The sequence below is a fragment of the Dyadobacter pollutisoli genome, assembly GCF_026625565.1.
GTDB classification, from domain to species: domain Bacteria; phylum Bacteroidota; class Bacteroidia; order Cytophagales; family Spirosomataceae; genus Dyadobacter; species Dyadobacter pollutisoli.
In genome coordinates this window covers 6,631,543-6,689,213 of sequence record NZ_CP112998.1, presented here as the reverse complement: position 1 = coordinate 6,689,213, position 57,671 = coordinate 6,631,543, and the positions used below count along the sequence as shown (strand labels likewise).

Here is a 57,671-nt window from a genome sequence, read left to right as displayed (position 1 = left end):
CCGCAAAGATGATTGCTGAATTGCGATCATCTTTTCCAGATCTCTGGCCGGAAACAATCAGAGCATTATTGATTCATTCGGCAAATTGGACTACAATTATGGCCGATCCCCAAGCTATTAGAAGATTTAACGAAACCCAAAAAAGGGAATTGCTGAGAACATTTGGCTACGGAGTTCCGAATTTAGAACGAGCTTTAAATAGCGCTACCAATAGTGTGACCTTGATTGCGGAGCGAGAGATAAAACCATTTAAAAGGGTTGGACAGACTGTCTCTTTTGATGAATATCACCTTTACACACTACCATGGCCGGCGGATGTACTGCGAGATTTGGGCGAAGCGGATGCGACATTAATAATAACCCTATCATATTATATTGAACCGAATCCCGGAGGAAAGAGATACTTAAAAAACTATCATTATCATTCTCATGGTTTAGATTTTGCGGTTATAAAGGCCGGCGAACCAGTAAGGATTTTTGAAAGAAGGGTTTCCGCCGTGACTGAGATTCCAAACGATGAGAGGAATGGAATAGGTGAACCCTGGACGATTGGAAGATTAGGTTCTAAAGGCTCAATTCGTAAAGATTATATTACAATGTCAGCCGTAGAAATGTCTGAAAGAAACATTATCGCAATTTTTCCCAAAAACGGTTGGTATCGTACTCGGAAAAAATTGAAAAGATTTGATTCGAGAGTTCGGTATAGTCTGATAGTTACAATAGAAACTCCTGAAATGGATATATATACGCCTGTAAGTAATCGTATTAGTAATGAGGTTCCCGCAACTCCTGCTTAATAGTAAGTTATGGATTCTAATATTCCTCTTGCCAATTAGATAACTGCTAATGAGAAAGCTTTTTAAGAAGATTTGCAATTAGCATATTATGATTCCAAACAGTTTCTTTAAGTAACATACGATGCCAAAATTTTTAATTCCTAACGAAGACAGAGTAATTATTGCAACACCAACTGGAAGAAGGGGAGCAATCAAAAAGGATGCGTTTAATAGATTTAATGAGAGTATCCTTGGATTAGGAACGATAGGAATGAAATCAATTCCACTGAACGCTCTCAGTGTAATATTTGATCTGGAAGGCTTTACAAATTTTTGTAAACAAATAGACCCGCAACTAGCAGTACCCGAATATCTGAGTCAATTTCTTAATTGGATTTTTGAGCAGGTCAAGACAGAACTTGTTGAGGAGGAGCGAAACGAAGGGTTTCTAACCTGGTCAGAATTACCCATTTTGTCAAAATACCTTGGGGACGGCCTGCTTTTTCTTTGGAACACGGAAATGATGAACGAGACACAAATTGCGAATGTGATAGTATCTATGTTAGAGATCTGCCAAAATTATGTCAAAGAATTTTTGCCGAAGATGTCAAAAATAGTAGTTTCACCTCCGGCAAAATTGAGGTGTGGTATTGCGAGAGGAATCGTTTATAGTGTTGGAGATGGAAATGATTTCGTTGGCCCATGTATCAATATGTCTGCTAGGCTCCAGAAGCTTCATTCGCTAACTTTTTGCTTCTCGCGAAGAGGGTTAGATCCAAAAGCCTTATCTGCTAGCTATGCAAAAGATTTTGTCGTCAAAAAGGTCGATATACGAGGTATCGGTGGTGATGAGTTAGTCTGTATTTTAAAAAATGAATATGACAAATTGACACCGGAAGAAAAGAAAGGATTTCTTAAAATTTAAGCTTTCGACAAAACAAATTTGTATTAAAATAGATATTTATAGACGGCCTTTTTGCAAAATGCTTTTTAAATAAGCTAGTCCTACCCCGCCGTACTAACGAGCAGCTCCCGAATATCCACCTTCAACCAAACCGAAATTTCATAAAGCATCTCCAAAGAAGGCTGTGAGTCATTGGTACACCAGCGAGACACGGTTGATTGCGCCTTACCCAGCGCATGAGCGAGATCCTTGCTGGTTTTACCCTTTTCGTATAGTACTAACTTTAATCTGTTAAGGCGCATAAATAGCGACGACTGCATTTTTTATGCTATCTAACGCTATTTCTGAACTTAATCAATTTTCAAAAAAGGTGTTCAAATTTAGTAAAGTATTGTTTTACATCATATTTATTACTTAATTTGCTATGTAATTTAGGTAAAACAATAACTATGACACACAAAGAAAAAATTTCAAAATCCGGCGAAAAGCAGCTAAAAATCTGCTCAAAGTACTACCAGCGGGAAAATTTCAGGGCTGTGTTTTTCCCGGAGATCAGGCTTGCCGGGAAGTGGCTGCAAGATTTGGGTTTTGAATGTGGGGAGGAGGTAATGGTAAAGTTTTCGGAAAAGAAATTGGAGATTACTTTGGTTCCGCCGGTTGTTATTGAAATGGTGCCGGTTAGAAAACGGCGGGGTTCGAGGAAAGTGGGGTTTGTTCCGTTTGATGAAAGGTAGTGTTGTTCTTGGGTTGCCAGAGATCTTGTCCATCAATCAGTTTTTAGCTTTTCCTGTCGCCTGCCTCCGGTTCTTTGTTCTTTTGTCTTGATACAAAAAGAACCGCGCGGCGTCCGCCAAAAAAATCAAGGCGAAAAAAAGCTTCTGCGCTCGTGCCCTACGCACCCCCCGCTTTTTCGCCGGGCCTACGCACCTTATAAGTGAAGTTAGCGCATGACTTTTGCATTTAAATGTCTGAAAGTTTTCTCTGAACGTGAATATTCCCTTCTTTTAACTTTGCGCGTTTGGTCGGCAAAAAAGCGGGGTGTGCGTGAGATAGAGCGTGGAAGCATTTTTTTGCCTTGACTTTTTGGCGGACGCCGCGCGGTTACTTCTTTGTGTCAAGACAAAAAGTAAGGCAAAGAGAAAGTGGAATAAGCAAAAAACTAATTCACAAGCCAGAACAGCCAAAAGCTAACTAATAACCCCTTTGTCGCATTTGCCCCTTGGAATAGACGGATTGGCACCGCTTTTGTTGGTTGAGGTTTTCTGAACTTGCATCATCAAATAGAAAATCAACCTTTTAACTTTCAAACATTATGAGACGGATCATCATTAACGAACATATCAGTATTGACGGCGTAATACAAGGACCCGGCGGACCTGACGAGGACACATCTGGCGGCTTTGAGCTGGGCGGATGGAGCGCTAAATATGGGGACGAAATATCAGGAAAATCTATGATGGATGCCATGGCGGAGGACTACGATCTGCTGCTGGGCCGCGTTACCTTCGACATTTGGGAGCCATATTGGCCGAATCAATCGGGGCCGATCGGGGACAAATTCAATAAGATCAAAAAGTATGTCGCCACGCAAACGCGGACTGAGTCCAATTGGGAAGGAACCGTTTTGTTGAACGGCGACACCATTGAACAGGTAAAAGCATTGAAAGCCAGCGACGGGCCCGACTTACATATGTGGGGTAGCGCGGATTTTATCCAATCTCTTTTTGAAAATGGCCTGGTCGACAAGATGAATCTTTGGATTTATCCGGTCGTATTGGGCAAAGGAAAAAGGCTTTTCGCCGGAGGTACCATGCCGGGAGGTTTTAAATTGGTAAAGCATGCCGTGGCTTCTACCGGGCTGATTTGTGCGAGTTATGAAGCGAATGGGGAGGTGCTGACTGGGAATGCTGGGGAGGAGTAGCGTTTTGATCGGGAATTGGTGGAAAAATACCAATCCATTTCATTAGCTCCGGCGAGGTTTCCTGATGTTGCGAGGGAGCCCCGCCGGGCTTGCAGGCATGTAATAACATAATTTACTAAACAAACTGCTCCTGATTAATTCAGGAACGGCGCATTTGACATTTGATCCAGAAAAGTACGAAGACTACTCGGATGTACGATTAACATATAGGCCAAACCAAACAATGCGCCCCACATATGTACATCATGCGCAATGTTGCTTTGGTTGTTTTTGCTCTGGTAATAAGAATAACCTAGGTAACCCACTGCAAAAAGAATGAAATAGATAGGGATAATGAATTTGATGTAAATAACCGACCACGGTGAAAACAGCACTAACGCGAACATGACAGCTGAAACAGCCCCACTGGCTCCAACCGCAACGTAGTCGGGGTTATGCTTATGTTGCTGATAAGACGGCAAGCTCGACAGCAATATCGCTACGAGATAGAAAATTACATATTCGCCTTCGGACAGAATGCCTCTCTCCAGCTCGGTTCCAAAGAAATAAAGCGTCAGCATATTAAAAAGCAGATGCCCCAGATCCGCGTGAATGAATGCGTGACTAATCAACCTGTATCGCTGACTGGGGTCATTGTTGATTTTCTCCGGTACCAGGCACAGTTTATCAAAAGCGTCCCTGTTAGACAGGCAGTACAGCGAAAGGACCACATTGAGCCCAATTATTCCAAGTGTAATCAATTTTCGGGTGCTTCAGGTTCGGGATCTGAGGTTGTTTTGGCAACTAATGCAGGTGCTTTCTTGGAAAACAAACCCAATATCCTGTTTTTCAATGCACCGAAAATTGCTATGAGCGCAAAAATAACCAGCTTGATATTTTTGAGCAGAAGTGCAAAAAGTCCGACTTTGGCCAGCAACTTACCTGCCACAAGTCCGCCGATGGTGTAAGCCGCAACCTTGTCTATTTCAGGATCAAAATCCGTGTACCTGCTTCCCTCCTTAAATTGCGCGATATGAATAATGTCGGGAACATGCTTTTTAATGTCACCGATCTGGCTCAGCGAACCAACTGCATTTAAACTTAATACGCCTTTTCGTCCCAATATGCGAACATCGTAGTTTAGTGTGGTGTCAGCATCTTCTCCGAATTTTATCGATTTGGCCCAGTGAAGTATATTATTCTTCTTATCATAAAAAGGTTTCGCGGCCCAACCTGTGATGTGGACGGCTGAATATCCTTCTTTGACGCGCGCCGCATTTGTTTCCTCCTCTTCGCCTTGCAGTTCTTCCATCATTTCATCGTAATCAATGTCCTCCGCATCTTCGTCTTTAACAAAACCGGAATTTTCGTAAGTAACAACAAACGCCCAAGCACTCTCATCGACAATTGAATAATCCTGCTTGACAATCATCCCTAGCAGACCCTCCGAACGCGGATTTCCCCAAAAATCGAAAACAACATATTCCGCATCGGCCTTGCTCATGAATTTGTAGCCGGCCGGGACGGTTAATTTCACATCTGAATTAATGTGCACATTGCCGGTCTGATACTTAATGGCTTTATCCCGGTCGAGGATTTTTTGAATTGCTGCGGCTTGTTCGACAGAGGAAGTGTCGGCATTTTGCGCAAACGAACATTGAAACAAAGCCAAAAGGCTGAGTACAAGTAACAGTTTTTTCATTTTTGATGGAGAAGGTAAAATAATAATATTTAATAGGGCAATATAATAAAAAGGTGATTGGCCGGTGTAGCGTTTGTCAAATTCGGTTACATAAATTTTTCAAGCGAAACGTTTTTTTATTTTAGTGGTGAGTTTAGGAAAAACAATAAGTCCGGCGAAAGATGGTAATTTAGCTTTCCATGAAACCCTATTTAGCACTATGAAAACACTTCTTCTCGCATTGTCCCTGGCCCTATCCTTCTGGGCCTCCGCGCAGGATAAAAACACCATCTCAATTGGCAAGATAGATAGCATTCAATCCAAAATACTGGGTGAGAACCGGAAGGTATGGGTGCATGTACCTAATGGTGGCGTTGATGGGTTGTATGGCAAAACGCGCTATCCTGTTGTGTACTTGTTGGACGGCGAGGGTCATTTTGCTTCTGTAGTGGGCATGATCCAGCAGCTGAGCTCGGTGAATGGCAATGACATTTGTCCCGAAATGATCGTAGTTGGGATCCCGAATACGGACCGCACCAGGGACCTGACACCAACTCACATTAGCTCCGACCCGCCGTTTATGGACACCACATTTTCTAAAAAAACTGGCGGAGGCACTAATTTTCTTTCTTTCATCCAAAAAGAACTCATCCCTCACATCGACTCATTGTACCCGACGCAGCCTTATAAAATGCTGATCGGACATTCATTCGGTGGTCTGGCCGTGATGAACTCGCTGATCAATCGCCCCAAACTTTTTAATTCCTACATCTGCATTGATCCCAGCATGTGGTACGACCACATGAATTTTTTAAAAACCACCAAAAAGGCGCTCAGCGGACAAAAATTTTCTGGGACTTCGCTATACCTGGGCATTGCCAATACGATGAGCGAAGGAATGACGCTCGCCAAACTATCGAAAGATACTACCGCCATGAACGGCCACATCCGCTCGATATTTGAGCTGGACAAACACGCGAAGGCTAATCCGCAAAACGGTTTGAGATATAAAAGCAAATACTATCCCGACGACACCCACAGTTCGGCACCGCTGATTACCGAATACGATGCCCTCCGGTTTATCTTCGACTATTATCCATTGAAGCTAACTGATAAGGATTTTGATGACAGCACCGTGGCTCTGGCCGACAAGTACCTTAAACATTATGCCTTTGTATCTAACCAAATGGGCTACAAAGTGGCACCGCCCGAAAGCGCGATCAATGCAATGGGTTACCAGGCCCTCGGGAGCAAACACTTCAAGAAAGCCGAGAGCCTGTTCAAACTCAATGTCGCCAACTATCCCGGCAGCGGCAATGTCTATGATTCTTATGGGGATTATTTTGTGGCCAAAAAGGATAAAATTAATGCGATCGCACAGTTTGAAAAGGCGCTTTCAGTAGCCGACAATGCGGATACACGGAAAAAGCTGGAAGAACTTCGAAAATCTACGGCGAAATGATGCCAAGAATATCCTTGCAGGACGCCACGCTTCTTAAAAATCACTCAACCGTTTACTATGCTTCACATTTTCTCAAAAACAACGACTTACATTGCTCTGTTTTGCCTGGTACTTTCCGGCGAAGTCTTCGCGCAGCAGCTCATGGGTTTTCGCGCTGAAAACACAAAAAAAGAACTGGATCTTGAAACTGCTTTTGATAAGCAACTGCAAGCCAACAACCTCCGTGACTGGATGAAACTCATGACGGCCTATCCACATCAGGTAGGGTCAGCCTATGGGTTAAAGAATGCGCTTTTTATCAAAGAAAAACTCACTTCCTGGGGGTTTGACACACATATCGACACGGTACATGTGCTCTTCCCTACTCCCAAAACCAGGATCGTAGAACTGACGGAGCCTACAAAATTCAAAGCGTCTTTAATGGAAAAGCCGTTTAAAGAAGATGCGACTTCGGGTCAGACCAAAGATGTACTTCCTCCTTACCATGCTTATTCGGCCAATGGCGATGTCACTGCCGAACTGGTTTTTGTCAATTATGGGATACCTGATGATTATGAAGAGCTTGCGAAGCTGGGTATTGATGTCAAAGGCAAGATTGTGATTGCCAAATACGGCAATTCGTGGCGGGGTATCAAGCCCAAAGTTGCTTACGAGCACGGGGCGATTGGCTGTATTATTTATTCGGACCCAAAAGAAGACGGGTATTTTCAAGGAGATGTGTACCCGAAAGGCCCCTATAAAAACGAAACCGGTGCGCAGCGTGGATCAGTTGTCGATCTGCCGCAAGCCCCGGGTGACCCACTGACCAATGGTTTTGTAGCCAGCGCGGAAAACAAACGCTTGTCCATTGCAGAGGCGCCGAGTATGATGAAAATTCCGGTGCTACCTATCTCCTATTCAGATGCATTGCCTCTGCTAAAAGCATTGGGCGGTCAGGTAGCACCAGCAGCCTGGCGCGGCGCATTGCCGATTACCTACCACATTGGTCCCGGACCAGCGAAAGTACATTTGAAACTGGAATTCAATTTTGACATTGTCCCGTGCTATAATGTGATCGCAACCTTGAAAGGGAGCGAATTTCCGGATCAATGGATCGTTCGCGGCAACCACCACGACGCCTGGGTATTTGGCGCAGATGATCCTGTGAGTGGCGCGGTGGCCGAGTTGGAAGAAGCAAGAGCATTGGGAGAACTGGTCAAAACCGGCTGGAAACCCAAAAGAACGATCGTATACTGCTGGTGGGATGGTGAAGAACCGGGCCTGTTGGGCTCCACGGAATGGGTCGAGAAGTATAAAGCAATGCTTTCGGAGAAAACGGTCGTGTACCTCAACACCGACGGCAATGGTCGCGGCTACCTGGGCGCAGGCGGGTCACATACATTGGAAAAATTCATCAATCAGGTGGGGCGCGATGTGATAGACCCGGAAAAAGGGACCAGCGTGATCGAGCGCCTGCGTTCCCGCACCATCGTTAGCGGTAATCCCACGGCCAGGTCGGAGGCACGCAGCCGCCCAGACCTGCGCATAAGTGCACTAGGGTCGGGCTCTGACTACACGCCATTTATTCAGCATTTGGGAATTGCATCGCTCAACCTGGGTTATGGAGGCGAAGACGATGGTGGTGACTACCATTCCATTTTCGACTCTTACGACGATTACATCCGTTTCAAAGACGGCGATTTTGCTTATGGTGTGGCTTTGGCTAAGACAGTGGGGCGGTCGGTGCTGCGGTTTGCCAATGCCGAGATCCTTCCATTCGATTTCAGCAATTTCTCCAATACGGTTCAGATGTACGCGACGGATGTAAAAAAACAGCTGGAAACTGCCCGTACCACTGCGGAGGAGCACAACAAATTACTTGCAGAAGGGCGTTTCGAAGCAGTAGCCGATCCCAAAGAACCCAAACAGATCATTGCCGCCATGCCGGTTGCGCCCTATCTCAATTTCGCTCCGCTGGACAATGCTTTGACCATATTGCAGGAAAGCGCCAATGCTTACTCCGCGGCGATTAATAAAGGCGGGAACATTCCGGCTGATAAACTCACTCAGTTAAACCAAATCCTCTATAAAACCGAACGTTACCTGATCAATCCGGCAGGTTTGCCTCGCAGGCCGTGGTACAAGCATCAGATCTACGCGCCGGGCTTCTATACCGGTTACGGCGTAAAAACACTCCCAATGATCCGGGAGGCAATTGAGCAAAAGAACTGGGCCGAAGCTGAGCAGGGGATTTTAAGGGTTACAGAGGTTTTGAAGAATTTTACTGCGGAGATTGATAAAGCCGTGGGATTGGTGAAGTAACCTGGTGGCGATTGCCGGTATCATTGCTGGCAATCGCACTAAACGCTACGTTTTAAACCAGTCTTGAATTTTTCAGTATCCAAGTTTTCAACCCAGCCGCTTTGCTCGCCTTCAACCAAAGCCTGTCTCAATAATTTCAGCTTTTCTTCTTCCTGTTCCAACAGCCTTAAACCAGCACGAACTACCTCACTAGTAGACGCATAGCGACCCGTGTTGATCTGATTTTGAATAAAAGAATCAAAATGCTGGCCGATTGATATGGATGTATTTTTTGACATAATCTTCAAAATAAATTTGTGAGCAAACGAAAGTACCAAAATTGGTAATACTGAAAAACACATAGAGAAGGTTGAGGCTGTCTGGAATGGCAGAGAATTAAAAACAATGGATTTGTGACATCCCGTTTTCTCCTGCGAATAATTACACAAACAGTTTATTCTGCTTAAATTATTCGATCATGAGAAATACAAACAACCCATGTCCCTGAACCGTGACGCACCGCATTTCCTGACCGTCATTGAGGCAAACAAAGGCATTATTTACAAGGTGGCTAATGCTTATTGCCGCGACGCGGAAAATCGGAAAGACCTTATTCAGGAAATAATCATTCAGTTGTGGCTCGCGTTTCCAAAATACGACGAGTCGTACCGGATCACGACCTGGATGTACCGCATTGCACTAAACGTCTCCATTTCATTTTACAGAAAAGAAGACCGCAGAAGCGGAATTGCCCAGCCTTTGCATCCTGACATCATTTTTTTGCAAGAAGATAATACCCCGGTCGGACCCGACTCGGACATTGCGCTACTCCACCGGTTTATCAAAGAACTCAAAGAAATGGACCGGGCGATTATCCTTTTGTACCTGGAAGAAAACAGCCAACAGGATATCGCCGAAATGCTCGGCATTACCCCTACCAATGTTTCTACAAGGATTTTGAGGATCAAAGAACAGATCAGACAAAAATTTTCAGCATTAAAATCATAAACAAAATGGAAGACAAAGAATTAATGGCGCTTTGGAAAACGTACGATCAAAAGCTGGAAGAAAACCTGGTTTTGAACCGCAGGAATACCGAAGACATTACGAGGATTAAGATTAAATCGCTGCTAGGCTCGATGAAACCGATCAAGATTTTTACAATTATCACGGGGATTTTGTGGGTGGTCTTTGTGGATACATTGATCGTAGCCACATTCCATTTTGCCAGCCCCTTTTTCCTTATTTCGGCTGGTATTCAGGCACTAATAACGAAACTAGCCATTGGAATTTACCTGTACCAAATGGTTCTCATTTACCAAACCGACATCAGCGAACCGTTGCTGGCAACACAAGAAAGAATCGCCCGTCTGCAATCCTCCACGATCTGGATCACTCGTTTTCTCTTTCTGCAATTCCCCGTTTGGACTACTTTTTACATCGGCGAAAGTCTGCTGAAAAACGGAGGCGTGATCTGGTATGTCATTCAAAGCATTGTGACGCTGGCATTTACATTTGTAGCAGTCTGGTTTTTTGTGAACATCAAATATGAAAACCGCAACAAGAATTGGTTCAGGCTGATTTTTAATGGAAAGGAGTGGGATCCGGTGATGAAAGCAATGGGGATGCTGCGGGAGATTGAAGGGTATCGATGACAAATCTTCCTTGTAAATCTAACATTGAATGTTATAATTACAAGGAAGAAGTCAATTAAGATAGTCCGGAACAGTGCTACTACTCATGTACAACGCATTCGATACCCCTGGCATGGTTTTAGCCCTTACACCTGCATAACCATCCATCTATAAAAGATGAAATCATTAGTTTCAATGTTACTTGCGATTGTACTTTTAAACGCTTGTAACAGCAATTCTGACAAACAAGAAGCTGTATTAAAGGCACAACAGGCTACCATAGACTCGATGAAAGTAGCTATGGAGAAGCAAGCAGTTGTCGATTCAATGAATGCCGTTATGGCGCAACGTGAAGAGGAAAGGATTAAGGAAGAAAAGCAGCAAATTGCGGCAAATAGCAACAATGCACCCGTGGCTACCACTAATACGGTTGCCAAAAAGAAAAAATGGAGCCACACCGCCAAAGGAGCGGTAGTCGGAGCAGGTACCGGGGCCATAACCGGGGCGATTGTCAATAAAAAACACGCAGAAGGCGCATTGATCGGTAGTTTGATCGGTGCTGGAGTAGGTGCCGGAACCGGTGCCATTGTTGATCATTCGAAAAAGAAAAAAGAGCAACAACGACAGCAGTAATATAAGTCTGAACAAATTCATCATCCCTGCAAATCTTACTCAATGTTAGAATTGCAGGGATGATTTCTTTTTGTCCATAAGAAGGATTATTTTAGATACAACGTTCTAGCTATCAAGCCCCTTCTCCATTTTCGCCATGATCACAGCTCTCCGTATCCGCCAAAGCTTAGCCTGGGTAATTCAATCTCTGTTATTCTTTAAAAAACACTACCTCATCATTCTCGCGCTGGGTATGGTAGCGGCGCTCGGCAGGGCTGCGCAGCTTCGCGCTTTTGGCCCCATTTCACCGGGAATGTTCAATCTACTGGAAGTATTTATTCAGTCCGCGAGGATCATGGTGTTTGTATATTCACTCGGCTTAACGAATGTCAAGAAAGGTGCTTTGAGACTGCGGCACCTGCTGACGAGCAAGGCCACGTGGAAAGAAAACAGTCGCATTGCCGTTCAAAAATTCAAAAAAGACTGGCGATCCATTGTTGCCAATATGGTGATATACCTGCTGATCGCGTTGCTCATTAACAAGCTGATCGACCACGCTGCCTACCAAACCTGCCTGTATGCCAAGTTGAAGACTCACTCCATTATTTCCGGCGACTCGTCAGAATGGGTGATCATTCTGTTTTTCAAAAATCTCTCAGTCATTCCGTTTACATTGATTTTTAATGCCGTGTTTCTGCTTTGGATTACCAACAAAATGGTTTTACCTAAAACCTGATGATCATGAAAAAATTTACGGCCTCCTCTTTCTCTTTTTTACTATTTTTTGCTATTCTACCGCCCCTTTTACAATCCTGTTCCATGGATTTAGCCGAAGTAAGAGGCTCTATTGATGGTCACAAGCTAATTTACAAAGGCGATCCCTATCCTGAGCCGTCCCCGACCGCACTCGATGTGGGTTTGAATGTGGGCATTGCATTTATGACTTCTCCAGGTGGAACAATCCCGAAACCGCAAGGCCTAAACCGCTTTCAAAAGGCAGCACCGTCGAATTTGTATGCAAGTACCAATCCAGCACTGATCAATGGTCTCAGTCCGGCAGAAAAGCCCTATTCTTTTATGGACCACGTTGCGTTTGAGGGAGTTTTACAATTTATCAAAAAGAGAACGAAAGACGGAGGCGCCAAGGTTAACCTCGACTACCTGGAAGTCCCTGTTCAGGCTTTGTATTATCACGAGCTACAGTCCAAAGGATCTATTGTGGCCGGATTAGGCCCTTACCTCGCATTCGGTACCGGCGGAAAGATCAAAAACTCTTTCAGCAACGATAAGGTGAGCACATTCGACAAAGACAATGGTTTCAAACGGTTCGACGGTGGAGTGATTTTCTCGGCCGGCTACAAAATGTACGATAGTTTCTCATTCCGGCTGGCTTATGAGATGGGACTTGTCAACATCATACGGGAAAATTCGGGAGCGAAGGTAAAAAACAGGACAATCAGTTTAAATGTGGGCTATCCGATCCATAAACTGATAAAGATTAGATAGTTTTAGGAAAAATTTTATCCTGAAACAATGAAAAAATTAGGGCTCGTGGGCGGTATGAGCTGGGTGTCGACCATTGATTATTACCGGTTTATCAATGAGGGTATCAATGAGAAACTTGGCGGGCTCCATTTCGCAGAATGCATTATTTATTCTGTCAATTTCAATGACTTTGTATCCAATAATACTGCCGGCAATTGGGATGCTACCTATGAAATCATTTTGAAGGCCTGCCAGAATCTCGAACGAAGCGGTGCCGAGGCAATCGTATTATGTGCCAACACAGCCCATGCTATTGCCGACCGGTTGCAGGCGAACTTTAAACTTCCGATCATTCATATAGTCACCGCCACTGCTGACGAGATCAAAAAACGAGGCCTGAAAAAGGTGGGCTTGCTGGGTACAAAATTTACCATGGAAATGGACTTTTACAAAGACAAACTCATCTCGCTCGGCATCAAACCAATGGTGCCTGAAAGTCAGGAAACGAGGGATTACATTCAACGCACGCTCAAAGACGAACTGGGCAGAGGAATTATCCTTGAAGAAACGAAACAGGGTTATATCCGGATTATCAATGAGCTGATCGCAAATGGCGCGGAGGGTATTATACTGGGTTGTACTGAGATCCCCATGATTATCAGCCAGAAAGACGTTTCAGTTCCCGTATTTGATACTACTCAAATTCATTCACAGGCAGCAGTAACCTTTTCGCTGTCGTGATGCACGAATCAGTCAAAGTAAAAAAAATCAACTATTAGGCTTAAATTGTTAGGATAATTTAAAATACTCCTATGAAAATTACGAAGTTACTGATCCTATCCCTTTTACTCAGTTTCTCGCTTCAAGCCAAGCACATGCCGCGCATTGCTATTGCTGGACTAGGCATTGAATCGAGTACATTTTCACCGGCATTGACGCTGGAAGAAGCTTTTCACGCCAAGTATGGTGCTGACGTTTTCACCTCCTACCCTTTCTTTTCAAAGGACTCGTCGCTGCGAAAACAGGCTGAATGGCTTCCGGCATTGATCGGGAAATCACTTCCCGGTGGTGCCGTGACGAGAGAAGCCTATGAATCACTCGTCAAACAAACCCTCGACCTGCTTAAAAAGAATGGTCCTTATGACGGCTTGTTTTTTGATATTCACGGCGCCATGAGTGTGGTTGGCCTGGACGATCCGGAAGGCGATTTCATTGTCCGCATTCGAGAAGTCATTGGAACAGAAACCCTCATTTCCACATCCATGGATTTGCATGGGAATGTGTCGTGGCGACTGGCGCAAAATACAGACCTCATTACCTGCTACCGCATGGCGCCGCACGAGGACGCTATGCAAACCAAGAAACGCGCGGTTGAAAATCTACTGGAACGACTGGAAAGCGGGCAGGGTAAGCCTAAATACAAGGCTTGGATAGCCATTCCGGTATTGCTACCTGGTGAAAAAACCAGTACCCGCATTGAACCTGCCAAAACGATATACGCAGCCGTCGCTCCTGCTTCCAAGCAGAAAGGCATCATTGACGCGGCGATTTGGGTAGGATATGCCTGGGCCGACGAACCCCGCAACCACGCCGTAGTAATGGTAACCGGCGACGATAAAGCGATAGTGACCAGTACCGCCGAAAAATTAGCCAAAAGCTTTTGGGATGCGCGAAAAGGTTTCGCATTTGTAGCACCGACCGGCTCATTACAGGAAGCCCTGGACAAAGCATTGGCCAGCAATAAGCATCCATTCTTTATCAGCGACTCGGGCGACAACCCTACTGCCGGTGGTGCAGGTGACGTGACATGGACATTGACAGAAATATTGAAACGTGCTGAATTCAAATCAGAAACCGGCCCTTCATTGATATATGCATCTATTCCGGGACCTGAACTGGTCAAAAGCGCGATTGCCGCCGGAGTAGGTGGTAAAGTAGACGGCTACGCCGGAGGAAAGGTGGATGCCCGTTTTGCACCTCCTGTGAGGCTTGCCGGGACTGTCATGTCCATTGAACACGGCGACAGAAACGCGGAAACGGAAGTCGTGATCAAAGTCGGAAGTGTGAATGTGATCGTCACTGCGAAACGCAAACCATACCACAAAGAAGCTGACTTCACAAGATTGGGACTTAATCCAAGAAAATCGGACATTGTAGTGGTGAAAATAGGTTATCTGGAACCGGAACTCTACGCTATGCGTGCAGACTGGATCCTATCACTCACACCCGGCGGCGTGGACCAAAACCTGGAAAGGCTGCCGTACAAAAGGATCAAGCGTCCAATGTTCCCGCTCGACAAGGATATGGCCGAGCCAAACCTGAAAGCACAACTGGTACCAGCATCCGACAAGAAATAACAGATAACATTGACAAAGAAAACACTGATCCTCTGGTTTTTCATTCTGGTCAAATTTGGCCTGCATTGTATCATCGTCGCACCGGAATATGACCTCCATCGCGACGAATATCTGCACCTCGATCAGGGAAAGCATCTCGCCTGGGGCTATTTGTCGGTTCCGCCGTTTACATCCTGGACTTCCTACATCATCCTACTACTCGGAAATTCAGAGTTTTGGGTGAAGTTTTTCCCTTCGCTTTTTGGTGTGCTGACATTGGTTGTCGTCTGGAAAGCCATTGACGCCCTGGGCGGTAACCTGTTTGCATTGGTACTGGGTGCTACGGCTATTACATTCTCAGTGCTATTGAGGATGAATATGCTTTATCAGCCCAATTCCGTGGATATTTTGGCCTGGACATTTCTCTACTTTGCGATTCTTCAATACATTAAAACAGAGCAAAACAAATGGCTGTACATAGCCGCGGCGGCACTGGGATTTGGGATTCTGAATAAATACAATATCGTGTTTCTGGTCGTGGGACTTGTACCGGCGCTTTTACTCACAAGCCAGCGCAGGCTACTCACAAACAAGAATTTATATCTCGCAGGCATCATTACAATTTTAATTATTTTGCCAAATCTTGTGTGGCAGTATACCCACCATTTTCCGGTAGTATACCATATGAAATTGTTGTCAAAAACGCAGCTGGTAAATGTGAACCGGGCCGACTTTCTGAAAGAACAGCTCCTATTTTTTCTCGGGTCAATGTTCGTGATTTTGGCAGCGTTCGTTTCATTTTTTACGTTCCCCGTTTTCAAAAGGTACCAGGTTTTCTTCTGGGCATTTGTGTTTACATTAACGCTTTTCACCTATCTGAAAGCCAAAGGGTATTACGCGATCGGCCTCTACCCCATCTTCATTGCATTTGGCTCCGTTTATCTGGAGCATTTGTTTACCAAAAAATTAATATGGTTACGGTACGTGTCCATTCTGGTCATGGTGGCATTGTTTATCCCCATTTTTAGGGTTGCATTCCCTACCAAAAGTCCTTCAACGATCGCACAAAATTCGAAGCGTTACCAAAAACTAGGCTTGCTGCGCTGGGAAGATGGAAAGGATCATGAGCTGCCTCAGGATTTTGCGGATATGCTGGGCTGGAAAGAGCTAGCGAGTAAAGTGGATGCCGAGTACGCAAAGGTTACTGACAAGGAACATACATTGGTGCTCTGTGATAATTACGGGCAGGCAGGCGCCATTAATTATTATTCCAAATACAAAAACATCCGCGCCGTCACCATGAATGCGGATTATATCGACTGGTTTCCTCTGGACCAAGAGATTAAGAATGTCATTCTGATCCAAGATGCTGATGACGACGATAAAGAGCGAAAACGGGAACAGGCACTTTTCCAAAAAGTATCATTAACAGGCAAAGTCGAAAATCCCTACGCCCGCGAGCGCGGAACCAGCGTGTACACACTCCTGGATGCAAAAGTTTCCATCAATAAAATTTTGAAAAGCGAAATTGACGAGAACAGATGGGAATAGTGGTTCAATGTTTTCCTCCGACAAAACCAACCATAAAATCCGCCTCATTAAAGCCAAAATAAAGCCTCAAAAAAATAGGAATATTGAAAGAAAATATATAATTTCATATAGAGTTAATGTTTCGTGCGCATACCGTTGAAGTGGTTCATGCTTTCAATTCTATTAAACTTAACTTATATGAAACCTCCTCTAAAATCCCCACTGAAAATCGTTCTGTTTTACATCATTTTCCAGGCCAGCACTCTCAATGCTTTTGCACAAAGTTGGAATCAGATTATCAAAGTTACAGCACAAAACAATGACGCTTCGTCGGCAAGAAGTGCCAACGATTTATACGGGAATTCTGTGTCAATATCTGGAAATTATGCTATCGTGGGTGCCTATCATGAAGGTGAAGACCCTGATGGATTGAATTCTGTTGGAAATGCGGGAGCGGCTTACATCCTTTACAACAATGCCGGAAACTGGGTCCAGGTGAAAAAGATCACAGCACCTGTCCGTGACGTGGGTGACCTCTTTGGGAATTCTGTCTCAATAAGTGGAGACTATGCCATTGTAGGTGCCCATATGGAGGATGAAGATGCGCAAGAGACTAATACTTTGGACAATTCCGGCTCGGCTTATATATTCAGAAAAGATCAGGGCGGCACTGACAACTGGGGGCTGGTAAAAAAAATCACTGCTTCCACACGTGATATAGCCGACGGATTTGGCTATTCGGTATCGATCAGCGGAGATTACGCCATCGTAGGTGCTTACGTAGAAGACGAAGACGTAAATGAAACCAACAGTTTGTATGAGTCCGGTTCGGCCTATGTTTTTAAAAAAGATCAAGGGGGCACAGATAGCTGGGGGCAGATAAAGAAGATTACTGCTTCTACACGTGGCTTCGGAGATCGGTTCGGTTGGTCTGTATCAATCAACGGTGATTATGCCATTGTGGGTGCCAATCTTGAAAAGGAAGACGCCCTGGAGGCCAACACTTTGAGTTCGTCCGGTTCGGCCTATATCTTTAAAAAAGATCAGGGGGGCGCAGATAACTGGGGGCAGATAAAGAAAATCACAGCCTCCGTCCGGGCTAGCGGCGACAATTTTGGCTGGTCTGTATCAATCAGCGGTGATTATGCCATTGTGGGCGCTCCTTATGAAAATGAAGACGCTTTGGAGGCCAACACTTTGAGTTTTCCCGGTTCGGCCTATATTTTTAAGAAAGATCAGGGAGGAGCAGATAACTGGGGACAGGTACAGAAAGTCACGGCCTCCGTCCGGGCTGGCCTCGATTATTTTGGCTGGTTTGTATCAATCGGAGGCGATTATGCTATTGTGGGTGGTCCTTATGACGATGAAGATGCTTCGGAAGCCAATACTTTACCTTCCGCTGGCTCTGCTTATATTTATAAAAAAGATCAAGGAGGAACCGATAATTGGGGACAGGTACAAAAAATCACGGCCTCCGTCCGGGCTGACTTCGACGTGTTTGGTATTTCGGTTGCTATCGATGGGGATGATATCATCGTGGGTGCTTATGGGGAAGCCCAAGATGCTTCGGAAGCCAATACTTTATTATATGCCGGATCGGCTTATATTTTCCAGTTAACCCCGCCCTTGCCGGTTATGCTTACCACCTTTGACGCAGTCAGGGACGAAAACCAGGTGCTGCTAAACTGGGCCACAACGATGGAAAGCAACTCTGATTACTTTGATATTCAAAAAAGTGGGGATGGACATGTCTGGAAAACATTGGGACGTGTATTGGCTGCCGTTAAAAGTGAGCAGCTCCGGTCGTATTCTTTTATAGATTACAATCCATGGTATGACGATTCTCCGGGCTACGAAAACCTTTACCGCCTCAAAATGGTGGATGTTGACGGTAGTTTCGCTTACAGCAGGATTATTAGCCTGTCATTTGGTAGTAACCCACGCCCTATCCTTAACCCCAACCCGGTATCTGACAAACTATACTGTAATCCGGCAGATGTTGCAAAAATAGAATCCATTACGTTGATCAACAGCGCCGGGCAAATCATGCTTCGCATCTTTGGAGAAAGTAAAACATCTGTTTCGGTTGATGGCCTCACGCCCGGGATTTATCTGGCGCAAATCAGGAAAAAGGCAGGAGCCGTGCAGGTCCAAAAGGTAGTCGTAGTACGATAACCCCACCAACTAACTATCACACTTGCTTTCAATCTATTAAACTTAACTTATATGGAACCTCCTTTTAAATCCTCCATGAGGGTGATTCTTTTTTACATCATTTTCCTGACCGGCGCTTCTGATGCTTTTGCACAAGATTGGAGTGAGATTATCAAAATTACAGCACAAAACAACGGTGGAAGTTCGTCAAGGCATATTCAGGCCAACTATGGCGGGGATGTTGCCATATCCGGGAATTATGCCATTGCCGGCTCCCGCTTCAACGATACTGACGCGGATGGTCTAAATTTGATCTCAAATGCAGGTGCAGCCTATATTCTTTTCAATAATGCAGGTACCTGGGCTCAGGTAAAGAAGATCACATCTCCGGTTCGTGATGCCGAAATTTTTGGAGGATCAGTCTCAATCGCTGGTGATTATGCGGTCGTTGGCGCCGAACTCGAATCACTGGACGCTTCGGAATCAAATGTGGTTGGTGGTGCCGGCGCGGTATATATCTTCAAAAAAGACCAGGGAGGATCAGGAAACTGGGGTTTGATCAAAAAAGTTGTGGCACCCGTTCGCGCCGAAAATGATTTTTTTGGCAGAGCAGTTTCAATCAATGGCGATTACCTGGTTGTCGGGGTTAATAACGAAGATCAGGACTCAGACGAACTTAATACTTTACTTCAATCCGGGGCAGCATACATATTTAAAAAAGACCAGGGCGGCTCCGATAACTGGGGATTGATTAAAAAAATTACGGCTTCCACGCGCGGCGCAGGTGATCTCTTCGGTGAAGATGTATCAATTGACGGAGATTATGTCATTGTTGGCTCCCCCAGGGACAGCGAAGATGCCAACGAAGCAAATCCCATAAATGAAGCGGGCTCGGCTTATATTTTTAAAAAGGATCAGGGCGGCAGTGAAAACTGGGGACAAATCAAAAAATTTACGGCTCCCGTCCGGGAAGCAACTGATCATTTCGCTTCGGCGGTATCAATTGGTGCAAGTTACGCCATCGTAGGGGCACCACAGGAAAACGAAGACGCGGCCGAATTGAATACCCTTGCCGATGCCGGATCTGTCTACATCTTCAAAAAAGAAGAAGGAGGCACGGATAATTGGGGGGAAATCAAAAAGATTACCGCACCAGTACGGAAAAGTGGTGATTTCTTTGGTCTTTCTGTGTCCATCACACAAGACTACTTGATTGTGGGAGCTCCCACGGAGGATGAAGATGCCTCGGAGGCTAACAATATAGGAGGCGCGGGCTCGGCCTATATTTTTAAGAAAGACCTGGGCGGTATTGGAAATTGGGGATTTCAGCAAAAAATTGTCGCCTCTTTACGTGCCCCCAGTGATGCATTTGGATGGTCGGTTTCAATCAGTGCCAGCTACATTTTTGTAGGTATGCCAGGTGATGACGAAGATGCATTGGAAGCCAATACTTTAGAAAGTGCCGGATCTGCTTATATTTTTGGAATGGTTGAACCGCTCCCTGTTACGCTCACCACCTTTAACGCGGTCAAAAACGAAAACCAGGTGCTGCTAACCTGGGCCACGACAATGGAAAGCAATTCAGACTACTTCGATATTCAAAAGAGTGGCGATGGGCGCGTCTGGGATACTCTGGGACGTGTATTGGCCGCCGTTAAAAGTGATCAGCTCCGGTCATATTCATTTACAGATTATAATCCGTGGCACGAAGATTCTCCGGGCCACGAAAACCTGTACCGCCTCAAAATGGTGGATCATGCCTCGGACGGCCTTGACCGCAGTTTTGCATACAGCAGGATTATTAGTCTGTCATTTGGCAATAACCCCCGTATTATCCTCTACCCTAACCCCGTATCCGACAAACTATACTGTAACCCCGCGGATGCAGCAAACATAGAATCCATCACGATGGTCAACAGTGCCGGACAAATCATGTTTCGCGCCTTTGGAGATAGAAAAACATCTGTTTCGGTTGATGGCCTCACGCCCGGCATTTACCTGGCGCAAATCAGGAAGAAAGCTGGAACTGTGCAGACTCAAAAGGTGCTCGTAGTGCGTTTTTCTCCATAAGAACAATCCGTCAAAATCATTTAGCGAATGCTAATCCGCGATATTGGATGATGCCGTGATTTTAATATCGGCATATTGCCACGACTGGTCAAAGGCGGATTTAACCTTTTGCGCTTCAGCGGTATTTTTTTGCTGCACCAGTGAATTGTGGAGACCTATCAGAGCCCAGCCGTTTTTCTTCCAGGTTAGCAAATCCTGACGGTAAACCCTTTCGGCTTCCGCGCCTTTTCCAGCTTTGAGCAATACCGCCCCAAGGTGGTGCCTGACTGAGAAAAACCAGTCTGGTGGCTCATTGTAATTCAGCATGTCCTCCATCGCAACAGCCTCCCTAAGTAGTGTGGAGGCTTTGTCGAGTTGGTTTTGCTGTGCGGCAATGCCTGCGGCCAACACTTTGGAGGCTATTTGTACCAGATCGGCGGTAGTATTTATATCCCAGATCGTAAGGTGCTGCAAGGTGGTATCCGTTGCCAGCATACGGAGCTTACTCATTTCTTCCTGAACATGGGCCATGTCATGTTTACCTAAAAACGCCATCCCTCTGGCGTAGTGCCATACTGCCCGCGGATATACCAGATCGGCCCCCGGCTTAGGCATGGAAAGAATGGTGTCCCACATCGAAAACTTTACGGCTACATAATAAGGTATCGTGTAGTAATGCTGAAGTGTGCCCCACCCCGGTGTCCGCATGACCTCCTTGGCGGTATATTGCTGTACTTTTCTCGCGGCTAACCATGCCAGCTCCGAATTTCCCTCCATAGCAGCCGTAGCAGCGAGAAAATGATAATTGTGCGGAAATAAAGTGAGTGGGTAGGCTCCCTGCGCATGGCAAGCTGTGATGTAATTGCTATCGGCTTTCACAGCACGGATATTGGAAAGCGAGCCCATATGATAATCACCGGTGTTGATGTAAATGTGCGACGGCATATGCAGCAAATGCCCCGCGCCCGGAACCAGCGAATCCAACAGAGCGGCGGACCCCATCGCTTTTTCGGGTGTCGCAGAGGCCTCATAGGCGTGGATATGCAGGTGGTTCACGCCTGTGTGCCGCGGGTGCTTCTTCAACAAGTTTTCCAGCGCTGTGGTCACCGCTGGCGTCCAGGCTTTGGGTGCTTTCGTATTTTTTTCGTAAAGGTCCCACGGGTGCAGATCCATGAGCGATTCCGCATACAGGGCTCCGATATCCGGGTCGGAAGGATACTGCTTATATACTTTCTCCATTGCATTGGAGTAAGCAATATCCAGCGGCTTCCTGTCGGCAGGGGGTACTTTTGCGTACCGGGTACCTATTGCACCGATCAGCGCGCGTTCTTTTGGAGTGCATTTGGCCGCCAGCATTTGCGCTTTCCTGCCGGCTTCCCAGGCACGCTGGAAGTTTCCTTCTTCCATGCCTGCATTATAGTTGGGGCCCAGCACATAGGCAAAACCCCAGTAGGCCATGGCACAAGTGGAATCCAGCCGGATGGCCTGATAAAACGACCGGGCAGCCTCGGCATGATTAAAACCGTAGGAAAGCATCATTCCCTGATTGAAATATGCCTGCACTTCCGGGTTGGATGTCGAAATTTTGAAGTCAATTCCTGTCAGTCCTTCGAGCCTGGGGGCCCTTTTTCCAGAACTATACCATTCAGAATCGGTGGTTTTGGGATTATAACAAACCGTGATCCGAGAAGTGCTGTCGGGCTGCCGGCTTTCTTTTTCCTCCTGCTTTTTGAAACAGGCCAAGGCGATAAAAGTGATGAATGCAAGGTAACAATGACTGGGCTTCATAAGAGTTGAAATTAAAAGTTGCGACTCTTTGAATTGGTTTGGTTTCGTATGATTGCTTCGCAGAAAGGCTGGCTCCAATTGTATGCTAAATCAACGATTTTTTAAAACAATAACCAAGAAAACAGGCAAAAGCAAAAAAGGAAAAACATTTTGTAACTTATTACAAACTAATGCATTGCAAAGCAAATTGTTTATTCTGGCCAGTATTACTAGCTTACCGGTACCCTATGAACGTTTCTCAGCACAGCCCGGCTGCTTTTATCAGCTTTTCCAAACGGATTAAATTTAATCATCACGCTTTGTATGTATAATCAAACCATTTTACATACATTTAAGTAATTAATTGCAAAATGAAGCGTAACCAGCAGCACCATCCGCCCGCCTGGGCACAGCGATTTGTAGAGTGGTATTGTAAGCCAGGGCTTGTGGAGGACCTCATAGGAGATCTCAACGAATATTTCGAGCGGAATGTACGGACCGTCGGGCCGCGGCGCGCGAAGCTGATTTACGCGATAGATGCCATCAAATTTTTCAGAACTTATACCGTACGAAAACCATCATTTGTCGACCTTTTTATCAACTGGATCATGATCGGAAGCTACATCAAAACATCTGGGCGCGGCTTAATGCGCAACAAACTGTTCTCGTCCATTAATATTGTCGGTCTTGCCATTAGTATGTCGGTAGGGTTATTGCTGATCGCATTCGCGCTTGACCTGCGTTCGTACGACAGGTTCAACAAAAATGGCGAGCGGATCTATCGCATCACCAACGTAGCAAGTTTCAAAGGCGAATCGTCGTCCGGAGGCAAGTTTGGAACGACTTCCATCAAGACCGGCAAGCTTATCCGTGACAAAGTAACCGGTGTTGAAGAGGTAGCGATTATCCGCAGTGACTTTTCGCAGGATGCCAGGGTCGGCGATCGTGTTCTTCCTATCAAAGGCTTCTGGGCGGAACCGTCCCTTTTCAGGATCTTAACGCTGCCCATGTTGGAAGGCAATCCCGAAACGGCGCTGCGAGACCCCTACTCGATCGTTCTCACGGAAACGGCGGCAAAGAAGCTGTTCGGCGATGCATCTGCGATCGGCAAGGCCATTAAATTTGATACCCTCGAATACCAGGTGACCGGCGTCATGAAGGACGTCCCATTCTTTTCCCATATCAGTTTCGAAGCATTGGTATCACTGTCAACTGCGCAGCAGCTCAATAAAAGCGATAAGAACTTCGAGCAATGGGCGAATATGTGGTCAAACTACGTGTATCTCATGCTACCGGAAAATGCGGACATCGCCTCCATTCAGTCGCAGCTCAATGCAATAGCAAAGGAGGAAAACTTAGCCGAGGAAAACACGAAGATCCAACTTGAACTTCTTCCTTTATATCATATCGTGGTTGGAGAAAATCTTGTTGGAGGTATGGGAGGTCCCGTGGGCCCACATATGCCTCCAATTGTACTCTGGGTACTCGGCGGGCTTGCATTGGTTGTGATATTGTCTGCGTGTTTCAACTATACCAATCTGTCCATTGCTCGTGGCATGCGCCGGTTTAAGGAAGTAGGCCTTCGGAAGGCGATCGGCGCCGGGAAAAGCCAGGTACGGCAACAGTTCCTCGCTGAGGCGATCATGATCTCCCTGGCCGCCCTTTTTCTTTCTTTCTTCCTATTTCTCTTCCTCAGGCCGCAGCTGATCAATATCGCACCGGAGATGCAGCGCACGGTGAAGCTCAGCCTCACCCCTGCTATGGTGATAGCTTTTATCGTTTTTTCGGTCGCCGTGGGAGCCATAGCCGGTCTAATGCCAGCCATATTCTTTTCGAAAACCAGCGCGATCAATGCGCTCAGGAATGTGTCGACGGTGAAAGTATTCAAACACGTTACCCTCAGACGTGCCCTGGCGGTGGTTCAATACACGGTCACGCTGATCTTCATAACCACCACTGCGATTGGTTATGTACAGTATAAAAACATCCTCGCATTCGATCTGGGATTCAACACCGAAAACATTCTGAACATTGATATGCAGGGTAATAAGCCCGATGCACTTCTCAAAGAACTCAGCGAAATTCCGGAAGTGACTGCATTGTCCCGGTCGATCATTGTCACCAGTGTGGGTAATGCCTGGGGCGGCCAAATGAAATACAAAGATTCACAAGATTCGGCCCTTGTCATGACCAACAATGTCGATGAAAACTACATTTCCCTGCACGGATACAAGCTTATCGCCGGGGGAAATTTTATTACCCGGCCTACTACTGCCAAAGCTGCCAGCGAAGTGATCGTTAACCAGCAGTTTTTAAAGCGATTCAACATTGCTAACAACGATCCCCAGAAAGCCATCGGAGAGAAGGTAACATTCAGCAATTTCAAAGTAAATGGGCGCAAGATGACCATTGTTGGCGTCATGAAAGACTTTCATTATGGCAAGGTCGACAACCTCATCGGACCGGTAGCATTCATGCCCTGGACGCCGGAAGACAGGGCGCTCATTAATGTCAAAATACAAAGTTCCGACATGCCGGCAACATTGGCCAAGATCGAGTCTACATGGAAAAAAGTGGACCATGTCCATCCATTTGAAGCAGAATTCTATGACGAAGCAATAGAAGAAGCATATAGTGAATTTTCCGTCCTGATCAAGATCATCGGGTTCCTGTCGGTCCTCGCGATTTCCATTGCGTCAATGGGATTGTTCGGAATGGTGGTGTTCACAACCGAAACAAGGTTAAAAGAGATCGGTATCCGAAAAGTGATGGGTGCGGACTCCGTCAACCTTGTTTATTTATTGAGCCGCGGTTTTCTGTTACTCTTGTCGATATCGGCACTCATTGCGCTGCCTGTAACCTACATTTTCTTCGAAAATTTTATACTCAGGAACTTCCCCTATCATACTCCGGTGCAGATCGTCGAGCTGTTCATTGGCTTCCTCGTGGTAATGCTGATCGCATTTATCATGATCGGCACGCAGACGATGAAGGCAGCGAGAAGCAATCCGGTGGAGGTGCTCAAAAGTGAATAGAGGAAGCCCGTCGTTATGTTTACCTTACCACCTCACTAACCAAAATGACAGGGGTGGTATTGGTGTAATTTGCAAAATCGGCACGAATGGCGTCTCTGTTTGGCCCGATAGCTGCTTGATACTCGCTCAGGCTTTTTATATAGAATGTGCCAATCGCCATAAAAGGCAGTGGTTGGTTAGGAATGCCGCTGGCAACTCCCTTTTCGATGGTGTATTTAACCAAATTTGATCCTAAAAACGCTGCTACCATCGGCATGTGCTTCGTTTCATAGTACTCCATGTTAAAGGTCTTACCTTCGGCAAATGGGTACATAACGGATACTTTGGTTAAGCCTTTTTCAACAACGCTACTATTTTGCTTTTCCTGACTAAACGCCGCAAAAGAACTGATTAAAAGGAAAAAAGATGCAATTAGTTTTAATTTCATGGTCAATAGTTTTAAGTATTAAAATGTTCAATTTGAGTTAATTACGCAAATATTAAAATATTGTCTTTATTTGCAAAACGTTATTTTTCGATGAAAACAATCGAAAAAACCGATTTAGAAAAATGGAATTAAGACAGCTCAAATATTTTCTGAAAGCCAAAGAGTTATTGAATTTTACGGAAGCCGCAAGGGCTTTGAATATCAGTCAAAGTACTTTATCACAGCAAATCAAGCAGCTTGAAGATGAACTGAGTGTCCCTTTGTTTAACCGTATTGGAAAAAGAATTACACTTACCGAAGCGGGCAATCTGTTTGGTGAATATGCTTTGCAGAGTATCAACAGAGCTGATGCGGGCCTATTGCTTTTACAAGATTTGAAAAACCTGAATACTGGAAACGTCACGATCGGTGTGATTTATTCCATGCGAATTCTCTTCGCAAAAATATTGGTACAGTTTGCCAGTCAGTATCCAAATATCAAAATCCAGATTGTATTTGGCACCACAAAAGATCTTCTCGAAAGGCTCAATCTGCACCATTTTGACTTTATTCTCACATTTCATGAAGAGTCCAGAGAACCTCATTTAAAGTATCAGCCCCTTTTTAAAGCCAATATGGTATTGGTAACTGCCAAAAATTCGTCTTTGGCGCAAAAAACCAATATATCTCTTCAGGAAGTGGCCGAGCTGCCATTGGCTTTACCTTTCAGTGGCAGCAGTACGATACAGTTTTTCGAGGAGTCATTTGGTCAAAAAAATCTGGTCCCGAATATTTGCATGGAGATCAATGATATCCCTACGTTATTTGAAATCGTAAAAACAGGGCATTGGCACACCATATTGAGTGATACCAGCGTAAACGACCCGGATGTGGTCGGTATCCCTATCGATGGAAAAAACATGAGGCGAACCATTATGATTATTTCCCTCAGAGAAGCCTATGAGAAGAAAGCAGTAAAAAAATTCTATGACATGCTTTCCTTTCTCAGTCAATAGTGCCGAGTCGCATGGCGATAAGATGCTTCGTGAAACCTGTTTTTTCGTAGGCTTTAATGGCTGCAATATTTGCGTCATACACATCGAGCCGCAACTCCGTAATGTTTTGAGAAATTGCCCATTGCTTTAATGTCCCGATAACCTTCTGATTCACCCCCTGTCCTCGATAGGCCGGTTCTACATACATAAAACCAAGATAGGCATGCTGCTGATGCTTCAAATAGTGCCTGGCCCTTTCAATTCGTGCGTAACCAGAACCAACCAATTCACCAGCCAGCTCTGCAACTACGATCTCGATATGGGGCGCGGTGATCATTTCCTCGATATCATAATAGTGAACAGGATCATTTTTGATCAGAGGATCAAAAGGGCGTTCGGCAAGGATTACACCTTGCTCAAAACGTCTTAATGTGGGCAAATCGGACAATGTAGCCGTTCGAACAAGGATTTCTGTCATCGTGTTGGGAGAATTAAATGTTGCTAAATGTGTAGCGGGTTTTGAATTGTAAACTGCTAAATCTATGGAAAATCAGCTATTTCACGACACCATGCTTGCGATTTTGACTATTGTCTTCAAACTCAATTACGTATGGGTTACTTTTTGAATATTTCAGATACAATGTGTCTCCCCGATTAAGCTCGTAGCTAAACCGGATTTTATTTTGCAAAACCCGGCCATTGGCAACATAACTAAAGTGCCGGTAAAAATCACGCTTACCCCTGAGATATCGGCTTGAAATCCCTGTGGCAATTCCGTAGGTGCTGATACCGTCTTTCTGGATCTTGTTGGATCTAATCGAATACGATACTACATAGTCAACATACAATAGGAGGCCAATAAAGAGCAATCTTCCCATGAAAAAACCTATTATGCCAATTGATGTCTGAGGTACCCAGCGATCAAAGCTCTGGTATAGGATCAACCCCGCGATAATCGACATCAAAAACGGGAAAAATGCCAGAAACTGATTTCCGCCCATGCTGCCGTAAATGGCAAAAAAGGAAAAGAATAAAATTGCAACAATCAAAAGCGCCCTCCGTATAATCATACTACAATTAAAAGTAATTACTTCCAATATTACTAAGTAGACAATAATGGAAGTTTATGTTGGCCGTAGGATCTGGCGCTACCTGGTTTTTGTGTACCTCGGAATTTAATGTTCAAGGCGGGTTACTTAACGGATTGGCCCTGGCACCATCGGGTTTAAATCAAACCAAAGCCAGAGGCCGTCTCAAATGTGCAATGAGACGGCCTCCCTAATTATTTCCCACATTGAAATGCGCTATTGCAAAACGATCGTCGGCAATTGTGCCTCAAAAAGGGTGGTAAATTGTTGAGCGGTCAGTATATGTCCTTGTTTCTGAGCGTTGTTGGCAACGCTGTAACCAAATTCAGCAGCAGCCATTCTTTGCGTTGGTGTTCCGTGGTGACCATCGCTCGTAAATGAGCAATCGCCAATATTAAAAAACACCTGCATAAACAATTTCACCCTTTTCCATTGCATGGAAGCTCCTCTCGCATGTGACAAATAATATGCGGAGTAGGCATCAGCCATCAATTCGGTTCTACGCGTAGCTTCGGGACTTTCCTGGTCGCCGAACAAATCCAGCTCAAATTGAATATGGTGACCGAATTCGTGGGCGAGTATTGCCTGAGGGGCCACATCGCCAAAGCCGGTTGCGGTGAATGCTGCCAAAATTCCATCGCCCATGATGATCTTATCAGGAATGTTGGCGAATGGCGGATAATCAAAACCCTCCAAGGCGAACGCATTGAATGTAAAAATAGGGTGATCGCCCTTTCTGTATTGCGGAATCTCGTTGGTCAGTTCTACCACAATGTCGGCAAGCTGAGCAGCGGTCGCTGCGTCGACACCGAATGCGGCTACGTAAGTCCGGATTATTTTATCGCGGTTAAGCAACATGTTGCCATGCATGGCTGCGAGTATAATGTCGTCAGACGGAATGTCCCAGAATCGTTTGATGTCCTTAAATGCTTTGGTAAGCTTTTGGGTGTACTCACCCTTCACTCCGAAATACTGGTTGGCAGAGCTGTTTTCAAAGACAAATGCGTCATAGGTTGGCAGATCCAGCATTGCAAAGTCAAGCACATAACCAATGATTTCGTTGTTCCAGTCAGCTAGTTGCTGATCCAGCCATTGCGTTACGGCCGTGTTGTCGTTGCACGGAGTCTCCACTAAGTTCAACGCCCTGAGTATCATATTCCGATATTCCGGGTGCGTTTTCAATACCAGCTCAGCGCTCTGACGCTGATTTTTTTGGCCGCTAACAGGCAATGATGCCCGCACCTTATCCAACTTCGCCTTCAATTCGGCGGAGAGTCGCGCTGCGTTCCGGGCATTTTGCAATTCTGTGGGGCTTACTGTGCTTTCCTTTTCAATGTCTTTCTGGCAACTTGTGATCATTACCAGTGAGAGGGCGACGGTCGCCATTAAACGTTTGAAGTGTTTCATAGATAGTTCGTTGTTTAGATTTGTCAATGAACGAAGATAGAAATTTGCAATTGATACTTGCGTCTTTTTGCCTCTGGATTATGCGCGCGGCAAAATAATATTGCCATCCATTTAAAATGACCAGGCCAGATCGTCACTATCCAATAAACGCAGATACAGGCAATGCCCGGTAACTTACGCGCAACGCCCTACGCGGGCCGCCCGTAAATTATCCGAAAACTTCCCGACGGATTTACATAAATTGCCTTTTTATTACATTTCAAGAACAAGCTTTCTTCGGGAATTCATTTGGCACCTAATAATCCGATTGATAATTGATGCAGCTTCACGAGGAAAAAATTGCATTGTATGAACGGATGTTGAGGGAGAAGGATGAGATGATGGAGCGGTTGGAAAGGTTGATTGGGGATAGGTAGGTTGTAGATAAGCTTACTACCTGGTACATATAACGAAAAGCAGAAAATGCAAGACCTACTATTTGACTTTATATCAAAATACATTTCGCTGACAGAAGATGAAAAGAATATCATCATCTCTTTGAACACCTTTCGGACAATCAAAAAAGGCACCATTCTTTTAAGAGAAGGACAACATTCTAATGAAGCATACTTTGTATTGAAAGGTTGCATTCGGAGTTATTACATGATTGACGGCGTCGAAAAAACAACCGCATTCTATACAGAAATGGAAGCCTTGACACCGCCTTGTGTTATCAATAAAGCACCTTCCGAATATTACATATCTTGTATTGAAGACTCAATAATTACCATTTCAACTCCTGAAATGGAAGTCGAGATTTTCAATAAATTCCCAAAATTTGAATCAATGTGCCGAATTTTATCGGAAGAACTTTTGGCTAAACAGCAAATCAATTTTGACGAGTTTAAGACCTCTTCCCCTGAACAACGATACTTGAATTTATTGCAATCACGACCAGACCTTATTCAACGTGTACCACAGCATCAGTTAGCGAGCTATTTAGGCATCAAACCCGAATCTTTAAGCAGGTTAAGAGCCAGGATTACAGAGAAAAGTAAGTGGTAGGGTTCATTTCTTAACTTAAGTCAACGAGTTGTGGCATTCCGCCAATCTACCTTTGCATTATCGTTCAACAACTAATGATACTGATATGCAAAAGAAGATTTTATGGTTTGCCTTGATTTTAATGATGGCAAGCACGTTACAAGTTAAGGCTCAATATGCCAAAGAAGACAGCACTTATAGAAAGTTTTTTGTAGGCAGTACCTTATTTATGCTAGCTAATTTGGTACCTGATAATAATAAGCCTGAAATGGTCTATCTGAACTTAGGTTATCGCATTACAGGAAAGGATGTAATTTCACTTGAATTTAAAACTTGGAAATATGCCTGGCCCATTGGCATTCCTTATGGAAAGTCATTTGAAGCAGAAGGAGAAGGGTTTCCGGGTTATATTCGTGAACACGGAGTTTCACTTTCCTATTACAGATTTTTATGGAAAGGACTTTTTGCCCAGGTTGACGTGATGCCTGCATTTCAAACCTTTGCAAATGAGAAGGGTAATAAGATTGACAATGGCTTTCAAATCTTTAACACTTATTCCATTGGTTATCACATTAAACTTTTCAAGGATAGGTTTTTTTTCCAACCTTCAATAGCAATAACACATCGTCCCTATCAATCAAAAATGCCTGATTCGTTTAAACAGGTTGACGATAGATGGTCAAGATTCTTCTTCGGGCAGCCGGGCTTGCACTTTGGGTATAACTTCTAGTAAACGCGTTGTAACTATTTGTTAATTTCTTTTCTCCTTTGAATCGAAAAGATTAATTTGGATTAAAAATAGGCCATTGAAAAAATGAAAGACTTCTGCATCAGCTGATGTATCGAAAGATTCCATTGCAAGGCTGCAAAAAATCCAGCTATGAAAAACCTGATCCTACTATTCATTTTTCTAACCCTTTTTTCCTGTAAAAAAGACAAGTCGGATCCGCAGCCAGCTATCAAGGATGCTTCCTTTGCATTCCAGGAGTTCAAGGTGGAAGGCGTTGACCAGGAAAATATTTCTTTCACCGATAGGATCATATTTATCAGATTGCCTCTGGATTATGCGCACGGCAAAATAATATTGCCGTCCATTAAAATGAATAAAGGTTTTAATCTTGAAACTGATGTCAGCAAAGGTATCCGGTATGAATCCACTGGCTTTTTCCTGGACGTAAGTAGCGAAAAGTATGGAGATCAATCGTTTGGGATCTGTGTTATTCCTGCGGTTCCGTTGGATGTGAAAGGAGATACAGCACAATATGAGGTAACCATTACGCGCGATACTCATATGCAGATACCTATGGAGAATATTGGTAGTGTTCCCTTTGTAGATCAAAACGGCAAGTTGCACTATTTCCCGATTGTGAACATGAAAAGCAAGCGTTCGGGTGAAATGTTTGAAATTATATCTGCTATGTTCGTGAGCGATGATTCCGCACCTGGCATGATTAGGATCGACATTCCCAAAACAACTCCTGCGGATGTATTTGACGTGACAATCCGGTGGGCAGGTAAGGTGCTGGATCGGCCCGGACTCATTAAAGTCAAGCATGGAAAACCCGAAATTGATTACGTTGGTGGGTTTTTCGTAGCCGGTAGTCCTTTGTATACTTTATCGGGATTCAATCTGGCCCCGGACCATACGTACGAGTTGCAACTTGAAAATGACTTTGTAAGTGCCGTTAAAATAGCACTGGTCAGAAAGGATTTCAATACCCTGGTTTTAAATATGCCTGACAACATCAAACCCGGTAACTATCGTGCGAAGATTTTTATAGATTCAAAAGAATACCAGCCGCTATCCTATCCGTATCCACCCTACGCGAATTTCAATTTCATGGCAGCTGAGAAGCAACCACTTCTGAGGATCCTATCCCGGCCGTCGCTGCTGAAATCAGGTGTATGTTATTTTTATGAATCGACCAATATTCTTCTCAAAAGCGAGAATATCGTTGCTGATATTGTTTATGGATATGGTAGTGAAACTACGAAGGTATCACTCCGCATCAGGAACTTGGAGACAGGGCAGGAATACATATTGCCAAGTACCGGTTCACGGGAGACCGTACTTTGTTGGGGACCCACATTCAGTCAATTTCCAATTCCGGCATCAGTTCCCCAGGGTAGGTACGAAGTCTACGCGATTGTCGGTAATGATCTCAAAAATCCAAAGCAAATCAGCGAGAAGCTAGGCCAGATCGTCACCATCCAATAAAGGCAGATACGGGCAATGCCCGGTAACTTACATCGCAAAGCCCGTAAATTATCCGGAAACTTCCCGGCGGATTTATATAAATTGCCTTTTCAAAAAATCGCTTTCCACATGACACCCACTACCTCCAACCCCAAGATCCACGAAGGCCGGAACTTGAAAAGATTTCGAGAAATGCTCGGTATAAAGCAAGATTTCCTTGCGTTCGAGCTCGGCGAAGACTGGAACCAGCAGAAGATATCATTACTCGAACAGAAGGAAAAGATCGATTCTAATCTATTGGAGCAGGTTTCGGCCATTCTCAAAATCCCGGCTGAGGCGATTCGGAATTTTGATGAGGAGAAAGCTATGAATATTATTTCCAATACCTTTCACAGCGGATCATTTGTCGCAAATTCAGTTGAAACTTATCATAATAATCCGATTGATAAATTGATGCAGCTTCACGAGGAGAAGATTGCATTGTATGAGCGGATGTTGAGGGAGAAGGATGAGATGATGGGGCGGTTGGAGCGGTTGATTGGGAGGTAGGTAGTCGCCCCTTGTTGTTAGATGGCCTGGAACACCGAAGCTATGATAACAATGGTGATCCGGGCAAGGTCAATTCAGAAATTCTTTTGGAACAGGGTTTCTTTTCAGAAAAGCTTTCATTTCTTCTGCCTTGCGGTCAAAAGTCGATTGCTCTGAAGTTACCGCCGTAGGCTGCAAAGCTTTCTGACTTTTCTCTTTTGCCGTCTTTGGATTTTCGGTAGCCATATTTTCCCTTTAATCTTAGATTAGAGTACAAACCTTTTCAAATTTAACAAAAATGCATCATAATTGGTGCCTTGCTTAAAAGGAACCCACTCTCCGTTCCAATCCGGCCAATCGCCGATTATCATTCCATCCACCTTATTTGCTTTAAACCCATATACATTACAAAATTCAGTTAACTCATTGTAATATGCATTAATGCCCATCTGGTATTTCCGGGTCCTCAAAGCTAGCTCACCTGGTAAAACTGACCCCGTTGCGGCGATGTTCGCACGCGGGTTCTGTCTTAGAAATTCCAACGCTTTTTGCCCGACTGTTGCTAAAATACGGTCTGTGTCACCGTTTCTAATCGTGGCTTTATCATCAATGTCTCTTTTCCAAGTGTCCCAAACACCAAATCCGATGTTATAAAATCTGGTTTCAGCGTCCATTAACGTAATGCGCATCCGCAACTCAATTTCTCCTAAGTGTCCAACGCTAAAAAAGCTAAACTCTTGATTTCCAGTTTGAAACGTTGGATACGCTGTAATGTCCATACTGCTAGTGGTGCCAATGAGATACAAATCTATGTAAAATCTTCTTATCCGTATCAGGTGCTTAGGCCACAACAAAAAAGCGCCTATCTTGCGAAAGGCGCCTTAGTTGTGGTCACGTAGGGATTCGAACCCCAAACCTCCTGATCCGTAGTCGTGTAAAATGGCCTTTTCATAGTTATTTAATTCTTTTCGATATTTTTTAAACATGCTAATAATCAGATAGTTATAAATTTTATTTTGATGAGCATTTGGTTTTGTTTTCGGTTGTTTTTTAAATTTGTATTGCAAGTTCTATTGCAACCTGCACCAAATGACAACAAATCATGAGCTCAGTAACCGTTAATTTATTCCTTGATAAAAGGGCGTCGAAAGAGGGTGAAGGTATTGTAAAATGGCTGGTCTGTTTTGACGGGAAGCAGCGTTTGTTTACGACCGGGGTCAAGTTATCAGAGGACGATTGGACATTCTTAAAAAAGCATAAATCCGGTCTACCAGGTCAGGTAAAAAATGATGGCAGGAGGCGACTTTGGAACATGCTTTTTGGAAACTTTTATCATGAAGAATATACCGGCAAGGAAACGCCAAGCTACTTATCCAAGGCACAAACCATTATTGGCAATCTGGGTGATGATTTCAGCTTTGAAAGATTCGCCTATTCAATAGGTGCTCAGGGCTCGCGAGAAATAAAAATTAAGAGCACCAAAGATGTCAACGATATAATCGCAGCACTTAAAGACAAAGCTTCCCGAATGGAAAGCGATGGCAGAATGGGCAATGCATCTAATTATCTCTCTACTGCAAGTTCACTTCTCAGGTTTGTTAAATCATTGAGTAACCAACAATGGAACGAGCTCTTCGACCGAGTGCCGACTGCACGTAAAACAGTAGTCCAGCCAGACAACACCATATTTTTCAAGGATATTACGCCTGCCTTTCTAATAAAATATGAAAAATGGATGCTACAATCCGGAAGTGTTTCTAGAAGTGCGATTGGAAGCGCTTCTCCCGCAAGCCTAACAACCGTCGGGATTTACTGCCGGCATATGCGCTCTGTATATAATGATGCCATTGAACAAGGCATTGTCGACCGCGCATCTTATCCATTTGGAAAAAATCGTTACGTCATTCCCGCAGGTTCCAACACCAAAAAGGCTTTGAAGAAGGAAGATATTCTGAAGTTTATGGCATATAAGCCCTCCGTCGGCATGGAACAGAGAAGTCTAGATCTCTGGCTGTTTTCATATTTATGCAACGGAATGAACATGAATGATATTTGTCGACTGAAATGGGAAGATGTTGAAGGCGATAGGCTTTCATTTGTGCGTCAGAAAACAGCTAGAACACGCAAGAGCAACCAAACCAAAATAAAAGTTGCACTTTTCCCTCAAAGCTTGGAGATCATAAATCGATGGGCAAGTCCCGATAAAAATCCCAGGAACTATGTCTTTCCGTTTTTAAATGAAGGAATGACTGCAGATCGACAAGGACGCGTAATCAAACAGGTGATAAAAGTGACCAATCAGTATATGCGGAAAATTGCAGAGACTCTTAAGATACAGGGAAATGTGAATACATATAGTGCCAGGCATTCCTTTGCCACGATCCTTCTACAGTCCGAAGCCCCCTTGGCATTTATCAGCCAGTCGCTTGGTCACACCTCGATTTCGACCACAGAAAGCTATTTAGGTAGTTTTGACGATGAAAAAACAAAGAAATATCTCAACGCGCTGTTGTAGTTTTTGACCGTAAGCATCGTCTGATAGTCTGTACTAGATTTTATTAAGCATGGAGCATTTCAAAGAATATTTCACATTCTTACAAAAATTTGACCTTCGACTAACTGAAATTAGGGACAAACGCGAGCCCTCTGAACTCGGCCCAGTCTTCAAGGCTGGCTATGACATCACCCACCAGACCTCACATTTCTCATTGCAGTTTCTAAAGCGGTTGCAAATCTTAAAGGACCTAGCTGTCATTGACATTATTGGCGCAGATACTGGGAGACGAAAAGCTTATCTGGATCAGACAAAGAAGCTGTTATCGCTATTCAACAGGTTTTGGGAAAATTACTTCCGTCATTACCCTGCAAATGGAGAAAATATGCGGGACAACTTTTTGCTTGCTATTGAGTTTGCCGAGATCTTTTACACTGATATTTTGGAGCCTGATAAGACAGATGTTATCGTTACACCAGAGTTTGTCGAGGATCTTTGCGATTCAATTAGCGAAAGAGAAGAAAGTCTGGCCGACTTTATCGCGGAAATCACTGCGCTTGTAAAAACGGAAGGTCAAGATTCGGACGTAGAAAAGATAAGTGATGGTGAACCGACGCCAATACGAATCCGCCGCTATCCTGTATTTGTTGAAGGTATAGCCGATCAATTTTTCAAGATCTTCAAGGAGTATTTTGAAGAGAAAGACCAGCAACCGTTATTCACGCTGCTGAACAACAACATTACTCCTAAGCAGAAACTGCTCTTCAACAGCAATGGTAATCAGCTTGCTGATGCATTCAAACAGCTAATTGAAGCCAACCTGATCGTTTCCTGTAACAAGGCGGAGCTTGAAAGCTGGATTATTGAGCATTATATGTACGTCGCAAATGCACAAGCTAAACCATTTACCGCTGGCTACCTTAATGGGATTATCTCGTCAGATGTTAAAATTTGCAAGTCTCCAATTTTGGAAGTAATGAAGAATAGCTCTACTGGTTTAGCTTTGGCTCCCGCTGCCAGAAGTAAAAAGGGGAGTGAAAGTTCAAGTACAAGTCAAAAGTGATTTAGTTATCAAGCGGCTTCCATTTGCCCTTTTTGAAATAGACATTATTGAATTTCGGTGAGAAGAAAACCAAATAAAAACTCCATGCACTTCGGTAAGTTGTCGGGTAACTTGTCATAATGTGATGTGTTGGTTGCTTCATATTTATTATAAGTCGCTCTGAACGATAAAGATATGGTTTTGTCGTTGTAATTGTTCCCTCATATCGTCTTAGTATTTTCTCTTTGTTAGTCACGTAGAAATAAATTGAGTCGTTCTCTTTTATTTCGAATCTGAAATTGTTGTATTGCCAATCCGCTTGTTTTCCCGGAAAATAGTCACGGTTTACAATGTATTGCCCGTAATAGTCCTTCTTCTCTAATTTTGTTTTAGCTGTCAACCATTGAATAAATCCAGAAAATAATGCCAGTCCGAATATTCCAAGCCAAACAATTCCAAACAACTTACCAAAGATTTTCTTTCTCGTCAGCAACCAAGTCACTAAAAGGATCCCTATTAAGGGAACAAGTATAAAAACGAAAAATAAATTAAACCCAAAACCCATTTTTTTGATTTATTAGTTGTCCATTGTTGTGTCGTTGCTAGCTGAATAATTTTCACATCCCAAATCGAAATCGGCCTTTTTCTGCTGCGCCAGCTCTTCTTTCCCTTTTACTCGATAAGCAGGCTATTCTGTTTGACTCGCTTTGCCTGTAGCCCTGGTTGGCTACAATCATATTCTCCCGCAACATTAAAGTAACTTTCAGCAAAAAATCAAAAAATATCGGTAGGTAAAAGTGAGGTTACACAGCTGACTACTTGTAACCCACCAAAACAAGCACCTAACATTGCCGTATCAAACAAAAACACGCAATGTTATGGATCATTACTCATTTGACCAGCTGCCCCACGCAGTATCCGAGCTACACCAAAAGCTTGACAGCATCCAAGACCTTCTTTTAGAATCTAGACAGCCCGTTCCGCAGACCATCGAGCTCATGACGATTTCCCAGGCAGCTGAGTTTCTAAACCTCTCCGTGCAGACGCTTTATGGCAAAGTCTGCCACCGTGAGATCCCTGTCAGCAAAAAGGGGAAAAGGCTTTACTTCTATAAGTCCGAGCTGGAAGAGTGGATCAAGTCTGGCAAGAAGAAAACCATGTCCGAACTCCGGGAACAGCTCCCGTCCCTTGTGGTTGGACGCAAAGGCAGACGTCACTAAGCGGTTTACTTGATGATGTCCGCCAACAACTATCCGTTGAACCTGCCAGGCAGCTATATACGGGTTCAGACCGGCTATTTCAAAAAGTGTATGCAACCGACGGTCAGCAAGGAATTTATGGAGATGTGGATCCCATGGTCAGCCGAAATGCTCCGGCAAGACCTGGAACCAAGCCAGATTAAAAAGATCAGAAAGTTTGACGGTTTCTGTTGCGTGCCCGACCACGTGGATTACAAAGAGATTGTGGGAAACTTTTACAACCTATACCACCGGCTGGAAGCGAAACCCGAACCGGGTGATCCGTCTGTAACGCTCGGTTTTATACGGCACATTTTCGGAGAGCAGTTTGAGCTTGGCCTGGACTATCTGAGTCTTCTTTACCAAAGACCGACACAGAAGCTTCCAGTACTGTGCCTGGTCTCCAAAGAGCGCAAAACCGGGAAGACCACCTTCCTGAATTTTCTGAAAATGATCTTTGGAAAGAACATGACCTTTAACGGCAACAGCGATTTCCGCTCGCAATTCAATTCCGACTGGATGAACACCTTGATCATTGCCGTCGATGAAGTGCTGCTCGACCGCAGGGAGGATTCAGAAAAGATCAAAAACCTGAGCACTGCCCGGAATTCGAAGGTGGAAGCCAAAGGCAAGGACCGGAAGGAAACCGAGTTTTTCGGCAAGTTTGTATTGTGCTCTAATAATGAAGAGAACTTCATTGTTATTGATCCGGCCGAAACCCGGTATTGGGTACGCAAGGTGCCCGTGCTTCCCTCGGAAAATATCCATCTGCTGGATCTAATGGCTAGCGAGGTTCCAGCCTTCCTGCATTATCTGCTCTGCCGAAACCTGTCAGTGCCGGTTGCCCAAACCAGGATGTGGTTTTCTGAAAGGCAGATACGTACCGAAGCATTGCTGCGCGTCATCCGCAACAACCGCAACCGTTTGGAAACGGAAATGCTCTTTATCCTTCGAGAGATTTTTGAGAACACCGGCATCAGCAAGCTCGAATTCACCAATAAGGACATGCTTGAACTTTTGAAGCGGAATATGCCAAGGCTGACCCGCCAGCAGGTTTCCAATGTGCTGCAAAATGATTGGGGCTTAAAGCCGGTTGCCAACAGTTTAAACTACCAGACCTATTTATACAACAGCTGCAATGACCTGGCCGCCGTGCATTCAACGGGTAGGTATTACAGTGTTTCAATGAACTGGATTAGCCAAAAGTTTGATGAGGGGCCATAAAATACTACTTAACCAGCTAAATGTCAGCACGTAACATGCTCATCAAAGTATCTTATTTTATGATGAGGTATGATGAGAACGATGAGAAAACTCATCATGGTAAATATGCTTGATGAGGCTTTGATGAGCCCTTAACTTATATCATTATCAATTATTTATATCCATTTCTCATCGTCTCATCATAAAAACGGCTTCTACCAGCCTGCTTAAAACAGGTGTTTGCTTATCAAAAAATAAAACCATGAATATCAAGCAGTTAAATCAGCTACCTATCACTGATTTTCTGAGTAAAATCGGTATTGAGCCCAGCTATAAAAGAGGCGAAAGTCAATGGTACGTGTCGCCTATCCGAGAGCCAGAGCATTCCCCGTCGTTTAAAGTGAACACGGCCATTAACAGGTGGTATGATTACGCGCTCATGCAGGGCGGGAAGTTATTTGACCTGGCCGAAAGGCTTTACCCCAATCAGGATGCAAATAGCCTAATTGAAAAGGTGAAAGACCTTTTTCTCTTTGAACAGCAAATACCCAATCCCTCATTTCTCGCTAAACCTATATGGCAGAGCGTTACCGAGAAACCAGTCCTTGCCGCTGCTATCACGATCAACGAGGTAAAACCCTTGGGAAACAATCCGGTAATAACCAGCTATCTGGAAAGCCGGGGCATTCCGCTCAACATTGCAATACCTTACTGTCAGGAAGTGTATTACCAGTTGGAAGACAAAAAGTACTTCGCCGCAGGATTTGAAAACAGGTCCGGCGGTTATGAGCTGAGAAATGCCTACTTCAAAGGGTCATCCTCACCCAAGGATATTACGCACATTGAGAACGGGGCAAAGTCCATCTGCGTGGCCGAAGGGTTTATGGATTTTCTTTCCTTGCTCACCCTGCAAAAGCACATCCATCCAATCCGAAGCGATTTCCTGGTGCTCAACTCGGTCAGTCTGGCAGACAGAAGCTTGGATCTTTTACAGCGTTATCGAAGCATTTTTCTCTATCTGGACCATGACAATGCCGGTAAGAAAACGCAGGAAAAGTTTCAGTTGGCAGGTCTGAAAACAGTTGATGCCTCGATCATTTACAAGCAGTACAAGGATGTAAATGACTACTTAGTCAGTCAGAAATCAAGCCAAAAAGAACTGAAAAAACAGCAGACGTTCAAAAAGTCTGGCGGGCTGCATTTGTAAAATCCTTCAGAGAGCAAGTTTGTGTTTTCGCATTGCGAAAACCCGTCCCGCTCCCGCGTGACTGGAAACTTGCCTTTTTCTCCCGTTGGTCGCAAAAGGTTTGAAACAGATATTGGAATGTGAGATGGAAAAGACAGAAATCAAAGACAAAAAGCCTTACAATCCCAAAGGCGGCAGGCCGCCCAAGAAAATAAAGCGGCAGAGCCAGCTCGTAGTCAGGCTGACCGAAACCGAGCGCTTTTTGATCGAAGAAAAAGCCAAGGATGCCGGGATGAAACCAAGCTCGTGGTTTAGGTTGGCTGCCAAGAAAGCAAAGGTTTTGGCCAGGCTAAAACCGGATGACCTCAGACATTTCAGGACACTCCAAGGCATGGCCAACAACCTGAACCAGCTGACGCACCTTGCCCATAAAGAAGGGTTGATATTCATCCGTCAATCCTGCAAAGAGCTGCTTTTGCAAATTGATGTGATCCTGAAAGAGCTAAGCAGAGATGATCGGTAAGGTAACAATTGGTAACAGTTTTGGTGGCGTGATCAGGTATGCGATGCAAAAGCAGGAAGCCAGTTTACTGCTAGCCGAAGGTGTGAGAACGGGTGAAGTCCGGGCTATGATTGATGATTTCAATCTGCAAAGAAAATTGAACCCTGACTTGACGAAAGCTGTCGGGCATGTTTCGCTGAGCTGGAGTGCGCAAGATGCCGCTAGACTATCGCCTGAGATTATGAAGCAGCGTGCATTGGAGTACATGGAAAAGATGAAGATCACCGGCACGCAGTTTATTCTGGTCGAGCACCGGGATAAAAACCATCCGCATCTGCACGTCATCTACAACCGGGTTAACAATGAAGGCAAGACGATTACAGACCGGTTTCAAAAAGAGCGAAACCACCAAGTCTGTAAAGAGATCACGATCAAATACGGCTATCATTTAGGTAAGGGAAAACAGCAGGTCAACCGGCAGCAGCTTAAAGGGGCAGACAAAGTCAGGTATGAACTATATGATGCGATCAAATTGGCAGGTGCCAATGCTGGCAGCTGGAATGAGTTGACCGCAACGCTGGAACGGCAAGGCATCCAGACGATTTTCAAATACAAATCGGGCACAAGTGAGATCCAAGGTGTCAGTTTCGTGAAAGGTGATCTGCAATTCAAAGGGTCGAAGATCGACCGGAGTTTGAGCTTTAGCAGGCTAGATGCGTTGATCCGGCACAATCAGAAACTGGCGATAGCGCAGCCGTTTCGGATGCAGCCACAATATCAGTCCTCCCGCCCGCAAGAAACATTCCGGCTCGCAACCCTCTCACAGCAGATCCCCGACAATCGAATACTGGATGACTTGCTGCGACCTATCCAGCAATTTGACCAGCAGAGTTCGAACCCATCAAAAAAGAAGAAACGTAAAAAATACTTAGGACAAAGCTTATGAAAAACATAGAAGAACAACTCGAATCGATTGAAGAAGTGCTTTCGCTTGTGATCAGAAAAAACGCCTCGATTGAGAACCTAATCCAAACGGCAACTGAGACTCAAAACAAGGCTCTGGCCGATACGCTGATCGAGATACAACGCCAATTAGAACACAATTCGTCAAGTCAACATTTAGAGACTTGCCTTTCCCAGATCCAGCAAGCAATTGTAAGCGTCCCGATGGAATCACAAGTAAGGCACAGCCATCATTTTGACCTTCAGTCAAAAGGCTTCATCATCTCGGCGGCAATGCTGTTGATCACAACGGCCCTAAGCATCGCAGTGGCCATCAGCAATTACCACGAAAGCAGCAGGCTGAAAGATAGTGATCTCAAATTCCGTATTGCCAGGCAGCTCAGTCCGGCACTCACCGCGAGAGCTGATAGTATTTACTATAAAGATCCTTCCCTGGCCGAACTTGAAACCCAGAAGCGTGAGGCACATGAGCTAACAATTAAGGAGGCGGAAGACCTTTTGAAACACACGCAAATGGAGGCCAAGAAAGCGAAGGAGTTGCTCAAAAAACTTAAAGGTGAATAAATTTTACCTGATTGAGGAGAAGTGCAATCAGCTTCTTCATCAATAATATTGTGACGATCGGTACAGAAATACGGGTGGTTTTTTTGTACTCTTAGACCCTTAACAGTCCTGAGTAGGAGGTTTTTCGCCCCTAAGATAAAACTCGCATTGCCGTCAATGATAAAGCGGAGGTAGATCGTTGGCGAGATATTCAGGATGTGTACCTTGCAATGATAAACTGTGCATATGGAGTCAACAGCAATCTAATTCCAGTGAAGGCTTATCTAAAGGTAACTTAAAATTTCGTTAGTTTAAAAATCGGCTTCTATATTCAGTTGGGGTGATTCCAACTGATTTTTTAAACAATCGCGAAAAATAGGGTGGATTTTCAAAGCCAAGGCGAAATGCAGTTTCTGCTACAGTACTGTCTGTACTCATCAATATGTTTTTTGCCTCAATGATTATAGCTAAATGAATGTGGTCCAGGGCAGTCCTGCCGGTTTCCTTTTTCAATAAGTCGCTAAGATATCCTCCGGATAATGACAACTTCGATGCCATATATTTAACTGTTGGCAATCCATGCTTTTGAAGGTTTCCACTCTCAAAATATTCCTTCAGGATTCGAGTAAACTTAGAAATTATTGTTCCTGACAATACAGTCCGGTTTAGGAACTGCCGGTTGTAAAATCGTGCCGAATATTTAAGAATGGACTCAATATGGCCTATCATGATCTCTTTACTAAGATTATCCTGATTATTGTAGTATTCCTCCCGTAGTTTATAAAAAAGGTCCCAAATGGTTTCTTCCTCAGTAGGAGCTAAGTGCAGAGCCTCGTTTGCTTCGTAGTCGAAGTAGCCGTATTTTTTAATAGTAGCGTGAAGTGGATGATTGACTAGATAATCTTCATCTATAAAGATAATAAATCCATTTTCTTCCAGTTCAATATCGTTCATTTGTATGATTTGATTCGGTTTCATAAAAAACATAGAACCCGTATCGCTGTCATACTTGGTCTTTCCGTACATAAGCGTGCCAGATTTGACCTTTTTTAAAGCAATTTTGTAAAAACCCAATGTGAATTCCGAATAAACAAACGTGCAGCTTTTTATGTCTTCAAATGTTAACACGCCAAGCATTGGATTCTCTGGCGGAGAAAATCCATTGGTATTGTACATATCGGTTATAGTCTTAAAATGTTTCATGGCGATAGCTACCGAAAGTTATAATTATTTTTCAACGATAAATTTAAGATTCCCTTTCTCATATACCATCAGGCACAAAGTCTGCGAGTTTCGAGTTAGACCAGTCTTAAAATCCCACTCCTTTCTTTCCCTCTCCCTCTAACAAATGCTTCACACCCAGGGTTGCCACTTCTTTGGGGTGCATGGGTTTGGTTTTGTGGAGATCCGATTGCGTCGCATTGGTTGTAAAATCTGTGTCCGTCGTTCCCAGAGAAAAGAAGGTAACACTAATGCCCGTACCTTCCAGTTCAGCAGCAAGGCTATCGCTGAATGCTAGCACAAACGCTTTGGTCGCCGAGTACACCGCAGAATAAGGGAGTGGCAAAAACGAAAGTACCGAGCCTACATTCATGATCCTTCCCGCGTTGCGGCGGACCATATCTTTCGCAAACAGCTGGGTAAGCACCACCAAACTGGAAACATTTAACTGAATCATGCTCAAATCTTCTTCCAGCGAGGTTTCTGTAAAGAGGCCGGAGTTGCCTATGCCTGCATGATTGACCAGGTGGGTTATTATAGGATTTTCCTGTTGCACAGCTTTATGAAGATCTATGGCAGCATTTACATCAGAGAGGTCCGCAGCAAAATATTTAACCTCTATGCCATAGTTAGCTGTTAGCTCAGCTTGCATCTGCTGCAGTTCGGATTCGGTAGGGACCACCAGTATCAGGTTGAACTTTTTTGCAGCCAATTGGTTGGCCATCTCATAGCCAATACCGTAGGATGCCCCGGTGAGCAAGATGTATTCTTTCAAAGTCACTAAATTTAGATTGGTAGGATTTGAATTTCGTCTTAACAGGGTACATTTAAGATGGTGCACTATTTTAATAAATCAACATCCTGATTGAAGGGTGCTGCATTTGCATTCACCTGACTCTGCATTCCTTATTCCACTCATACTTTATCTGAAAGGGATATTGATTAGTCCGATATCCCTTTCAGATACTCTTCGCCCGCGAATTCTATTTATTTTGATTTAACCATGCGTCAAATGATACAAATTCACCGGTGGCAATTTCTTTCGCGAATTCAATCCGTGATGCTGAACCTGGCCCCATGTAGGTGTATTTCTCGCAAAAACCAAACATATCCGTTACTCCCTTTCCTCCTTCCATGAGAGTTGAAAACATTGCACCCGGGACTTGGGAATAGCTGTACTCTTTACCTTGCCTTTTATAGGCTATGATGATATCGTTAAAACTAAATAGCTCAGTTGCCAATGTAAGGTAATTGCCATTGCCAGCTTTTTTAGGCTGCAGAAATGCGCCAGCCACAACTTTTCCCATATCGTTGATGTCTGACCAATGGACTACTTCTTTTGTCGGATCAAGTGGCAGCGTCCAACCGGTCGTGCCGTCTTGCTGCTGCTGTGGTGCAAGCCATGCTGCAAGATTTTGGAAATAGAATGGAGCTTCAACAAATGTTGTGTATTTGAATCCTGCATTTTTAACCGCGTCATCTACCTTTGATTTGTTTGTAAAGAACGGTACGTCGAATTCGCCATTACTTATTGTTTCAACATCCGGCAGTGTTGACCAGACAAAATGGTGTACGCCTGCTTCCTTGGCTGCTTCAACGGCATTTTTTCCTTGGCCGATTTCGTCTGCGCCTCCCCAATAGTTGGTTACAACAAATACACCATAAGCATCCTTAAATGCGTCTTGCAATGACTGCAAATCGGTTAGATCTGCATAAACTGCTTCATGTGCATTGCCTGAATATCGCTCCGGATTACGGGTTAATGCTCTTACATTGAACGAACTGTCATTTACAAGGGCATTCACTACACCCTTACCTTGTGAGCCTGTTGCCCCAATTACTGCTATTGTTTTTTTTATTTTGTTCATTATTATTTGTATTTAAATAATGGAACAAAATTAGAAAATGGGCTTTACCGCCCTTTATACAAAACAAGGAAGATGTGATACATTTTAAGGAGCCTTTTTAAGAGTTAATTTTCGTAACAAGGTGCTATTCAAGATTCCTGACAGACTGTACTGTATGCGGCGGCGTGGCCGACCAGGCAGCTGTCATAGAATCTGCTAATCTAAGCTAAAGAGATCCATTTAAATATCTAAACTCGACAATGAGTTTCTTGACGCCGTTTTTCGCCCCTTTGTAAGAAAAACCTCAATATTGGCAGCTATATCACGCCAATTTAATTCTGAGTTTTTGTGCAAGAGCCCTGAGGTTTACATCGGAGACCTGATCTCACGCCCATCAGGTATGTAATAAAACGAACGAATTTTCGCACAATCTATAATCATCCCGATCTCATCTGCGTACGCAGAAACGGTCTTCTATATGTATGAAGCACTTTATTACCCAAGGTTTTGTCTTGAACTGACTTTATTATTGTTGCAGGGCTACTAACAACAATCGTATTTGAAAGTACGTCGTTAAGTACGCCGCCTCCCTCAGCAACGATGGAATTGTCGCCAATGCAAACACCTGCTAAGATTACACAACTCCCTCCAATCCATACATTATCACCTGTAAGAATTGGTATTCCACATCCAGTCTTGTTTCGGTTGATGGGTTCAATGGAATGCCGTGCCGTATAAATACCCACATTAGAGCCGATCATAATCATTACCAATCCTAACTTCAGCCATATCCAAAATGGCGCAATTATAGCCCGCATAAAAGTTATTGCTAAAAAGCGTTTTAGTCGCTGGCTCATGCTCCTATTTGTCCGTTAATACGGTAAGCAGAAACGGTGGTTTCTCTGTACTCTCAGGCACCAGGATTTCTCATACCTAATAGCTGTTGAAATCCCAAATTATACCGCTTTCAAATTACAGATTAGTGGTACACCAAAACAAATTACTGGATATTGTGAATTGGCAGGTTAAACTGTACTTTGATGGTGATGGGGTAGATTGGGATCCAAAGGTTAAGCAGATCCAGTATTTGAAATTCGATGCTCTCAAGAGGTGTTAATATTGTTCGTCTGAAATTTGATGCATATCTCTCTGTCAAGTTTGATGTTCCGCCGTGTTTGACGATCAAGGAGCAAAAAAATCTTTTGCGGATCTTTTAACTAATCTCTTAATAGGTTTCGACTGGGCAAATCTATTGCAACTTTTATTGCAACAAAAACAAAAAAGACTTAGCAAATTTTGCTAAGTCTTTGATTTTCAAGTGGTCACGTAGGGATTCGAACCCCAAACCTCCTGATCCGTAGTCAGGTGCTCTATCCAATTGAGCTACGCAACCTTTTATTTTCCCCAATCCATTTCTGAATTGGACTGCAAAGATAGTGAATGAGGTTTTTTAGAGCAAATTATGCGTTATAAAAATATCGTAAAAAGTTTCGACAAAGTTCATTTGCCCTGAAAATCAGGTGCTTTCTTTTGTAGAAATGCTGAAATTCCTTCGCTGGCATCGTGGCTCTGGAAGAGTTTTTCCTGATTTTGCAGTTCCAGTTCCTGCATTTCTTCCAGGTTAAGGTGAAAAGATTGGTTGAAAACCCGCTTCATTGCACCAATCGCCATGGTCGGCGCGGAACGGTAGTAGGCCACGATCTGATTCACTTCTCTGTCCAGCTCAATCCCTGGAACTGCCTTGCTAATCAGCCCTATTCTCGCTGCTTCCAATGCATACACTTTGCGGCCTGTCGACGATAGTTCAAAAGCTTTGGCCATACCAATCAATCTGGGCAGGAAGAATGTTGCGCCCGCATCGGGCATCAGGCCGATCTGCACAAAAAGCAGACTCAGATAGGCGTCCTCACTCGAAATCACTACATCACAAGCCAGTGCCAGTGAACTTCCAGCCCCTACTGCCAGTCCATTCAACCGACAGATCACCGGTTTGGGAATGTTCCGGATCGCCTGGATCATGGGGTTATAATATTCCCGCAGAATTTCACCGGCGGTTTTGCCAGATTCTGCTGCGTCTTTAAGATCGGCACCGGAACAAAACGCCTTGTTACCCTCGCCCGTAAGCACAACTACCCTAACCGAATCGTCATTTGCAGCCTCCTCAACAGCAAGTGTGATCTCGCAGATCAGCGCAGGGCTCAACGCGTGGTATACCTGAGGACGATTTAATGTAATCGTGGCCACACCATCATTCACCCCGAAAATGATATTCTGATACATGATTATGCAGCGTTTAGATCAAAAGAAAAAATAAACCGTCATACTACTCACCAATATTCCACAAACGAATCCACCCAGAATCTGCGGAGGGTTATGTGCATTCAGTTGCAGCCGCGCGCTCAGCAGCCAGCCGCCCAGCAGAATGGTAATGAGGAGCGGAATGAACAAAACGGCTTCATCAAACCGCATCATCAGCCCGGAAAGCATTCCGACAATACCGCCAATGGAAGTTGCGTGGGCACTTATTTTCCAAAAAAGACTGATACCCATCACCAGGATCAATGAAACGGTGACGCTGCCGAGAATAACGGAAATTTGCGGGGCCAGCTCGCCGATAGGCTGTAATTGCCAGCCGAATAAATAGGTTGCCAACGCGTAAACAATCACACAAGCCAGGTAAGGCAACTTCCGTTCGGCCAGATCGTCGACATGCAATGAGCTGATCACACCCATTTTTTGGAAATAATAAATGATCAATGTCGGTGCTATGAATGTGTTCAGGAACAGCAAAAGCAACAAACTCCCCAAAGCCGGCAACTCAAACGCACTGACACCAACCAGATCGGGAGAGAGCAAAAACAAAAGGGCAAAAAGGTAAGTAGTGATTATCAGCGGGTGAAAAACTACGGATAAAGCGATTGCGAGTTTATTGTTCAAAACGGAAAGTCGTTGATCTGAATTAGGATACAAAATTAAGCTGAAAACCAGACTGTACAATCAGTATGCCACACAGAAAAGTAAGTTAGGCTTTCAGAATAGGTTTTCGTAGGGTAATTTGTAATTTTGCGCCTCATTCGTAAAACCGGATCGTAGGAAGCTTTCAGAAAAATTAAAGATTGAATTGACAAGAAAATGGGACCGTTGCAAATCAAAGAAATACTACAAACCGCTCCTGAGCAACAAGCTGTTGTTCTCAAAGGCTGGGTAAGGACTAAAAGAGAGAGCAAAAACGCAATTTTTATCGCGTTGAATGACGGTTCCACCATCCATAATATACAGGCGGTTGCTGAGCCGGGTCAGTTTTCTGCGGAATTGCTGCAAACTGTTACTACGGGCTCATGCCTTAAAATAACGGGGCAGTTAGTAGCGTCGCTGGGTTCAGGACAAACCGTTGAGGTAAAAATAGAGGATATTCTGGTTTACGGAACTGCCGATCCTGATGCGTATCCATTGCAGCCTAAGAAGCATTCGCTTGAATTTCTTCGTGAAATAGCGCATTTGCGTCCGCGTACCAACACTTTCGGGGCGATCCTTCGCATTCGTCACGCGCTGGCTTTTGCGGTTCACCAATATTTCAATGATAAGGGTTTCTTTTACCTACATACGCCGATCATTACGGCGTCGGACGCTGAGGGTGCAGGAGAAATGTTCCGTGTTACTACATTGGATCTTAACAAGTTACCGAGAACCGAAGAAGGCGCTATTAACTTCAAAGAGGACTTTTTTGGTCGTGAAGCCAACCTGACTGTCTCGGGACAATTGGAAGGCGAACTGGGTGCCATGGCACTTTCCAAGATATATACATTTGGCCCAACTTTCCGAGCCGAAAATTCCAATACGACCCGTCACCTGGCCGAATTTTGGATGATAGAGCCGGAAATGGCATTTTTTGAGTTGGAAGACAATATGGACCTGGCCGAAGATTTTGTCAAAACGGTCATTAGTTATGCCCTGGTTAACTGCAAGGATGACCTGAACTTTTTACAGAACAGGCTGGCGGAAGAAGAAAAAAGCAAACCGCAAAATGAACGTTCGCTGCCATTGCTCGAAAAGCTGAGTTTTGTTGTTGACAATCCTTTCGAACGTCTGACTTATACGGAGGCCATTGATATTTTATTGAAATCAAAACCACATAAAGAGAAGAAATTCCAGTATCCTGTTGGCTGGGGAATCGACCTTTCCAGCGAGCATGAGCGTTATCTGGTTGAAAAACATTTCAAAAAGCCGGTTATCCTGACCAACTATCCGAGAGAAATCAAATCATTTTACATGAAACTCGATGAGGATGGGAAAACGGTACGCGCGATGGACGTCCTTTTCCCGGGCATTGGAGAAATCATTGGAGGAAGCCAGCGTGAGGATAATTATGACAAACTTCTGGAACGCGTTCACGAAGTAGGAATCGATCCCCAGACAATCTGGTGGTACCTCGAAACCCGTAAATTCGGCACCGCACCGCACTCCGGCTTCGGGCTTGGATTTGAGCGTTTGGTACTGTTTGTGACGGGTATGGGTAATATTCGGGATGTGATTCCATTCCCGAGATATCCGAAAAGCGCAGAGTTTTAAAAGCAAAATAAATGCCCAGGTGATTTTTCTATTACCTGGGCATTCTTCTTTATATCGGACGTTTATTAATTACGCCGCCTTTAATGCTGCCATATTCTGGCAAAAAAACAGCAGATCACGAAATGTGTAGAAGATGTCCAGCTTGCGCGGACTGTGACCGGCTTCCTGATCATAACTCTGAAAACCGCTGTAAATCTCCCACAGATGCTCGGCCATTTCGGCGGGCGTGTTGAGCTCAAATAATTGTTGTACTTGCTGACCATAGGCCACGCACATCGGGTCCGGAGACTCGGTAAAGTGTGTTTTGTTCATCAATGCTGGTTTTTTGGGAAGAAAAAAAATTAAAAATGCCCTGTCTTAGGTGTCCCGCGCCCGCATGTAGGCGCCCAGGAGTTTTCACTTGATCCACACCATAACAGGGCAATACTTACTAGATTTTTCATTTTATGCTTATTTAATTGGGAATGCGAATATGCTGATTTTGTTGTGAGAAAAGCAAATTGTGTTAGGGGGATATTTGGGAACGGGATGCCGTTGGTTCATCCGTTTGCAAACTTGGAACGTCTTTGTGACTATTTCTTTACCTTTACAGCATGTTCTACAGACGAAAAATTATACTGGCCTTACTACAAGCCTTTGATGGACATTTGCCTAAAATCTCCCTCCAAAAGCTGCTTTTCCTTTTTACCGAAAGACAATCAAAACAAGTTTACGATTTTGTGCCCTACAAATACGGTTGCTATTCCTTTTCGGCTAATGCGGACCTAGTTGCAATGGTTGGGCACGGCCAATTATCAGAAGATCAGGCGAGCTACACCAAAATTGGCTCCGATAATTATATTAAGTTGCTGAATGAAAAGGATAAAAAAATCTTAATTGATATTAGAAACTCTTACGGAAATTTGACAACAGATTTACTGATCAAACTGACGTATCTGAACTATCAATACTATTCAATAAACAGTGTCAAAGCCAAGCAAATTCTTTCTAATGAGCAATATGAGAGCGTTTTAAGAGCAAAACCGGTTAATGATAAAACGGTTTTATATACCATTGGATATGAGGGAATTTCTCTGGGAAGAATATCTAAATCGGCTTGTTAAAAATGACGTAAAGATTTTGGTTGATGTTAGAAATAACCCATTGAGTATGAAGTTCGGGTTTTCTAAAAAGCAATTAAAAAAATTTTGTGAGAATTTGGGAATTGATTACCTGCATATCCCAGAAGTAGGGATTCAATCTGACCAAAGGCAAGAACTTAATACTCAAAAAGACTACGACAAGCTATTTGAAATTTACAGAAAACAGAATTTGCAAGAGACAATAAGCCATCAGGAGCAAATCCTTAACTTATTGAAAGAAAAAAAGCGAATTGCACTAACTTGCTTTGAAGCAAATATTTGCCAGTGCCACAGAAAACATTTAGCAGAAGCAATTATAAAACTACCCGAATGGAATTTTGAATTAAAACATATCTAGAATGGCACTAACAAAAGTTTTGGTCGCGGTCAAAACTTACCCCACACTATCAAATAAGTACGATGAATTAGTCTGCACGGCAGGTTTTCTTGAAGACGGAAGCTGGATCAGAATCTATCCAATACCGTTTCGAAAGCTTGATTATGAGAGTCAGTACAGCAAATATGACTGGGTTGAAGTGGATTTGGAAAAGAATAGGTCTGACTTTCGGTCGGAAAGCTACCGTCCTAGATCCATTGATACCGCTTTTAAAATAGTTGGTGAGATTGGGACTGAGAAAGGTACTTGGAGGGCCAGAAAAGAGATCGTTCTTAAAAATGTTCATACAAACATAACAGAGTTAATCGCCAAAGCGAGGGATCCAAAACAGTATATTTCATTGGCCGTTTTCAAACCAAAGGCGATTCTGGACTTCACAATTGAGAGTGTCGCAAGGACATGGGACAAAAATAAACTCGAAGCTCTGAAAGCGCGAGCTAATCAGTTGAATTTATTCTCGAACTCTGAAAATCCATTTGAGGTTGTTCGAAAACTGCCATATAAATTTTCCTATAAGTTCAGTAGCGAGGGTGGCACTGAAAGTACTTTGATGATTGAAGACTGGGAGATTGGAGAATGTTGGCTGAGCATGAAGGAAATGAACAAAGAGCATGCGAAAAAGTTAGGAAAAAATATTTTGAGGACTTTGCAAAAACGAAAGATTTGCATTTATTTTTAGGAACTACTCGTGAGTTCCATAATACTGGACGCAACCCATTTTTAATAATTGGCACATTTCATCCAATGAAAACTACACAGCTGAGTTTGTTTTAGTCTCACGAAAACCTCCACGTCTGACCCGATTATATCGACCAACGTCGAAAAGCGTAGAGTTTTAACATTGAAAATACCGGTCTGAGATCGGCATTTTTTGTTTAGGCCTCCTTACCAACCCAATGCGATATGTCCAACAACTAAATTCTTTGTTTACATTTTGGCAAGAACCGTTACTTATTGAGAAAAGGTCCGTCTAATGAATTATATTTAAAAATTGATATCAGCTTCTCACTAATCGTTGCAAGTTTTATGGACCTGTTTGGTGATTTGGAATCCCTACATCGTATATTCTGGTACATTGCCCTCTCGGTAAGCCTCATATTTGTAATCCTGGCCGTCATGACTTTTGCCGGAATGGATTCGTCAGATGGGCTGGATGCCGATTTTGACGGAGATCTGGATATAGGGGACGCGCCTTTTCAGTTATTCACTTTTCGTAACCTGATCAATTTCCTCCTTGGCTTCGGCTGGACCGGCGTAGCTTTCTTCCAAACCATTAGTAACAAAGGAATCCTGATCGCCCTGGCTGTGGGTGTAGGTGCAGGGTTTGTCTTTTTATTTTTCATCACCATGGGGCAAATACAAAAGCTTGCAGAGAATAATACTTTTAACATTAATAGCGCCTTACAAAAAACAGGAGAAGTTTACCTCACCATTCCGGGGCAAAAACAGGGAAAGGGCAAGGTACAGGTGAGTGTAAAAGGCTCTTTCCGCGAATTGGACGCAGTTACCGAAGAAGATAGAATTATACCCGGAACATTGATCCGGGTCTGTAAAGTGGAAAGTGACAATCTGGTTGTCGTACAAAGATTATAACTTGATTAAAATTAGTTTCTTTCTCACTTAGTCAACTTTCGCTTACTTCAAAATTATATTCTCACATTATTCATCAATTAATTTTCGTCTTTCATGTCAGGCTCTCTAATCGTATTGTTCGTAGCAGTCATCGTTATTTTTGTTTCAGTTGCGGCGCTTATTTCAAGATATAAAAGGTGTCCGTCCGATAAAATCCTGGTCGTATATGGGCGTACGGGAGGTACTTCTGCGAAATGTATCCATGGCGGCGGCGAATTTATCTGGCCGGTGATCCAGGACTACGCGTTTCTGGACCTAAAACCAATTTCAATAGAAGCAAACCTGACGAATGCCCTCAGCCGTCAGAATATCCGTGTGGATGTTCCGTGTCGTTTTACGATCGCGATCTCGACTGAAACGGACAGCATGAACAATGCCGCTGAACGTTTGCTTGGGCTTACTCCTGACCAAATACAGGAGCTTTCGAAGGATATTCTTTTCGGACAGCTTCGATTGGTTATTGCTACAATGACGATCGAGGAGATCAATTCCGACCGGGATAAGTTTCTGGATAATATTTCTAAAAACGTTGATAATGAGTTAAAGAAGATCGGGTTAAGGCTTATCAATGTGAATGTTACCGATATCAGGGACGAATCTGGGTACATTGAGGCATTAGGTAAGGAAGCCGCAGCGAAAGCAATCAATGAAGCCAAGATCAGTGTGGCGGAACAGGAAAAAATCGGAGAAACAGGTAAAGCCATGGCAGACCGTGAGCGTGACGTACAAATTGCAGAAACGCATCGCGACCGTGATGTGAAAATTGCCATTACGAATAAGGACAGGGAAATTAGTATTGCGTCGGCGGCTAAGGACGAGGCGATCGGAAGGGCGGAGGCAACCAGAGATACCCGGGTGAAAACTTCGGAGGCAAACGCAATAGCTGTTCAGGGGGAGAATGCCGCGAAGATTGATATTGCGAATTCTGAGGCCTTACGCCGTGAAAAAGAAGCTGAATCGCTGCGAATAGCCATCTCAGCAGAAAAGGTACAGCAAGCAAAAGCTTTGGAAGAAGCATATCTTGCGGAACAAAAAGCGGAATTGGCCCGATCGGAAAGGGAACGCTCCACTCAGATCGCCAATGTGGTGGTCCCGGCGGAAATTGCCAAACAAAAAGCAATTATTGACGCACAGGCCGAAGCAGAAAGAATACGAGAAAATGCTAAGGGCGAGGCAGATGCTATATTCGCCAAGATGGATGCTGAGGCCCGTGGTTTGTATGAAATTCTGACCAAGCAGGCCGAAGGTTACAGAGAAGTAGTAAAGGCAGCGGGCGGCGACCCGTCGAAGGCTTTCCAATTACTACTATTGGAGAAATTGCCTGAATTGGTGAAGACACAGGTAGAAGCTGTGAAAAATATCAAAATCGATAAAATCACAGTTTGGGATTCAGGAAATGGTAGCGGGGACAGTTCTTCTACCGCCAATTTTGTATCCGGCATGATGAAAACCGTTCCTCCGCTCAATGATCTTTTCAACATGGCGGGACTTAACCTTCCCGATTACTTGAAAGGAACAAACCCGGAATTACCGGGAAATGTACCTCCAAAAGGTTCCGGAAAAGCTGAGTAAGCAGGCTAAGGATCAGAGTAAATTTTCAAAAGCATTGATTCCCGGTACTGAATCGGAATGAATGCTTTTTTGCGTTTAGAAATATTTGTTACCCTTTTGAGAAGCTACGTCTAAATGAATAATAGAAATATTTATTCATCTTTTTAGACACCTTTCTCGCATGATTTTTCTTCACAAACCCGGAAAATGGATCTATTTTCTGGCACACGGATTACTTTTTTCACTTTCGGCCCATTCTCAGATTCCCGAGCCGCCTAAAACAATCCAAAGCCCCACAACCGCCAGCTTAGGCATCTACGGCAATATCCCGATTTCCCACTTTACCGGAAAACCAGACATTGGGGTGAACCTGCATACTTTATCCGAACAAGGGTTGGAAATACCAATATCCTTGCATTATGATGCTTCGGGTGTACGCCCGGACGCACATCCGGGTTGGGTTGGATTAAATTTTAATCTCTCAACAAACTATGCGGTTGTACGGACCATTAAAGACGGTCCTGACGACTGCCCTTATGAAGACAGCCGTGGTAAACTGGGCTATCTTTTCACTGCAAACCTGGTCAATGATAACAACTGGAATACGCAGGCTGGCATCAAATCCATTGCGGATAACAGCGCTTTGGGAAGGGATATGGAACCCGATGAATATTCCTTTAACCTGCCGGGAATTTCCGGAAAGTTTTATTGGGGGCACGATGGCAAATTTAAAGTCTTGTGTAACCGGCCGGTAAAGGTGGAATTGAGCTCTCTCGCAATGGACACCTACCCGCCATTCACACCTCCTACAAATACCCACGTAGAGGTTTTTAGTGTATGGAAGAATCAGGCCAACTACCGGGCACACGCCAAAGGATTTTTCATCACTGACGAGTGGGGAACAAAGTATGAATTTGGCGGCACTAATGCGTATATGGAGTATGGTATGGACTTTTTCGCACAGGGCTCCGAAACATGGAACTGTAATGCCTGGTATTTAAAGTCGATCACAAAAGCTACTGGTCAGGTTACTAACTTTACTTACGAAAGGGGTGCAATGGTTGCCCAAATGTACTTTGCGCTCTATCAGGGACAATATAGTGTGGACGGTGGCGGAAGTCTGGATGCCGAATGTGAATCCAATCCTTCTCTCTTCCCCGTCAATGGTCCCATCAACGGCAAACTTATTTCTCCCATTTACCTGAAAGAGATTGCAAGCGACAACTATAAGGTCAAGTTTACGTCGTCCCAAAGTACAGAGCTCCGGTATGACCAGGCTATCTTCGATGCTTATGTGAATTGGAACAAAGCCTCAGGACCAGGAGCCGGAAACAGCCGCACGCTGGATATTCTAACGTATTTATACCCTTGCTTTTATCCTGTCAAATCCGGAGCCTGCGTGGAGACAAATCCGCCGCTTGCGGATCTGCTAGCCGCTTTACAATGGCGTAAGCTTGACAAAATCCAGATTCAGAACCCGAGTGGAACAACCTTGAAGGAATTCGAATTTACCTACAACAATCTAGCTACCGAGCGGCTTATGTTGCAGAAAGTGCAGGAGAAATCCGGCGCCAAAGTGCTACCTGCCTACGAATTCACTTATTTCACTTCGGCCGGCATTACCCTGCCACCCTATGCCAGGACGCATGCCGACCATTGGGGCTATAACAATGGGAAACTGATAGCAGCTGTCGATTTCAACATTCCAAACTTTTTCACTTCTTATGGCGCGACCTTTCGTTCGCCAGACGCGGATAGTAAGTACGTTAAATTGAGCACTTTGACGAAAATTAAGTATCCCACCGGTGGTTTTGCCGAATTTACTTTTGAGCCACATACCTATTCAAAAGAAGTAAAGGAAAAGCGATGGACGGAGCTGGATACCTATGTTACGGATAAACTAGCCGGTGGTCTCCGTATCAAACAAATTAAAAGTTACGACCCTAATATCGCCGGATCAGATGTAATTAAGAGCTACTCTTATGTCTCAGGTTTTAATCCTGCTTCACCCAACGCTCCTCTGCTTTCAAGCGGGGTGCTTGGTGGTAAAGCGCAATATTATTGGGCTGGCTATCAACCGAAACCGGGCGACAATTTCACTTATACTGAAAATATTTTCTCTACTCAATCCGTATTGCCAGGTTCGGAAAATAGCTACGGGTCGCATATTGGCTATTCAGAAGTTGTGGAAAGCAGTTACACAGGCGGCTGGACAGTTTACAAATTCACCAATTTCGACAATGGGTATTTGGACACTGCACCGTCGGGCACGTTACAGGTGAGCAGCACGGCCTATCAGCCTTATATAAGTGCGGCTTTTCAGCGAGGGAAAATGATTTCGGAAGAGCATTATCTTCAAAACGCCGACAGGGTTGCGAAGACTGCCTATCAATATGCTCTGGTCGGCAACCTGACGGATTATTCGGCCCGTGCGGAGAAAACTTTGTTAAAGTATTTGTGTGACGGAGACCACAGGGTGTATGAAGGAACAGCATATCTGATCGACGTAAGGAAATTCCTGCCTTCGCAGGAAATCACGACAACGTATGATCAGGACAGTCCTGCACAATTTTCCGCGCCGGTCATTAAAAATTACAGCTATTGGCCAACCGGGCAAATTCATATTCAGGGACAAACGGATAGTGAAGGCAAAGAGCTAAAAACCTGGTATGTCTATCCTCCCAATTCCAATGATGCAGTCAGCGTTGCAATGACGGCAAAAAACCAGATCGGTACGCCGCTTACAGTTTTCAATTATACTGGTACTGAAATGACGCCGATTGCATTGAAACTTCAAAATGTCACTTTTGGCTTGTTCAATGGATTTTATCTTCCCAAAAAAGTCGAGAACGGTGTTGGCACGAACTTACCGATAGCGATGACGACCAGCATTGAATTTCTTACTTATGACGC

55 protein-coding genes, 1 tRNA gene and 2 pseudogenes (2 of these 58 only partly in view) are annotated in these 57,671 nt (G+C 44.2%); 38 read left to right on the top strand and 20 right to left on the bottom strand.

Going from position 1 to position 57,671, the window contains the following annotated elements:
• Together ON006_RS27750 and ON006_RS27745 are read left to right on the top strand one after the other, a co-directional pair.
• Positions 1–797 carry the 3' portion of a S8 family peptidase gene (locus ON006_RS27750; RefSeq protein ID WP_244821443.1) on the top strand. Its footprint begins 1,747 nt before the window's first position, so 797 of the gene's 2,544 nt are visible here — the last part of the coding sequence; the start codon falls outside the window, past its left edge; it ends in the stop codon at positions 795–797.
• A 121-nt stretch (positions 798–918) separates the two neighbouring features.
• Positions 919–1,701: a hypothetical protein gene (locus ON006_RS27745; RefSeq protein ID WP_244821442.1), complete on the top strand. Its 783-nt coding sequence runs from the start codon at positions 919–921 to the stop codon at positions 1,699–1,701.
• An 80-nt stretch (positions 1,702–1,781) separates the two neighbouring features.
• Here the strand turns inward: ON006_RS27745 and ON006_RS27740 are convergent, their stop codons facing one another.
• Complete coding sequence (locus tag ON006_RS27740; RefSeq protein ID WP_244821441.1) at positions 1,782–2,000, bottom strand: helix-turn-helix transcriptional regulator; 219 nt, start codon at positions 1,998–2,000, stop codon at positions 1,782–1,784.
• Between the two features lie 129 nt (positions 2,001–2,129).
• Here ON006_RS27740 and ON006_RS27735 point away from each other — a divergent pair, with 129 nt between their 5' ends.
• Positions 2,130–2,414 carry a SymE family type I addiction module toxin gene (locus tag ON006_RS27735; RefSeq protein ID WP_244821440.1) on the top strand — a complete coding sequence of 95 codons (285 nt, stop codon included), beginning with the start codon at positions 2,130–2,132 and terminating at the stop codon, positions 2,412–2,414.
• Between the two features lie 578 nt (positions 2,415–2,992).
• Complete coding sequence (locus ON006_RS27730; protein WP_244821439.1) at positions 2,993–3,601, top strand: dihydrofolate reductase family protein; 609 nt, start codon at positions 2,993–2,995, stop codon at positions 3,599–3,601.
• Positions 3,602–3,735: 134 nt separating this feature from the next.
• Here ON006_RS27730 and ON006_RS27725 read toward each other — a convergent pair whose 3' ends face one another.
• Positions 3,736–4,341: a rhomboid family intramembrane serine protease gene (locus tag ON006_RS27725; RefSeq protein WP_244821438.1), complete on the bottom strand. Its 606-nt coding sequence runs from the start codon at positions 4,339–4,341 to the stop codon at positions 3,736–3,738.
• Complete coding sequence (locus tag ON006_RS27720) at positions 4,338–5,282, bottom strand: DUF2167 domain-containing protein (RefSeq protein ID WP_244821437.1); 945 nt, start codon at positions 5,280–5,282, stop codon at positions 4,338–4,340. The genes ON006_RS27725 and ON006_RS27720 overlap by 4 nt, the downstream gene beginning before the upstream one ends.
• A gap of 199 nt (positions 5,283–5,481) precedes the next feature.
• On the opposite strand from ON006_RS27720, the gene ON006_RS27715 reads away from it, so the two are divergent.
• The gene (locus tag ON006_RS27715; RefSeq protein ID WP_244821436.1) at positions 5,482–6,723 is read left to right on the top strand and encodes an alpha/beta hydrolase-fold protein; all 1,242 of its coding nucleotides are present in this window, start codon (positions 5,482–5,484) and stop codon (positions 6,721–6,723) included.
• A 57-nt stretch (positions 6,724–6,780) separates the two neighbouring features.
• Positions 6,781–9,024 (top strand): transferrin receptor-like dimerization domain-containing protein, encoded by a 2,244-nt coding sequence (locus tag ON006_RS27710; protein WP_244821435.1) that lies wholly within the window; start codon positions 6,781–6,783, stop codon positions 9,022–9,024.
• 38 nt (positions 9,025–9,062) lie between these two features.
• Here the strand turns inward: ON006_RS27710 and ON006_RS27705 are convergent, their stop codons facing one another.
• The gene (locus ON006_RS27705) at positions 9,063–9,302 is read right to left on the bottom strand and encodes a type II toxin-antitoxin system ParD family antitoxin (RefSeq protein ID WP_244821434.1); all 240 of its coding nucleotides are present in this window, start codon (positions 9,300–9,302) and stop codon (positions 9,063–9,065) included.
• A gap of 199 nt (positions 9,303–9,501) precedes the next feature.
• On the opposite strand from ON006_RS27705, the gene ON006_RS27700 reads away from it, so the two are divergent.
• The 10 genes from ON006_RS27700 (at position 9,502) to ON006_RS27655 (ending at position 20,824) form a co-directional block, all read left to right on the top strand.
• A complete protein-coding gene (locus ON006_RS27700) occupies positions 9,502–10,011 on the top strand; it encodes an RNA polymerase sigma factor (RefSeq protein WP_244821433.1) in 510 nt (169 codons plus the stop codon).
• 5 nt (positions 10,012–10,016) lie between these two features.
• Complete coding sequence (locus ON006_RS27695; RefSeq protein WP_244821432.1) at positions 10,017–10,658, top strand: hypothetical protein; 642 nt, start codon at positions 10,017–10,019, stop codon at positions 10,656–10,658.
• A 174-nt stretch (positions 10,659–10,832) separates the two neighbouring features.
• Positions 10,833–11,270, top strand: a complete 438-nt coding sequence (locus ON006_RS27690) for a YMGG-like glycine zipper-containing protein (RefSeq protein WP_267609920.1) — start codon at positions 10,833–10,835, stop codon at positions 11,268–11,270.
• Between the two features lie 136 nt (positions 11,271–11,406).
• Positions 11,407–11,985: a hypothetical protein gene (locus ON006_RS27685; RefSeq protein ID WP_244821430.1), complete on the top strand. Its 579-nt coding sequence runs from the start codon at positions 11,407–11,409 to the stop codon at positions 11,983–11,985.
• Positions 11,986–12,068: 83 nt separating this feature from the next.
• A complete protein-coding gene (locus ON006_RS27680) occupies positions 12,069–12,755 on the top strand; it encodes an outer membrane beta-barrel protein (RefSeq protein ID WP_244821429.1) in 687 nt (228 codons plus the stop codon).
• 27 nt (positions 12,756–12,782) lie between these two features.
• Positions 12,783–13,475, top strand: a complete 693-nt coding sequence (locus tag ON006_RS27675; RefSeq protein WP_244821428.1) for an aspartate/glutamate racemase family protein — start codon at positions 12,783–12,785, stop codon at positions 13,473–13,475.
• Between the two features lie 71 nt (positions 13,476–13,546).
• A complete protein-coding gene (locus tag ON006_RS27670; RefSeq protein ID WP_244821427.1) occupies positions 13,547–15,091 on the top strand; it encodes a M81 family metallopeptidase in 1,545 nt (514 codons plus the stop codon).
• A 9-nt stretch (positions 15,092–15,100) separates the two neighbouring features.
• Entirely contained in the window at positions 15,101–16,621 is a 1,521-nt protein-coding gene (locus tag ON006_RS27665; RefSeq protein ID WP_244821426.1) for an ArnT family glycosyltransferase, read from the top strand.
• A 177-nt stretch (positions 16,622–16,798) separates the two neighbouring features.
• Positions 16,799–18,775: a T9SS type A sorting domain-containing protein gene (locus tag ON006_RS27660; RefSeq protein WP_244821425.1), complete on the top strand. Its 1,977-nt coding sequence runs from the start codon at positions 16,799–16,801 to the stop codon at positions 18,773–18,775.
• 51 nt (positions 18,776–18,826) lie between these two features.
• Complete coding sequence (locus tag ON006_RS27655; RefSeq protein ID WP_244821424.1) at positions 18,827–20,824, top strand: T9SS type A sorting domain-containing protein; 1,998 nt, start codon at positions 18,827–18,829, stop codon at positions 20,822–20,824.
• A 30-nt stretch (positions 20,825–20,854) separates the two neighbouring features.
• Here the strand turns inward: ON006_RS27655 and ON006_RS27650 are convergent, their stop codons facing one another.
• A complete protein-coding gene (locus ON006_RS27650; protein ID WP_244821423.1) occupies positions 20,855–22,591 on the bottom strand; it encodes a tetratricopeptide repeat protein in 1,737 nt (578 codons plus the stop codon).
• A gap of 350 nt (positions 22,592–22,941) precedes the next feature.
• Between ON006_RS27650 and ON006_RS27645 the strand changes: the two genes are divergently transcribed.
• Entirely contained in the window at positions 22,942–25,605 is a 2,664-nt protein-coding gene (locus tag ON006_RS27645) for an ABC transporter permease (RefSeq protein WP_244821422.1), read from the top strand.
• A 19-nt stretch (positions 25,606–25,624) separates the two neighbouring features.
• Here the strand turns inward: ON006_RS27645 and ON006_RS27640 are convergent, their stop codons facing one another.
• Positions 25,625–26,032 (bottom strand): EthD family reductase, encoded by a 408-nt coding sequence (locus ON006_RS27640; RefSeq protein ID WP_244821421.1) that lies wholly within the window; start codon positions 26,030–26,032, stop codon positions 25,625–25,627.
• Between the two features lie 122 nt (positions 26,033–26,154).
• Here ON006_RS27640 and ON006_RS27635 point away from each other — a divergent pair, with 122 nt between their 5' ends.
• Positions 26,155–27,027, top strand: a complete 873-nt coding sequence (locus tag ON006_RS27635) for a LysR family transcriptional regulator (protein ID WP_244821420.1) — start codon at positions 26,155–26,157, stop codon at positions 27,025–27,027.
• Here ON006_RS27635 and ON006_RS27630 read toward each other — a convergent pair.
• The 3 genes from ON006_RS27630 to ON006_RS27620 form a co-directional block, all read right to left on the bottom strand.
• Positions 27,017–27,484 (bottom strand): GNAT family N-acetyltransferase, encoded by a 468-nt coding sequence (locus ON006_RS27630; protein ID WP_244821419.1) that lies wholly within the window; start codon positions 27,482–27,484, stop codon positions 27,017–27,019. The genes ON006_RS27635 and ON006_RS27630 overlap by 11 nt on opposite strands.
• 76 nt (positions 27,485–27,560) lie before the next feature.
• On the bottom strand, positions 27,561–28,076 hold the full coding sequence (locus ON006_RS27625; protein WP_244821418.1) for a hypothetical protein: 516 nt from the start codon (positions 28,074–28,076) through the stop codon (positions 27,561–27,563).
• 234 nt (positions 28,077–28,310) lie between these two features.
• On the bottom strand, positions 28,311–29,501 hold the full coding sequence (locus ON006_RS27620) for a neutral zinc metallopeptidase (RefSeq protein ID WP_244821417.1): 1,191 nt from the start codon (positions 29,499–29,501) through the stop codon (positions 28,311–28,313).
• Positions 29,502–29,815: 314 nt separating this feature from the next.
• On the opposite strand from ON006_RS27620, the pseudogene ON006_RS27615 reads away from it, so the two are divergent.
• The 5 genes and pseudogenes from ON006_RS27615 to ON006_RS27595 all read left to right on the top strand — a co-directional run.
• Positions 29,816–29,917: pseudogene (locus ON006_RS27615) on the top strand (XRE family transcriptional regulator); the annotation flags it as partial.
• Between the two features lie 46 nt (positions 29,918–29,963).
• Complete coding sequence (locus ON006_RS27610; RefSeq protein ID WP_244821416.1) at positions 29,964–30,545, top strand: Crp/Fnr family transcriptional regulator; 582 nt, start codon at positions 29,964–29,966, stop codon at positions 30,543–30,545.
• An 85-nt stretch (positions 30,546–30,630) separates the two neighbouring features.
• Positions 30,631–31,254 (top strand): hypothetical protein, encoded by a 624-nt coding sequence (locus ON006_RS27605; RefSeq protein WP_244821415.1) that lies wholly within the window; start codon positions 30,631–30,633, stop codon positions 31,252–31,254.
• A 150-nt stretch (positions 31,255–31,404) separates the two neighbouring features.
• Positions 31,405–32,742, top strand: coding sequence for a hypothetical protein (locus ON006_RS27600; protein WP_244821414.1), 1,338 nt, complete (start codon positions 31,405–31,407; stop codon positions 32,740–32,742).
• Positions 32,743–32,850: 108 nt separating this feature from the next.
• Positions 32,851–33,270 (top strand): helix-turn-helix domain-containing protein, encoded by a 420-nt coding sequence (locus ON006_RS27595; protein WP_244821413.1) that lies wholly within the window; start codon positions 32,851–32,853, stop codon positions 33,268–33,270.
• 69 nt (positions 33,271–33,339) lie between these two features.
• Here the strand turns inward: ON006_RS27595 and ON006_RS27590 are convergent, their stop codons facing one another.
• Together ON006_RS27590 and ON006_RS27585 are read right to left on the bottom strand one after the other, a co-directional pair.
• Positions 33,340–33,495 (bottom strand): hypothetical protein, encoded by a 156-nt coding sequence (locus ON006_RS27590; protein WP_244821412.1) that lies wholly within the window; start codon positions 33,493–33,495, stop codon positions 33,340–33,342.
• 20 nt (positions 33,496–33,515) lie between these two features.
• Positions 33,516–34,028, bottom strand: a complete 513-nt coding sequence (locus ON006_RS27585; protein WP_244821411.1) for a DUF6934 family protein — start codon at positions 34,026–34,028, stop codon at positions 33,516–33,518.
• Between the two features lie 323 nt (positions 34,029–34,351).
• Here ON006_RS27585 and ON006_RS27580 point away from each other — a divergent pair, with 323 nt between their 5' ends.
• Together ON006_RS27580 and ON006_RS27575 are read left to right on the top strand one after the other, a co-directional pair.
• Positions 34,352–35,764, top strand: coding sequence for a site-specific integrase (locus ON006_RS27580; RefSeq protein ID WP_244821410.1), 1,413 nt, complete (start codon positions 34,352–34,354; stop codon positions 35,762–35,764).
• 49 nt (positions 35,765–35,813) lie between these two features.
• Complete coding sequence (locus tag ON006_RS27575; protein ID WP_244821409.1) at positions 35,814–36,806, top strand: hypothetical protein; 993 nt, start codon at positions 35,814–35,816, stop codon at positions 36,804–36,806.
• A 1-nt stretch (position 36,807) separates the two neighbouring features.
• On the opposite strand, the gene ON006_RS27570 is transcribed toward ON006_RS27575, so the two are convergent.
• Complete coding sequence (locus tag ON006_RS27570; RefSeq protein ID WP_244821408.1) at positions 36,808–37,350, bottom strand: hypothetical protein; 543 nt, start codon at positions 37,348–37,350, stop codon at positions 36,808–36,810.
• A gap of 313 nt (positions 37,351–37,663) precedes the next feature.
• On the opposite strand from ON006_RS27570, the gene ON006_RS27565 reads away from it, so the two are divergent.
• From ON006_RS27565 to ON006_RS27540, 6 genes are all read left to right on the top strand, one after another.
• Positions 37,664–38,005 (top strand): helix-turn-helix domain-containing protein, encoded by a 342-nt coding sequence (locus tag ON006_RS27565; protein WP_244821407.1) that lies wholly within the window; start codon positions 37,664–37,666, stop codon positions 38,003–38,005.
• Positions 38,006–38,017: 12 nt separating this feature from the next.
• The gene (locus ON006_RS27560; RefSeq protein ID WP_244821406.1) at positions 38,018–39,247 is read left to right on the top strand and encodes a primase-helicase family protein; all 1,230 of its coding nucleotides are present in this window, start codon (positions 38,018–38,020) and stop codon (positions 39,245–39,247) included.
• 241 nt (positions 39,248–39,488) lie between these two features.
• Complete coding sequence (locus ON006_RS27555; RefSeq protein WP_244821405.1) at positions 39,489–40,433, top strand: DUF8464 domain-containing protein; 945 nt, start codon at positions 39,489–39,491, stop codon at positions 40,431–40,433.
• A gap of 124 nt (positions 40,434–40,557) precedes the next feature.
• Positions 40,558–40,935, top strand: a complete 378-nt coding sequence (locus ON006_RS27550; RefSeq protein WP_244821404.1) for a plasmid mobilization protein — start codon at positions 40,558–40,560, stop codon at positions 40,933–40,935.
• Positions 40,925–41,860, top strand: a complete 936-nt coding sequence (locus tag ON006_RS27545; RefSeq protein ID WP_244821403.1) for a relaxase/mobilization nuclease domain-containing protein — start codon at positions 40,925–40,927, stop codon at positions 41,858–41,860. The genes ON006_RS27550 and ON006_RS27545 overlap by 11 nt, the downstream gene beginning before the upstream one ends.
• Positions 41,857–42,441: a hypothetical protein gene (locus tag ON006_RS27540; protein WP_244821402.1), complete on the top strand. Its 585-nt coding sequence runs from the start codon at positions 41,857–41,859 to the stop codon at positions 42,439–42,441. Before ON006_RS27545 ends, ON006_RS27540 begins: the two co-directional genes overlap by 4 nt.
• 285 nt (positions 42,442–42,726) lie before the next feature.
• Here ON006_RS27540 and ON006_RS27535 read toward each other — a convergent pair whose 3' ends face one another.
• The 7 genes from ON006_RS27535 to ON006_RS27505 form a co-directional block, all read right to left on the bottom strand.
• The gene (locus ON006_RS27535) at positions 42,727–43,596 is read right to left on the bottom strand and encodes a helix-turn-helix domain-containing protein (protein ID WP_244821401.1); all 870 of its coding nucleotides are present in this window, start codon (positions 43,594–43,596) and stop codon (positions 42,727–42,729) included.
• A 133-nt stretch (positions 43,597–43,729) separates the two neighbouring features.
• Positions 43,730–44,416 (bottom strand): SDR family NAD(P)-dependent oxidoreductase, encoded by a 687-nt coding sequence (locus ON006_RS27530; protein ID WP_244821400.1) that lies wholly within the window; start codon positions 44,414–44,416, stop codon positions 43,730–43,732.
• Positions 44,417–44,624: 208 nt separating this feature from the next.
• Positions 44,625–45,509 (bottom strand): NmrA/HSCARG family protein, encoded by an 885-nt coding sequence (locus ON006_RS27525; protein WP_244821399.1) that lies wholly within the window; start codon positions 45,507–45,509, stop codon positions 44,625–44,627.
• A 416-nt stretch (positions 45,510–45,925) separates the two neighbouring features.
• Positions 45,926–46,345 (bottom strand): LbetaH domain-containing protein, encoded by a 420-nt coding sequence (locus ON006_RS27520; RefSeq protein WP_244821398.1) that lies wholly within the window; start codon positions 46,343–46,345, stop codon positions 45,926–45,928.
• Between the two features lie 462 nt (positions 46,346–46,807).
• Positions 46,808–46,881, bottom strand: a tRNA-Arg gene (locus ON006_RS27515).
• Between the two features lie 107 nt (positions 46,882–46,988).
• Complete coding sequence (locus ON006_RS27510; RefSeq protein WP_244821397.1) at positions 46,989–47,768, bottom strand: enoyl-CoA hydratase/isomerase family protein; 780 nt, start codon at positions 47,766–47,768, stop codon at positions 46,989–46,991.
• An 18-nt stretch (positions 47,769–47,786) separates the two neighbouring features.
• Positions 47,787–48,425 carry a hypothetical protein gene (locus tag ON006_RS27505; protein WP_244821396.1) on the bottom strand — a complete coding sequence of 213 codons (639 nt, stop codon included), beginning with the start codon at positions 48,423–48,425 and terminating at the stop codon, positions 47,787–47,789.
• Positions 48,426–48,620: 195 nt separating this feature from the next.
• Here ON006_RS27505 and asnS point away from each other — a divergent pair, with 195 nt between their 5' ends.
• Complete coding sequence (gene asnS, locus ON006_RS27500; RefSeq protein ID WP_244821395.1) at positions 48,621–50,057, top strand: asparagine--tRNA ligase; 1,437 nt, start codon at positions 48,621–48,623, stop codon at positions 50,055–50,057.
• A gap of 69 nt (positions 50,058–50,126) precedes the next feature.
• Here asnS and ON006_RS27495 read toward each other — a convergent pair whose 3' ends face one another.
• Positions 50,127–50,369 (bottom strand): hypothetical protein, encoded by a 243-nt coding sequence (locus ON006_RS27495; protein ID WP_244821394.1) that lies wholly within the window; start codon positions 50,367–50,369, stop codon positions 50,127–50,129.
• A 407-nt stretch (positions 50,370–50,776) separates the two neighbouring features.
• Here ON006_RS27495 and ON006_RS27490 point away from each other — a divergent pair, with 407 nt between their 5' ends.
• From ON006_RS27490 to ON006_RS27465, 6 genes and pseudogenes are all read left to right on the top strand, one after another.
• Positions 50,777–51,160: a hypothetical protein gene (locus tag ON006_RS27490; RefSeq protein WP_244821393.1), complete on the top strand. Its 384-nt coding sequence runs from the start codon at positions 50,777–50,779 to the stop codon at positions 51,158–51,160.
• Positions 51,117–51,536: a DUF488 domain-containing protein gene (locus ON006_RS27485; protein ID WP_244821392.1), complete on the top strand. Its 420-nt coding sequence runs from the start codon at positions 51,117–51,119 to the stop codon at positions 51,534–51,536. Before ON006_RS27490 ends, ON006_RS27485 begins: the two co-directional genes overlap by 44 nt.
• Before the next feature lies 1 nt (position 51,537).
• Positions 51,538–52,349, top strand: a pseudogene (locus tag ON006_RS27480) (DUF8758 domain-containing protein).
• Positions 52,350–52,601: 252 nt separating this feature from the next.
• Entirely contained in the window at positions 52,602–53,168 is a 567-nt protein-coding gene (locus ON006_RS27475; protein WP_244821390.1) for a serine protease, read from the top strand.
• Positions 53,169–53,261: 93 nt separating this feature from the next.
• Complete coding sequence (locus ON006_RS27470; RefSeq protein ID WP_244821389.1) at positions 53,262–54,779, top strand: flotillin family protein; 1,518 nt, start codon at positions 53,262–53,264, stop codon at positions 54,777–54,779.
• Positions 54,780–54,939: 160 nt separating this feature from the next.
• Positions 54,940–57,671 carry the 5' portion of a T9SS type A sorting domain-containing protein gene (locus ON006_RS27465; RefSeq protein WP_244821388.1) on the top strand. Its footprint extends 907 nt past the window's final position, so the window shows 2,732 of its 3,639 coding nt (coding positions 1–2,732); the start codon lies at positions 54,940–54,942; its stop codon lies off the right edge, out of view.

Bases quoted from the DNA above. Each gene is read 5' to 3' on its own strand.
- ON006_RS27675 (WP_244821428.1), top strand. From the start codon at position 12,783: ATGAAAAAATTAGGGCTCGTGGGCGGTATGAGCTGGGTGTCGACCATT.
- ON006_RS27625 (WP_244821418.1), bottom strand. From the start codon at position 28,076: ATGATTATACGGAGGGCGCTTTTGATTGTTGCAATTTTATTCTTTTCC.
- ON006_RS27575 (WP_244821409.1), top strand. From the start codon at position 35,814: ATGGAGCATTTCAAAGAATATTTCACATTCTTACAAAAATTTGACCTT.
- ON006_RS27745 (WP_244821442.1), top strand. From the start codon at position 919: ATGCCAAAATTTTTAATTCCTAACGAAGACAGAGTAATTATTGCAACA.
- ON006_RS27535 (WP_244821401.1), bottom strand. From the start codon at position 43,596: ATGTACAATACCAATGGATTTTCTCCGCCAGAGAATCCAATGCTTGGC.
- ON006_RS27475 (WP_244821390.1), top strand. From the start codon at position 52,602: ATGGACCTGTTTGGTGATTTGGAATCCCTACATCGTATATTCTGGTAC.
- ON006_RS27605 (WP_244821415.1), top strand. From the start codon at position 30,631: ATGCAAAAGAAGATTTTATGGTTTGCCTTGATTTTAATGATGGCAAGC.
- ON006_RS27540 (WP_244821402.1), top strand. From the start codon at position 41,857: ATGAAAAACATAGAAGAACAACTCGAATCGATTGAAGAAGTGCTTTCG.
- ON006_RS27695 (WP_244821432.1), top strand. From the start codon at position 10,017: ATGGAAGACAAAGAATTAATGGCGCTTTGGAAAACGTACGATCAAAAG.
- ON006_RS27550 (WP_244821404.1), top strand. From the start codon at position 40,558: ATGGAAAAGACAGAAATCAAAGACAAAAAGCCTTACAATCCCAAAGGC.
- ON006_RS27525 (WP_244821399.1), bottom strand. From the start codon at position 45,509: ATGAACAAAATAAAAAAAACAATAGCAGTAATTGGGGCAACAGGCTCA.
- ON006_RS27565 (WP_244821407.1), top strand. From the start codon at position 37,664: ATGGATCATTACTCATTTGACCAGCTGCCCCACGCAGTATCCGAGCTA.
- ON006_RS27650 (WP_244821423.1), bottom strand. From the start codon at position 22,591: ATGAAGCCCAGTCATTGTTACCTTGCATTCATCACTTTTATCGCCTTG.
- ON006_RS27580 (WP_244821410.1), top strand. From the start codon at position 34,352: ATGAGCTCAGTAACCGTTAATTTATTCCTTGATAAAAGGGCGTCGAAA.
- ON006_RS27730 (WP_244821439.1), top strand. From the start codon at position 2,993: ATGAGACGGATCATCATTAACGAACATATCAGTATTGACGGCGTAATA.
- ON006_RS27610 (WP_244821416.1), top strand. From the start codon at position 29,964: ATGCAAGACCTACTATTTGACTTTATATCAAAATACATTTCGCTGACA.
- ON006_RS27685 (WP_244821430.1), top strand. From the start codon at position 11,407: ATGATCACAGCTCTCCGTATCCGCCAAAGCTTAGCCTGGGTAATTCAA.
- ON006_RS27720 (WP_244821437.1), bottom strand. From the start codon at position 5,282: ATGAAAAAACTGTTACTTGTACTCAGCCTTTTGGCTTTGTTTCAATGT.
- ON006_RS27545 (WP_244821403.1), top strand. From the start codon at position 40,925: ATGATCGGTAAGGTAACAATTGGTAACAGTTTTGGTGGCGTGATCAGG.
- ON006_RS27645 (WP_244821422.1), top strand. From the start codon at position 22,942: ATGAAGCGTAACCAGCAGCACCATCCGCCCGCCTGGGCACAGCGATTT.
- ON006_RS27590 (WP_244821412.1), bottom strand. From the start codon at position 33,495: ATGGCTACCGAAAATCCAAAGACGGCAAAAGAGAAAAGTCAGAAAGCT.
- ON006_RS27555 (WP_244821405.1), top strand. From the start codon at position 39,489: ATGAATATCAAGCAGTTAAATCAGCTACCTATCACTGATTTTCTGAGT.
- ON006_RS27560 (WP_244821406.1), top strand. From the start codon at position 38,018: ATGATGTCCGCCAACAACTATCCGTTGAACCTGCCAGGCAGCTATATA.
- ON006_RS27680 (WP_244821429.1), top strand. From the start codon at position 12,069: ATGGATTTAGCCGAAGTAAGAGGCTCTATTGATGGTCACAAGCTAATT.
- ON006_RS27640 (WP_244821421.1), bottom strand. From the start codon at position 26,032: ATGAAATTAAAACTAATTGCATCTTTTTTCCTTTTAATCAGTTCTTTT.
- ON006_RS27655 (WP_244821424.1), top strand. From the start codon at position 18,827: ATGGAACCTCCTTTTAAATCCTCCATGAGGGTGATTCTTTTTTACATC.
- asnS (WP_244821395.1), top strand. From the start codon at position 48,621: ATGGGACCGTTGCAAATCAAAGAAATACTACAAACCGCTCCTGAGCAA.
- ON006_RS27715 (WP_244821436.1), top strand. From the start codon at position 5,482: ATGAAAACACTTCTTCTCGCATTGTCCCTGGCCCTATCCTTCTGGGCC.
- ON006_RS27635 (WP_244821420.1), top strand. From the start codon at position 26,155: ATGGAATTAAGACAGCTCAAATATTTTCTGAAAGCCAAAGAGTTATTG.
- ON006_RS27510 (WP_244821397.1), bottom strand. From the start codon at position 47,768: ATGTATCAGAATATCATTTTCGGGGTGAATGATGGTGTGGCCACGATT.
- ON006_RS27470 (WP_244821389.1), top strand. From the start codon at position 53,262: ATGTCAGGCTCTCTAATCGTATTGTTCGTAGCAGTCATCGTTATTTTT.
- ON006_RS27570 (WP_244821408.1), bottom strand. From the start codon at position 37,350: ATGGGTTTTGGGTTTAATTTATTTTTCGTTTTTATACTTGTTCCCTTA.
- ON006_RS27660 (WP_244821425.1), top strand. From the start codon at position 16,799: ATGAAACCTCCTCTAAAATCCCCACTGAAAATCGTTCTGTTTTACATC.
- ON006_RS27700 (WP_244821433.1), top strand. From the start codon at position 9,502: ATGTCCCTGAACCGTGACGCACCGCATTTCCTGACCGTCATTGAGGCA.
- ON006_RS27705 (WP_244821434.1), bottom strand. From the start codon at position 9,302: ATGTCAAAAAATACATCCATATCAATCGGCCAGCATTTTGATTCTTTT.
- ON006_RS27740 (WP_244821441.1), bottom strand. From the start codon at position 2,000: ATGCAGTCGTCGCTATTTATGCGCCTTAACAGATTAAAGTTAGTACTA.
- ON006_RS27595 (WP_244821413.1), top strand. From the start codon at position 32,851: ATGACACCCACTACCTCCAACCCCAAGATCCACGAAGGCCGGAACTTG.
- ON006_RS27620 (WP_244821417.1), bottom strand. From the start codon at position 29,501: ATGAAACACTTCAAACGTTTAATGGCGACCGTCGCCCTCTCACTGGTA.
- ON006_RS27485 (WP_244821392.1), top strand. From the start codon at position 51,117: ATGAGGGAATTTCTCTGGGAAGAATATCTAAATCGGCTTGTTAAAAAT.
- ON006_RS27585 (WP_244821411.1), bottom strand. From the start codon at position 34,028: ATGGACATTACAGCGTATCCAACGTTTCAAACTGGAAATCAAGAGTTT.
- ON006_RS27710 (WP_244821435.1), top strand. From the start codon at position 6,781: ATGCTTCACATTTTCTCAAAAACAACGACTTACATTGCTCTGTTTTGC.
- ON006_RS27670 (WP_244821427.1), top strand. From the start codon at position 13,547: ATGAAAATTACGAAGTTACTGATCCTATCCCTTTTACTCAGTTTCTCG.
- ON006_RS27600 (WP_244821414.1), top strand. From the start codon at position 31,405: ATGAAAAACCTGATCCTACTATTCATTTTTCTAACCCTTTTTTCCTGT.
- ON006_RS27520 (WP_244821398.1), bottom strand. From the start codon at position 46,345: ATGAGCCAGCGACTAAAACGCTTTTTAGCAATAACTTTTATGCGGGCT.
- ON006_RS27495 (WP_244821394.1), bottom strand. From the start codon at position 50,369: ATGAACAAAACACACTTTACCGAGTCTCCGGACCCGATGTGCGTGGCC.
- ON006_RS27690 (WP_267609920.1), top strand. From the start codon at position 10,833: ATGTTACTTGCGATTGTACTTTTAAACGCTTGTAACAGCAATTCTGAC.
- ON006_RS27735 (WP_244821440.1), top strand. From the start codon at position 2,130: ATGACACACAAAGAAAAAATTTCAAAATCCGGCGAAAAGCAGCTAAAA.
- ON006_RS27630 (WP_244821419.1), bottom strand. From the start codon at position 27,484: ATGACAGAAATCCTTGTTCGAACGGCTACATTGTCCGATTTGCCCACA.